The 55,184-nt window shown below is 70.1% G+C and carries 59 protein-coding genes (1 of these 59 running past the window's edge); 25 read left to right on the forward strand and 34 right to left on the reverse strand.

The features are described from left to right. Positions 1 to 43: 43 nt before the first annotated feature. Positions 44 to 544 carry a hypothetical protein gene (locus ABD140_RS21235; protein WP_344242653.1) on the reverse strand — a complete coding sequence of 167 codons (501 nt, stop codon included), beginning with the start codon at positions 542 to 544 and terminating at the stop codon, positions 44 to 46. 193 nt (positions 545 to 737) lie between these two features. Between ABD140_RS21235 and ABD140_RS21240 the strand changes: the two genes are divergently transcribed. Continuing rightward, positions 738 to 956: a hypothetical protein gene (locus tag ABD140_RS21240; protein ID WP_344242654.1), complete on the forward strand. Its 219-nt coding sequence runs from the start codon at positions 738 to 740 to the stop codon at positions 954 to 956. 49 nt (positions 957 to 1,005) lie between these two features. Here ABD140_RS21240 and ABD140_RS21245 read toward each other — a convergent pair whose 3' ends face one another. Then, on the reverse strand, positions 1,006 to 2,580 hold the full coding sequence (locus tag ABD140_RS21245) for an acyl-CoA carboxylase subunit beta (protein ID WP_344242655.1): 1,575 nt from the start codon (positions 2,578 to 2,580) through the stop codon (positions 1,006 to 1,008). 253 nt (positions 2,581 to 2,833) lie between these two features. Between ABD140_RS21245 and ABD140_RS21250 the strand changes: the two genes are divergently transcribed. Further along, positions 2,834 to 3,319: an SRPBCC family protein gene (locus ABD140_RS21250; RefSeq protein ID WP_344242656.1), complete on the forward strand. Its 486-nt coding sequence runs from the start codon at positions 2,834 to 2,836 to the stop codon at positions 3,317 to 3,319. A 26-nt stretch (positions 3,320 to 3,345) separates the two neighbouring features. On the opposite strand, the gene ABD140_RS21255 is transcribed toward ABD140_RS21250, so the two are convergent. The 5 genes from ABD140_RS21255 to ABD140_RS21275 all read right to left on the reverse strand — a co-directional run bounded on the left by ABD140_RS21255 (position 3,346) and on the right by ABD140_RS21275 (position 7,397). Further along, a complete protein-coding gene (locus tag ABD140_RS21255) occupies positions 3,346 to 4,017 on the reverse strand; it encodes a hypothetical protein (RefSeq protein WP_344242657.1) in 672 nt (223 codons plus the stop codon). 33 nt (positions 4,018 to 4,050) lie between these two features. Next, complete coding sequence (locus ABD140_RS21260) at positions 4,051 to 4,821, reverse strand: Mut7-C RNAse domain-containing protein (protein WP_344242658.1); 771 nt, start codon at positions 4,819 to 4,821, stop codon at positions 4,051 to 4,053. Between the two features lie 80 nt (positions 4,822 to 4,901). Then, positions 4,902 to 5,510: a hypothetical protein gene (locus tag ABD140_RS21265; protein WP_344242659.1), complete on the reverse strand. Its 609-nt coding sequence runs from the start codon at positions 5,508 to 5,510 to the stop codon at positions 4,902 to 4,904. Between the two features lie 170 nt (positions 5,511 to 5,680). After that, positions 5,681 to 6,553: a TIGR03619 family F420-dependent LLM class oxidoreductase gene (locus ABD140_RS21270; protein ID WP_344242660.1), complete on the reverse strand. Its 873-nt coding sequence runs from the start codon at positions 6,551 to 6,553 to the stop codon at positions 5,681 to 5,683. Between the two features lie 205 nt (positions 6,554 to 6,758). Next, positions 6,759 to 7,397, reverse strand: coding sequence for a TetR/AcrR family transcriptional regulator (locus tag ABD140_RS21275; RefSeq protein WP_344242661.1), 639 nt, complete (start codon positions 7,395 to 7,397; stop codon positions 6,759 to 6,761). 92 nt (positions 7,398 to 7,489) lie between these two features. Here ABD140_RS21275 and cysD point away from each other — a divergent pair, with 92 nt between their 5' ends. From cysD to ABD140_RS21305, 6 genes are read left to right on the forward strand one after another with little or no spacing between them, the layout of a single operon-like run. Next, entirely contained in the window at positions 7,490 to 8,413 is a 924-nt protein-coding gene (cysD, locus tag ABD140_RS21280) for a sulfate adenylyltransferase subunit CysD (RefSeq protein ID WP_344242662.1), read from the forward strand. After that, positions 8,413 to 10,314 carry a sulfate adenylyltransferase subunit CysN gene (cysN, locus tag ABD140_RS21285; RefSeq protein WP_344242663.1) on the forward strand — a complete coding sequence of 634 codons (1,902 nt, stop codon included), beginning with the start codon at positions 8,413 to 8,415 and terminating at the stop codon, positions 10,312 to 10,314. Before cysD ends, cysN begins: the two co-directional genes overlap by 1 nt. 47 nt (positions 10,315 to 10,361) lie before the next feature. After that, complete coding sequence (locus ABD140_RS21290) at positions 10,362 to 10,739, forward strand: nuclear transport factor 2 family protein (RefSeq protein WP_344242664.1); 378 nt, start codon at positions 10,362 to 10,364, stop codon at positions 10,737 to 10,739. Then, positions 10,736 to 11,545 (forward strand): SDR family oxidoreductase, encoded by an 810-nt coding sequence (locus tag ABD140_RS21295; protein ID WP_344242665.1) that lies wholly within the window; start codon positions 10,736 to 10,738, stop codon positions 11,543 to 11,545. The genes ABD140_RS21290 and ABD140_RS21295 overlap by 4 nt, the downstream gene beginning before the upstream one ends. A 17-nt stretch (positions 11,546 to 11,562) precedes the next feature. Beyond that, positions 11,563 to 12,723, forward strand: a complete 1,161-nt coding sequence (locus ABD140_RS21300) for a sulfotransferase family protein (RefSeq protein WP_344242666.1) — start codon at positions 11,563 to 11,565, stop codon at positions 12,721 to 12,723. A gap of 38 nt (positions 12,724 to 12,761) precedes the next feature. Further along, positions 12,762 to 13,823 (forward strand): DUF1214 domain-containing protein, encoded by a 1,062-nt coding sequence (locus ABD140_RS21305; RefSeq protein WP_344242667.1) that lies wholly within the window; start codon positions 12,762 to 12,764, stop codon positions 13,821 to 13,823. Here the strand turns inward: ABD140_RS21305 and ABD140_RS21310 are convergent. The 4 genes from ABD140_RS21310 to ABD140_RS21325 form a co-directional block, all read right to left on the reverse strand. Continuing rightward, positions 13,818 to 14,711 carry a bile acid:sodium symporter family protein gene (locus ABD140_RS21310; protein ID WP_344242668.1) on the reverse strand — a complete coding sequence of 298 codons (894 nt, stop codon included), beginning with the start codon at positions 14,709 to 14,711 and terminating at the stop codon, positions 13,818 to 13,820. The two genes, ABD140_RS21305 and ABD140_RS21310, sit on opposite strands and share 6 nt — an antisense overlap. A 246-nt stretch (positions 14,712 to 14,957) precedes the next feature. Continuing rightward, on the reverse strand, positions 14,958 to 15,749 hold the full coding sequence (locus ABD140_RS21315; RefSeq protein WP_344242669.1) for an ArsR/SmtB family transcription factor: 792 nt from the start codon (positions 15,747 to 15,749) through the stop codon (positions 14,958 to 14,960). Positions 15,750 to 15,883: 134 nt separating this feature from the next. Beyond that, the gene (locus ABD140_RS21320) at positions 15,884 to 16,780 is read right to left on the reverse strand and encodes a polysaccharide deacetylase family protein (RefSeq protein WP_344242670.1); all 897 of its coding nucleotides are present in this window, start codon (positions 16,778 to 16,780) and stop codon (positions 15,884 to 15,886) included. A gap of 30 nt (positions 16,781 to 16,810) precedes the next feature. Next, positions 16,811 to 17,836, reverse strand: coding sequence for an asparaginase (locus ABD140_RS21325; protein ID WP_344242671.1), 1,026 nt, complete (start codon positions 17,834 to 17,836; stop codon positions 16,811 to 16,813). Positions 17,837 to 18,124: 288 nt separating this feature from the next. On the opposite strand from ABD140_RS21325, the gene ABD140_RS21330 reads away from it, so the two are divergent. Beyond that, positions 18,125 to 18,850, forward strand: a complete 726-nt coding sequence (locus ABD140_RS21330; RefSeq protein WP_344242672.1) for an acetoacetate decarboxylase family protein — start codon at positions 18,125 to 18,127, stop codon at positions 18,848 to 18,850. Continuing rightward, complete coding sequence (locus ABD140_RS21335) at positions 18,847 to 19,869, forward strand: TIGR03617 family F420-dependent LLM class oxidoreductase (RefSeq protein WP_344242673.1); 1,023 nt, start codon at positions 18,847 to 18,849, stop codon at positions 19,867 to 19,869. Before ABD140_RS21330 ends, ABD140_RS21335 begins: the two co-directional genes overlap by 4 nt. A 74-nt stretch (positions 19,870 to 19,943) precedes the next feature. On the opposite strand, the gene ABD140_RS21340 is transcribed toward ABD140_RS21335, so the two are convergent. Beyond that, positions 19,944 to 20,546, reverse strand: coding sequence for a TetR/AcrR family transcriptional regulator (locus ABD140_RS21340; protein WP_344242674.1), 603 nt, complete (start codon positions 20,544 to 20,546; stop codon positions 19,944 to 19,946). A 27-nt stretch (positions 20,547 to 20,573) separates the two neighbouring features. Here ABD140_RS21340 and ABD140_RS21345 point away from each other — a divergent pair, with 27 nt between their 5' ends. After that, positions 20,574 to 22,982 carry a PEP/pyruvate-binding domain-containing protein gene (locus ABD140_RS21345; RefSeq protein WP_344242675.1) on the forward strand — a complete coding sequence of 803 codons (2,409 nt, stop codon included), beginning with the start codon at positions 20,574 to 20,576 and terminating at the stop codon, positions 22,980 to 22,982. A gap of 20 nt (positions 22,983 to 23,002) precedes the next feature. After that, positions 23,003 to 24,136 (forward strand): Rv3169 family protein, encoded by a 1,134-nt coding sequence (locus tag ABD140_RS21350; protein WP_344242676.1) that lies wholly within the window; start codon positions 23,003 to 23,005, stop codon positions 24,134 to 24,136. Between the two features lie 157 nt (positions 24,137 to 24,293). On the opposite strand, the gene ABD140_RS21355 is transcribed toward ABD140_RS21350, so the two are convergent. Beyond that, positions 24,294 to 24,737 carry a nuclear transport factor 2 family protein gene (locus ABD140_RS21355; RefSeq protein ID WP_344242677.1) on the reverse strand — a complete coding sequence of 148 codons (444 nt, stop codon included), beginning with the start codon at positions 24,735 to 24,737 and terminating at the stop codon, positions 24,294 to 24,296. A gap of 60 nt (positions 24,738 to 24,797) precedes the next feature. On the opposite strand from ABD140_RS21355, the gene ABD140_RS21360 reads away from it, so the two are divergent. Further along, the gene (locus ABD140_RS21360; RefSeq protein ID WP_344242678.1) at positions 24,798 to 25,367 is read left to right on the forward strand and encodes a TetR/AcrR family transcriptional regulator; all 570 of its coding nucleotides are present in this window, start codon (positions 24,798 to 24,800) and stop codon (positions 25,365 to 25,367) included. A 180-nt stretch (positions 25,368 to 25,547) separates the two neighbouring features. Then, complete coding sequence (locus ABD140_RS21365; protein WP_344242679.1) at positions 25,548 to 26,174, forward strand: DUF6461 domain-containing protein; 627 nt, start codon at positions 25,548 to 25,550, stop codon at positions 26,172 to 26,174. Positions 26,175 to 26,205: 31 nt separating this feature from the next. Here ABD140_RS21365 and ABD140_RS21370 read toward each other — a convergent pair whose 3' ends face one another. Both ABD140_RS21370 and ABD140_RS21375 read right to left on the reverse strand, forming a co-directional pair. Then, positions 26,206 to 27,330: a tyrosine-type recombinase/integrase gene (locus ABD140_RS21370; protein ID WP_344242802.1), complete on the reverse strand. Its 1,125-nt coding sequence runs from the start codon at positions 27,328 to 27,330 to the stop codon at positions 26,206 to 26,208. Beyond that, positions 27,246 to 28,364, reverse strand: a complete 1,119-nt coding sequence (locus tag ABD140_RS21375) for a hypothetical protein (RefSeq protein WP_344242680.1) — start codon at positions 28,362 to 28,364, stop codon at positions 27,246 to 27,248. Before ABD140_RS21375 ends, ABD140_RS21370 begins: the two co-directional genes overlap by 85 nt. Positions 28,365 to 28,453: 89 nt before the next feature. Between ABD140_RS21375 and ABD140_RS21380 the strand changes: the two genes are divergently transcribed. Then, positions 28,454 to 28,642 (forward strand): VOC family protein, encoded by a 189-nt coding sequence (locus ABD140_RS21380; protein ID WP_344242681.1) that lies wholly within the window; start codon positions 28,454 to 28,456, stop codon positions 28,640 to 28,642. A 466-nt stretch (positions 28,643 to 29,108) separates the two neighbouring features. Then, on the forward strand, positions 29,109 to 29,948 hold the full coding sequence (locus ABD140_RS21385; RefSeq protein WP_344242682.1) for a hypothetical protein: 840 nt from the start codon (positions 29,109 to 29,111) through the stop codon (positions 29,946 to 29,948). Here the strand turns inward: ABD140_RS21385 and ABD140_RS21390 are convergent. After that, complete coding sequence (locus ABD140_RS21390; RefSeq protein ID WP_344242683.1) at positions 29,906 to 30,799, reverse strand: NADP-dependent oxidoreductase; 894 nt, start codon at positions 30,797 to 30,799, stop codon at positions 29,906 to 29,908. The two genes, ABD140_RS21385 and ABD140_RS21390, sit on opposite strands and share 43 nt — an antisense overlap. Before the next feature lie 44 nt (positions 30,800 to 30,843). After that, positions 30,844 to 31,773, reverse strand: a complete 930-nt coding sequence (locus ABD140_RS21395) for an oxidoreductase (protein WP_344242684.1) — start codon at positions 31,771 to 31,773, stop codon at positions 30,844 to 30,846. Between the two features lie 71 nt (positions 31,774 to 31,844). Between ABD140_RS21395 and ABD140_RS21400 the strand changes: the two genes are divergently transcribed. After that, positions 31,845 to 32,426: a TetR/AcrR family transcriptional regulator gene (locus tag ABD140_RS21400; protein ID WP_344242685.1), complete on the forward strand. Its 582-nt coding sequence runs from the start codon at positions 31,845 to 31,847 to the stop codon at positions 32,424 to 32,426. A gap of 168 nt (positions 32,427 to 32,594) precedes the next feature. On the opposite strand, the gene ABD140_RS21405 is transcribed toward ABD140_RS21400, so the two are convergent. Both ABD140_RS21405 and ABD140_RS21410 read right to left on the reverse strand, forming a co-directional pair. Next, entirely contained in the window at positions 32,595 to 33,266 is a 672-nt protein-coding gene (locus ABD140_RS21405) for a response regulator transcription factor (protein ID WP_344242686.1), read from the reverse strand. Then, entirely contained in the window at positions 33,263 to 34,345 is a 1,083-nt protein-coding gene (locus ABD140_RS21410; RefSeq protein WP_344242687.1) for a sensor histidine kinase, read from the reverse strand. Before ABD140_RS21410 ends, ABD140_RS21405 begins: the two co-directional genes overlap by 4 nt. 195 nt (positions 34,346 to 34,540) lie before the next feature. Here ABD140_RS21410 and ABD140_RS21415 point away from each other — a divergent pair, with 195 nt between their 5' ends. Continuing rightward, positions 34,541 to 35,641 (forward strand): hypothetical protein, encoded by a 1,101-nt coding sequence (locus ABD140_RS21415; protein WP_344242688.1) that lies wholly within the window; start codon positions 34,541 to 34,543, stop codon positions 35,639 to 35,641. Positions 35,642 to 35,764: 123 nt separating this feature from the next. Here the strand turns inward: ABD140_RS21415 and ABD140_RS21420 are convergent, their stop codons facing one another. The 5 genes from ABD140_RS21420 to ABD140_RS21440 all read right to left on the reverse strand — a co-directional run bounded on the left by ABD140_RS21420 (position 35,765) and on the right by ABD140_RS21440 (position 38,402). Next, positions 35,765 to 36,223 (reverse strand): hypothetical protein, encoded by a 459-nt coding sequence (locus tag ABD140_RS21420; protein ID WP_344242689.1) that lies wholly within the window; start codon positions 36,221 to 36,223, stop codon positions 35,765 to 35,767. Between the two features lie 202 nt (positions 36,224 to 36,425). After that, positions 36,426 to 36,830 carry a DMT family transporter gene (locus ABD140_RS21425; protein ID WP_344242690.1) on the reverse strand — a complete coding sequence of 135 codons (405 nt, stop codon included), beginning with the start codon at positions 36,828 to 36,830 and terminating at the stop codon, positions 36,426 to 36,428. Between the two features lie 35 nt (positions 36,831 to 36,865). Continuing rightward, the gene (locus tag ABD140_RS21430; protein ID WP_344242691.1) at positions 36,866 to 37,183 is read right to left on the reverse strand and encodes a DMT family transporter; all 318 of its coding nucleotides are present in this window, start codon (positions 37,181 to 37,183) and stop codon (positions 36,866 to 36,868) included. A 76-nt stretch (positions 37,184 to 37,259) separates the two neighbouring features. Next, positions 37,260 to 37,733: a MarR family winged helix-turn-helix transcriptional regulator gene (locus ABD140_RS21435; RefSeq protein WP_344242692.1), complete on the reverse strand. Its 474-nt coding sequence runs from the start codon at positions 37,731 to 37,733 to the stop codon at positions 37,260 to 37,262. 78 nt (positions 37,734 to 37,811) lie between these two features. Beyond that, positions 37,812 to 38,402: a hypothetical protein gene (locus tag ABD140_RS21440; protein WP_344242693.1), complete on the reverse strand. Its 591-nt coding sequence runs from the start codon at positions 38,400 to 38,402 to the stop codon at positions 37,812 to 37,814. A 542-nt stretch (positions 38,403 to 38,944) separates the two neighbouring features. Here ABD140_RS21440 and ABD140_RS21445 point away from each other — a divergent pair. The 4 genes from ABD140_RS21445 (at position 38,945) to ABD140_RS21460 (ending at position 44,709) form a co-directional block, all read left to right on the forward strand. Then, positions 38,945 to 41,089, forward strand: a complete 2,145-nt coding sequence (locus ABD140_RS21445; protein WP_344242694.1) for a HelD family protein — start codon at positions 38,945 to 38,947, stop codon at positions 41,087 to 41,089. Positions 41,090 to 41,270: 181 nt separating this feature from the next. Next, a complete protein-coding gene (locus tag ABD140_RS21450; protein ID WP_344242695.1) occupies positions 41,271 to 41,936 on the forward strand; it encodes a TetR/AcrR family transcriptional regulator in 666 nt (221 codons plus the stop codon). A gap of 275 nt (positions 41,937 to 42,211) precedes the next feature. Further along, positions 42,212 to 43,117: an ABC transporter ATP-binding protein gene (locus tag ABD140_RS21455; protein ID WP_344242696.1), complete on the forward strand. Its 906-nt coding sequence runs from the start codon at positions 42,212 to 42,214 to the stop codon at positions 43,115 to 43,117. Next, positions 43,114 to 44,709 carry an ABC transporter permease gene (locus ABD140_RS21460; RefSeq protein WP_344242697.1) on the forward strand — a complete coding sequence of 532 codons (1,596 nt, stop codon included), beginning with the start codon at positions 43,114 to 43,116 and terminating at the stop codon, positions 44,707 to 44,709. Before ABD140_RS21455 ends, ABD140_RS21460 begins: the two co-directional genes overlap by 4 nt. Positions 44,710 to 44,992: 283 nt before the next feature. Here the strand turns inward: ABD140_RS21460 and ABD140_RS21465 are convergent, their stop codons facing one another. Beyond that, entirely contained in the window at positions 44,993 to 45,922 is a 930-nt protein-coding gene (locus ABD140_RS21465) for a LysR family transcriptional regulator (protein WP_344242698.1), read from the reverse strand. An 88-nt stretch (positions 45,923 to 46,010) separates the two neighbouring features. Between ABD140_RS21465 and ABD140_RS21470 the strand changes: the two genes are divergently transcribed. Continuing rightward, complete coding sequence (locus ABD140_RS21470) at positions 46,011 to 46,484, forward strand: PACE efflux transporter (RefSeq protein ID WP_344242699.1); 474 nt, start codon at positions 46,011 to 46,013, stop codon at positions 46,482 to 46,484. 73 nt (positions 46,485 to 46,557) lie between these two features. Here ABD140_RS21470 and ABD140_RS21475 read toward each other — a convergent pair whose 3' ends face one another. The 7 genes from ABD140_RS21475 to ABD140_RS21505 form a co-directional block, all read right to left on the reverse strand. Beyond that, complete coding sequence (locus tag ABD140_RS21475; RefSeq protein WP_344242700.1) at positions 46,558 to 47,100, reverse strand: GNAT family N-acetyltransferase; 543 nt, start codon at positions 47,098 to 47,100, stop codon at positions 46,558 to 46,560. Positions 47,101 to 47,234: 134 nt separating this feature from the next. Continuing rightward, positions 47,235 to 47,957, reverse strand: coding sequence for a hypothetical protein (locus tag ABD140_RS21480; RefSeq protein ID WP_344242701.1), 723 nt, complete (start codon positions 47,955 to 47,957; stop codon positions 47,235 to 47,237). Between the two features lie 77 nt (positions 47,958 to 48,034). Next, positions 48,035 to 48,571: an AAA family ATPase gene (locus tag ABD140_RS21485; RefSeq protein ID WP_344242702.1), complete on the reverse strand. Its 537-nt coding sequence runs from the start codon at positions 48,569 to 48,571 to the stop codon at positions 48,035 to 48,037. 41 nt (positions 48,572 to 48,612) lie between these two features. Further along, positions 48,613 to 49,848, reverse strand: coding sequence for an RNA polymerase sigma factor (locus ABD140_RS21490; RefSeq protein WP_344242703.1), 1,236 nt, complete (start codon positions 49,846 to 49,848; stop codon positions 48,613 to 48,615). Then, a complete protein-coding gene (locus ABD140_RS21495; protein WP_344242704.1) occupies positions 49,836 to 50,207 on the reverse strand; it encodes a YciI family protein in 372 nt (123 codons plus the stop codon). The genes ABD140_RS21490 and ABD140_RS21495 overlap by 13 nt, the downstream gene beginning before the upstream one ends. Positions 50,208 to 50,318: 111 nt before the next feature. Next, a complete protein-coding gene (locus tag ABD140_RS21500; RefSeq protein WP_425544140.1) occupies positions 50,319 to 51,536 on the reverse strand; it encodes an ROK family protein in 1,218 nt (405 codons plus the stop codon). Between the two features lie 64 nt (positions 51,537 to 51,600). Then, positions 51,601 to 51,975, reverse strand: a complete 375-nt coding sequence (locus tag ABD140_RS21505) for a VOC family protein (RefSeq protein WP_344242706.1) — start codon at positions 51,973 to 51,975, stop codon at positions 51,601 to 51,603. A gap of 138 nt (positions 51,976 to 52,113) precedes the next feature. On the opposite strand from ABD140_RS21505, the gene ABD140_RS21510 reads away from it, so the two are divergent. Beyond that, complete coding sequence (locus ABD140_RS21510; protein ID WP_344242707.1) at positions 52,114 to 52,533, forward strand: MarR family winged helix-turn-helix transcriptional regulator; 420 nt, start codon at positions 52,114 to 52,116, stop codon at positions 52,531 to 52,533. Positions 52,534 to 52,812: 279 nt separating this feature from the next. Here the strand turns inward: ABD140_RS21510 and ABD140_RS21515 are convergent, their stop codons facing one another. Further along, positions 52,813 to 53,709, reverse strand: coding sequence for a PaaX family transcriptional regulator C-terminal domain-containing protein (locus ABD140_RS21515; RefSeq protein ID WP_344242708.1), 897 nt, complete (start codon positions 53,707 to 53,709; stop codon positions 52,813 to 52,815). Further along, positions 53,706 to 54,350 (reverse strand): GNAT family N-acetyltransferase, encoded by a 645-nt coding sequence (locus tag ABD140_RS21520; RefSeq protein ID WP_344242709.1) that lies wholly within the window; start codon positions 54,348 to 54,350, stop codon positions 53,706 to 53,708. Before ABD140_RS21520 ends, ABD140_RS21515 begins: the two co-directional genes overlap by 4 nt. A gap of 108 nt (positions 54,351 to 54,458) precedes the next feature. Here ABD140_RS21520 and ABD140_RS21525 point away from each other — a divergent pair, with 108 nt between their 5' ends. Beyond that, positions 54,459 to 55,184, forward strand: the 5' portion of a protein-coding gene (locus ABD140_RS21525; protein ID WP_344242710.1) for an alpha/beta hydrolase family protein. It continues 339 nt past the right edge of the window; only the first 726 of its 1,065 coding nucleotides appear in the window; the start codon lies at positions 54,459 to 54,461; the stop codon falls past the right edge of the window.

Consider the following 55,184-nt stretch of genomic DNA (forward strand, 5'->3'; position numbering starts at 1 on the left):
ACCTCGTCAAAGCCATCGCCGTCCTGCAGAACCACCGAACCGCTCAAGCCGCCCGAGGATGAAAGAGGCTCAGTGCGCCGCCCGTGGCGTTGGACCCGAAGCGGTCACCTTCGGTCCAGGCCGCCTCCATGATGCAGGCATCGCCGGTGCTTCCGCCGATGCATTCCGCCGGGGTGCCACCCGTTCCGGTGTATTCGTCTCGCACACCGTAGGCGTAGTGCCCGAACTCGTGAATCACGATGAAAGGCTTGAACCGCTCATCGCCGTACAACGTCATGTGCCCGGTCTCTGACCGGATCCCGCGGACAGCCGAGGTGGAGCGCCCGTCCGGCTCAAGAAGCCAGGCGTCTGCGTTCCGGCCTCCGCTCGAGTTGTTGCAGACGTAGATCGTGCCGAACCGGTGCTGGCCGTCAGTGGCGTCGAACAGCAGGGCCGAGGCGCGTTCGAAAGCCGCCCTCCATTCCTCCAGGCGGGGGCTGTCGGCGTTATGCCGGAGGGAGACGACCAAATTGAACCGGTTCCCGACAAGTCGACCGACGCCCATTTAAACCTCCGCCATAAGGGCTGCTGGCCTGTTTTTATCCCGCTACCCTCCCGTCAATCGATCACCCAATGGAACTTGACGGAAGCAAAACCAGCATGGCGATTCCGTGGGACTTGGGAAACTATTATTTGATCTGTGTGCTTTTCGGTGCGGTCAGGGTGTGTTTTCCAAGTCGATCACTGTGTGATCTTCGGTGGTGATGATCGCCGGGTGCGGCAGGGCGGGGACGTCCGGCTGCGTCGGCCAGGCTGCAGGCAGGACGGCTCGCTATTACACCGCCGATGCAGAGGACAACACCTTCGTCACCATCGACTCCGCACGCTGTGACCATCAGCTCACCACCAGCACCAGCCTGAACGCGATCACCCGCGATCTCACCATTTGGCCGACCGCCCAGCCCTACCCGCGCTGACCGGCCGGCATTCAGGAACATGTCCTACTGGTGGGGGTGTTCGGCGGGCTCAGAGGGGGATGTTGCCGTGTTTGCGGGGGAGGGTGTCCGTGCGCTTGTTCTGGAGGGCGACGAAGGCTTCGGCGACCGCGGTGCGGGTCTCGTGGGGGAGGATCACCTCGTCGACGTAGCCGCGTTCGGCGGAGACGTAGGGGTTGCAGAAGTCGCGGGTGTACTCGGCCAGGAGGCGGCTGCGCTCGGCCGCCGGGTCCGCGGCGGCCTTCACGGTCCGGTGGTGCAGGACGGTGACGGCGCTCTCGGCGCCCATGACGGCGATCTCGGCGGTCGGCCAGGCGAAGTTGATGTCGGTGCCCAGGTGCTTGGAGCCCATCACGCCGTAGCCGCCGCCGTAGGCCTTGCGGGTGACGACGGTGACCATCGGGACGGTGGCGTCGGCGTAGGCGTAGATCAGCTTGGCTCCGCGGCGGATGATGCCGCCGCGCTCCTGGTCGAGGCTCGGGAGGAAGCCGGGCACGTCCACGACGCTGAGGATGGGGATGTTGAAGGCGTCGCAGGTGCGGATGAACCGGGCGGCCTTCTCGCTGGCGTCGATGTCGAGGGCGCCGGCCATGTGCATGGGCTGGTTGGCCACCACGCCCACGCTGCGGCCGTCGATCCGCCCGAAGCCGCAGATCATGTTGGGCGCGAAGAGGGGCTGGACCTCGAGCAGTTCGCCCTCGTCCAGGATGGTGTGGACGACCTTGCGCATGTCGTAGGGCTGGTTGCGCCTGTCGGGGATCAGCGAGTCGAGGGCCAGGTCCTCCTCGGTGAACTCGCGCGGCTCGGTGGCGGTGTAGACGGGCGGCTCGTCCAGGTTGTTCGACGGCAGGTAGCCCAGGAGCAGACGCACGTACTCGAAGGCCGACTTCTCGTCGGGCGCCAGGTGGTGGGCGACGCCGGAGATCGTGCTGTGGCTGTGCGCGCCGCCGAGCTCCTCGCGGTCCACCTCGTGCCCGGTGACCGTCTTGAGGACCTCGGGTCCGGTGACGAACATGTGCGAGGTGCCGTCGACCATCACGATGAAGTCGGTGATCGCCGGGGCGTACACGGCGCCGCCGGCGCAGGGCCCGGCCATGAGGGAGATCTGCGGGATCACCCCGGACGCCCGGACGTGCCGCTTGACCAGTTCCGCGTAGTAGGCGAGGGAGACCACGCCCTCCTGGATGCGGGCGCCGCCGGAGTCGTTGATGCTGATGATCGGGCAGCCGGTCTTCAGGGCCAGGTCCATCACCTTGACGACCTTCTCGCCGTACACCTCGCCCAGCGCGCCTCCGAAGACGGTGAAGTCCTGGGCGAACACGCAGACCCGCCGGCCGTCGATGGTGCCGTAGCCGGTGATCACGCCGTCGCCGAAGGGGCGGTCCTCGTCCAGGCCGAGGGCGGGGTTGCGGTGGCGGGCCAGCGCGTCGAGCTCATGGAAGGATCCGGGGTCGAGCAGACCCTCGATCCGCTCGCGGGCCGTCAGCTTCCCCTTCGCGCGCTGGCGCTCGACCGCGCGGGGGTCCTGCGGCTCGGCGAGACGGGCCCTGCGCCGCCGCAGCTCCTCCAGCTTCTCCGCCGTCGCTCCTGCGAAGTCATCAGGCATTGCGTCTCCCGCCGTCATCCGATCCGGTGGAGCGTATCGCCGATCGGGAGGGGAATGTCTAGATCCTGACGATATGCAATGTGGCCGCGGAATCTCCCGGCCGAGGGCAGGCCGGGCATGCCTTCCCTCGGGAGGATGATCTCGGCGAGCCGCTTCGCCCCGACCGGCCTGCCGTCGCGTCGCGCAGGCATGTTATGGATATCAAGTCCAATAACACGGCCCCTCGCTCCGGGAGCATCCCATGCCGCGCGTCATGTCCGTCTCAGACAGCGTCGTCGTCGCCCTCGACCCGGCGTCGGTCTACGCCCAGGTCAGCGATCTGACCCAGATGGGCCGGTGGAGCCCGGAGAACACCGGCGCCACGGTCCCCTCCGGCGGCGTCGCCGCCGGGACGGTGTTCGAGGGGCACAACAAGCGCGGGGCAGCGCGCTGGACGACCCGCTGCGTCGTCTCGGCCGCCGAGCCGGGAGTCCGCCTCGCCTTCCGGGTCGAGGCGATGGGCCTGGGCCCCCGCTTCGTCCGCGCGCGCATCGCCACCTGGGAGTACTCCTTCGAGCCGGTCGACGGCGGCACCCGCGTCACCGAGACCTGGCACGACGACCGCCGCTGGCCCAAGCCCCTGGCCGACCTGTTCGACCGGGTCGCCACCCGCGGGCATGTCTTCGCCGACTTCCAGCGCCGCAACATCGCGACCACCCTGGCCAACCTGAAGACCGCCCTGGAGAGCGCCGACCGGTAGGGCTCGGCGACGTCAGGTGGGCCCTGTCACCGGGTCCAGGCCCGTCTGAGGGCCTGGATCTCGGCGGGGCTGCTCTCCCGGGCGATGAAGGGGATCTCCAGCGCGTAGCGCATGCGGTCGCGGGGGATCCGGCGGTGCACTTCGGCGACGTCCTCGAGGATCTTGCCGTACAGGGACGCGCCGTCCATGCAGAAGACGTCGATCAGGACGAGGCGGCCGTCGACGGCTCGGCGTACGTGGGCGTCGTTCAGGTCGATCCCGTCCCACCAGGGGGTCGAGGCCCGGTACCGCGCGTCGATCTCGTGGGCCGCCCGGCGTACCTCCTCGAACTCGGCATCGCCGTCGCCGCGCCGCCACTGGTCGGCGATCTGCTCGGCGACCGCGCCGTCCACGGGAGCGGCGAACTCCAGGAAGACCACCGAACCGCCGCCGTCGAGATCGGCGGCCAGTTCGATCTTCGGCAGCCACCGGTTGCCGGCGCACGCGCGGCACAGGTCCACGAACGCCGCGTACGCGGGGTCGAAAGGGCAGACCCGGGCGACGAGCCGGCCCTCGGGGGAACGCAGCGCCGTCGCCCAGTCACCCGACCCGGATGGTGTCCAGCCCGCTTCCACCAGCTCGGCGAGGACCTGCCGATGCGACAGCGCCGCCCAGGCCAGCCGGGGAATCCGGGGACGGTCGGTATTCGGTTCGGCCATTTCCCCAAAGTAGCGTGCGCGAGTCGAGCGGGCCTAGCGCCGGGCGTTCGCCGCCGCGGTGATCTGCTGGGCCTGCGTGACGATCAGTTCCAGGCGGGCGTGGTGGGCTCCCTGCCAGTAGACCTGGCCGCAGCCGGTGCACTTGGCGAAGGCGTCGTAGGCGTGTTCCGTGCCGTCCTTGATTTCGGTGCGGATCGATTCCTTGGTCGTTTTGACGAGGTCGCCGTTGCAGGAGACGCAGCGTTCCCAGGGGGCGAGTTCCGGCGCGAAGCGTTCGAGTACCTCGCGCAGTTGCTGCTCGGGGTGGGTGCTGTAGACGTAGGCGCCGGCCCAGAGCTCGCGTCGGCGCAGGAGCCCGCGGTCTCGGGAGAGCAGCACGCGGCGCTCGGCGGCCGAACGGGCGGCCAGGGCGGGGTCGCCGATGTCCGTGCTCTCGTATGCGGTGTCGATGCCCAGCAGCCGCATCCGTCGGGCCAGGGTGCCCAGATGGACGTCGAGCAGGAAGCGCAGCGGGGCGCCTTCGACCCGCTGCGGACGGGAGACCGGGCGGACTTCCACGCTCTCACCGGCCGCCGGAACGTGAGCGTTCGGCACCGCCTGGCCGTCCACCAGGAGCCCGCCCACTTCAGTGAGGGGAACACCGAGGGATTCGACGACATGACCGAGCGTGGAGACACCGTCGGTGATCACGACGGTGGGCCCGATCCGGCGACGGGCGTCCACGAAAATATGCAGTTCGGGAGCGAAATTGAGCTGTATTTCCGGTCGAATCACCGCCATAGGATGCCATCCGTTCACTTCCATGACCAGCGCTTATCTCGTCCGCCCGGTGGGCCTCTTTCTTGTACGACGATATGCGAACTGCTCGTCGGCCAGGTACGGACTCATTGCACGAGGTCGTGGCGCATCGCCACGAACAGCGGCACGACGTCGGCCAGGCCCGCTTCGGTGTTGGCCGCGCCGGGGAGCGTGATGACGCCGGCGGTGTCGGCGTCCGACCAGGCGCACACGACGTCGCCGTCCTCGGGCACCCCGTGGAAGCCGCAGGAGGAGACGCCGCCGAGTGGACCGGGCTCCTCACGGCCGGTTTCGCTGAAGAGGTCGCCGCCGACGAGGTCGAGCATCCGCTCCTTGGCCCGTTCGGCCTGCGCGGCCCCGCCTTCGACCTCGGCGGCGAGTACCCGGCTGAAGTCGTCCGTGTCGTCGGGTTCGATGCCCGGCCTGCGGTAGTAGGCGTTGATCGTCGTGCCCGGACCCAGCTCGGCTTGCGGCGGCCTGCCGCCGGTCACCTTGGTGAAGCCCGCGACGGTCTCGGGTGCCGCCAGCCGCCGTTCCCCCGGCGCGGAGGTGGGCCGGCGAGGTTCGGGGATGTCCTCGCCCTCGGGATACCCGACGTAGCATCCGGCCAGCGAGATGAGCACGAGGCACCCTGCCAGCGCCCGGCCGAGCCGTCCCCGTCCGCCCACGTCGCCTCCCGCAGTCCCGTTGCGCACGCTGCCATGACAGCCGACCGGGCTCTGGCGAGAACAGGGACCGCGGTCCTCGCCAGAGCGGGACATCGCTCGGGAAGGCGGGACACGACTGCCGGGGCAGTCTGCCCTCTTCCAGTTATTGATCTACAATGTAAAGGCCCGCTCCGGTTGCACGGAGATCGTTCGGGCGGTCACCACTGGTGGACGAACTCGTCGGCGAAGCGGCGCAGGGCGTCCAGGCGTCCGGCGGGGGTCGCGACCGCGTTGTCCATGCGCCACGGGACGGCCCGGATCGAGGTCGCGCCGAGGTCTTCGAGGCGCCGCATCCCGTCCAGGTCGGTCACGTCGGTGACGGACACGTCGAGCTCGAATGGTTCGTCCGCCCGGCCGTACTCCGCGCGCAGCTCGCGCAGCCGGCCGATCGCGCGCTCCGTCTCGTCGTACGTCGCGTTGGTGGAGAGCCAGCCGTCGCCGAGCCGGGCGGCCCGCCTCAGTGCCGCCTCGCTGTGTCCCCCGACGTAGACGGGGACGGGCCGGTCCGGGGCGGGGCTGATCATCAGGCGGTCGAAGTCGTAGTGCCTGCCGTGGAACTCCACCCACTGCGGGCCCTCGCCCGCGCAGATCGCCTTGATGATCGCGATGGCCTCGTCGGTGCGCTGCCCGCGGGTGCGCATCTCCGTGCGGGTGAAGGTGAACTCCTCGGGGATCCACGCCAGACCGACGCCGAGCGCGATCCTGTTGCCCGACATCTCGGCCATCGTCGCGACCTGCTTGGCGGTCAGCAGCGGGTCGCGCAGCGGCAGTTTGAGCACCGTGGTGAAGAACCGCAGGCGCGTGGTCACCGCGGCCAGCGCCGACATCGCGATGAACGGGTCGGGCATCGGCATCTCCGGCGCCCACATCCGCTTGCCGTCGGGGGAGTAGGGGTAGTCCGCCGAGACGTGCTCGGGATAGAACACCGAGTCCGGCAGTGCCATCGCGTCGAATCCCGCTTCCTCGGCGGCATGGGCGATGTCGAACAGTTCGCGGCTACCGAGCATCGCCCCGGCCAGCGTCCACTTCATGAGTTCTCCGTAGGTCGTTCGGCGGCACGGCACGGCGGGGCCGCGTGCGGATGAGCGGCCGTCCCCGCGACGTGCCGCCTACGGTGAGCGGGAAGATCCGTCCATGGAGGGGGATGCTAGGGACCGGTTCGGCGGGTGGGGCCGGTTTCCCGGTGAGCGGTATTTTGCTCTGCTTGGACCGCTTCGCCTGCCCCGAGTCGGGGGCTCACCCGCCGTGTTCGGGAGCCCCGGCGGGAACGGTGATGGTCCGGCTCAGCGAAACCGAGGTGAACTCGATCAATTCGGCCGGATCGAGATCCGGTGCCCAGCGGTGGACGATGGTGTCGGATACCCCCTGCACCGTCGAGAGCACGAACGGGAGTACGGCCGGGTCGCGGCGCAGGGCGCGTCCTTCGGCGGCCGCGGCCTCGCGGAGCGCGGTGTGCAGTGTGTCGTTGTACTCCTCCGCGGTCCGGCGCACCTCGTGGATCGACTCGCGCTTGGCGCGCTCCTCGCCTTCGATGTCGCGCCAGGTCGCCGCGAAACGGCCCACACGGCCCCACTGGCGCGCGGCCTCGGGCATGATCCGGGCGAGCAGGGCCGCCACGCCCTGGTCGCGCGGGAGCGCCGCCACGAAGGAGCGGGACTCGATCTGGCTCTCGTTGAGCAGCGTGATGAAGAGGTCGTGCTTGTCGACGAAGTACTGGTAGATCAGTCCGACGCTGGTGCCGGACCGCTTGGCCACCGACCGGATCGTGAGGGCCGTGTACCCGCCCTCGTCCAGGAGGGCCGCCGCGGCGTCCAGTGTCTGGCGTCGCCGGGCCTCCGGGTCCCCGTAGACCGACCTGCCGCTCGATTCGCCCATCGGCACACTGTAACCGCGCGGCGCGGACCAAAGATTGAACAATGTTCGATGAGGGATTGAACAATGTTCATTCCCTCGCTAGCGTCATGGCCATGGACACCGACGCCATCGCGAGCAGGAGACTGACGCACCTGGAGAAGCTCGAGGCCGAGAGCATCCACATCATGCGCGAGACCATCGCGGGGAGCGAGAACCCCGTGATGCTGTACTCCGTCGGCAAGGACAGCGCCGTGATGCTCCACCTGGCCCGCAAGGCCTTCTACCCCTCGCCGCTGCCGTTCCCCCTGCTGCACGTCGACACGACGTGGAAGTTCCGCGAGATGTACGAGCTGCGTGACGAGTCCGCCGCCAAGGGCGACTTCGAACTCCTCGTCCACCAGAACCCCGAGTGCGTGGAGAAGGGCATCAACCCGTTCACGCACGGCTCGGCGACGCACACCGACATGTGGAAGACCGAGGGCCTGAAGCAGGCGCTCGACCACTACGGGTTCGACGCCGCGTTCGGCGGAGCGCGCCGCGACGAGGAGAAGTCCCGCGCCAAGGAGCGCGTGTTCTCCATCCGCTCGGCCGAGCACCGGTGGGACCCCAAGCAGCAGCGCCCCGAGCTGTGGCAGAAGTACAACGTGCGCACGTCCCCGGGGCAGAGCCTGCGGGTGTTCCCCCTGTCGAACTGGACCGAGCTCGACGTGTGGGAGTACATCCGCCTCGAGGGCATCCCGATCGTCCCGCTCTACTTCGCCGCCGAGCGGCCGGTCGTCGAGCGCGACGGCACGCTGATCATGGTCGATGACGACCGCATGCCGCTGCTCCCCGGCGAGGAGCCGCAGATGCGGAGCGTGCGGTTTCGCACCCTCGGCTGCTATCCGCTGACGGGCGCGGTCGAGTCCACCGCCCGGACGCTCACCGAGGTCATCCAGGAGATGCTCCTGACCACCACATCCGAACGCCAGGGCCGCGTGATCGACCACGACGGCGCCGCGTCGATGGAGAAGAAGAAGCAGGAGGGCTACTTCTGATGCCGCGCCAGTCCGAGCTGATCGCCGAGGACATCGAGCAGTACCTCGAGCGCCACGCACGCAAGTCCATGCTCCGCTTCATCACCTGCGGCAGCGTCGACGACGGCAAGAGCACGCTCATCGGCCGCATGCTGTACGAGTCGAAGATGCTCTTCGACGACCAGCTGACGGCCCTCGAAAAGGACTCCCGCAAGGTCGGCACCCAGGGCGACGGCCTCGATTTCGCGCTGCTGGTCGACGGCCTGGCCGCCGAGCGGGAGCAGGGCATCACCATCGACGTGGCCTACCGCTACTTCACCACCGAGCGGCGCAAGTTCGTGGTCGCCGACACCCCGGGCCACGAGCAGTACACCCGCAACATGGTCACCGGCGCGTCCACCGCCGACCTCGCGGTGATCCTGGTGGACGCCCGCAAGGGCGTCCTCGCCCAGACCCGGCGCCACTCGTTCCTGGCCTCGCTGCTCGGTATCCGCCATGTGGTGCTGGCCGTCAACAAACTCGACCTCGTCGGCTACTCGCAGGAGGTGTTCGAGCGGATATCCGGCGAGTACGCCGAGTTCGCCGCCGAGATCGGGCTGAGCGACGTCGTCGCGATCCCGCTGTCGGCCTACGTCGGCGACAACCTGACCGAGCGCAGCGACAACACTCCCTGGTGGACCGGGCCGACCCTGATGGATCACCTCGAGTCCGTCGAGATCGAGGACGAGGCCGGCTCCGGCCCGTTCCGCATGCCCGTGCAGTGGGTCAACCGCCCCCATCTCGACTTCCGGGGCTTCTCCGGCCGGATCGTCGGCGGTGCCGTGCGGGTCGGGGAACGCGTGCGCGTCCTGCCGTCCGGCCGGGAATCCACCGTGGCCCGCATCGTCACGATGGACGGCGACCTCCAGGAGGCGATCGCCGGCCAGTCGGTGACGATCACGCTCACCGACGAGATCGACATCAGCCGGGGCGACGTCCTGGCGGGTGCGGACTCCCCGCCGGACACCGCGGACCAGTTCGAGGGGCATGTCGTGTGGATGAGCGAGCACGAGATGCTGCCCGAGCGCCCCTACCTGTGCCAGATCGGCACCATGACCGTGCAGGCCCGGATCACCAGGCCCAAGTACAAGATCAACGTCAACACCCTCGAGAAGACCGCGACCAGCACGCTCGTTCTCAACGAGATCGGCATGTGCAACATCAGCTTCGACCGCCGGGTGCCCTTCGACGCCTACACCGAGAACCGGGAGACCGGCGGTTTCATCCTCATCGACCGGATCACCAACGCCACGGTGGGCGCAGGGATGCTGACGCACGCACTGCGCCGGTCCCACAACATCCACTGGCAGACCGTGGACATCGACGCGGAGGCGCGCACGCGCCTGAACGGCCACCGCTCGCAGGTCGTCTGGCTGACCGGCCTCTCGGGCTCGGGCAAATCGACGATCGCCAACGAGGTCGAGCGCCGACTGTACGCGCTCGGCTGCCACACCTACCTCCTGGACGGCGACAACATACGCCACGGCCTGGGCCGCGACCTCGGATTCACCCCGGCCGACCGGGTCGAGAACATTCGGCGCGTCACCGAGGTCGCGCGCCTGATGGCCGACGCCGGCCTCATCGTCCTCGCCTCGTTCATCTCGCCGTTCCGCGCCGAACGCAACGCCGCCCGTGAGGCGATCGGGGAGGGGCTGTTCTGCGAGGTGCACGTCGACACGCCCCTCGGCGTCGCCGAGCAGCGCGACCCGAAGGGCCTGTACAAGAAGGCACGGCAGGGCGTTCTGGAGAACTTCACCGGTGTCGATTCGCCCTACGAGGCCCCGGAGTCTCCCGAACTGCGGATCGACACCACCACGACGTCTCCCGCCGAGGCGGCCGACCAGATCATCGAGCACCTGCGCCGCCGCCGGGTCATCGCCTGAGCGTCCGCGGTCCGGTACCCCGCAAGGCACTGAACGAAGGAGTCACGTTGCCCACCCGAAACGACATCTGCCAAGCGATCGACTCGTACGTCTCCTTCCTCGGAAGCCACGACGTCGACCGGCTGGTCGCCCTGTTCAGTGAAGACGCCGTCCAGCATGAGCCCCTGGGCGTGCGGAGCTACCGGGGCATTGAGGAGATCCGCCGGTTCGACACCGAGAACGCGAAGGTGGACTTCACCGTCACCCGGCTCTCGCCGATCACCGTCGTGGGGAGGTTCGCGGCCACCCAGTTGAGGGTGTCGGTACCGGGGATGCCCGACTTCGTCGCGACCGATCTGTTCGAGTTCGACGACGACTGCAAGATCGTCTCCTTGCGGGTCCTTCCCGACCCGGAGGCGGCGGCCGACGGATCGGGGTCGGCATGACCTTGCAGGAAACCGGCCGTGTGCCGTGGGCGCTGCTCGAGGACAAGGTCGTGGTGGTCTCCGGTGCCGGACCGGGTCTCGGGCGGGCGATCGCCGTGGGCAGTGCCCAGGCGGGCGCCAAGGTCGTCGTGGCGGCGCGGTCGGCCGCCCGGCTCGAGGAGATCACCGAGGAGGTCCACCGCCTCGGCGGGGTCGCCGGCGAGCTGCCCGTCGACCTGACCGACCGGGCTTCGATCACCGGCCTCGTGGACCGGACGCGCCGGCGGTTCGGCCGGGTGGACGCCGTCGTCTTCAACGCCTTCAGCCGGCCCCCGCTTCAGCGGCTGCTCGACACCGACTCCGACACGGTCCGGCAGAGCTCCGACATCAACCTTCTGGCCGCGCTGGAGGTCGTGCGCGCGTTCGCCCCCGGCCTCCAGGAGCACCACGGCTCCGTGGTGATGATCAACTCGATGGTGCTGCGCAACCGGCTGCCCGACTTCGGGGCGTACCGCGTGGTGAAGGCCGGGCTGCTGGCGCTCGCCAGGAGCCTGTCCGTCGAGCTGGGGCCGCTGGGGGTGCGCGTGAACTCCGTGGCGCCCGGATACATCTGGGCGGACTCGGTCAAGGCGATGTTCGCCCGGCTGGCCCGGGAGCGGGGGGTCGACCCTCAAGTGGTCTACGACGAGGTGGCCGCCGAGACCGACCTGCGCAGACTGCCTGAACCCTGCGATATCGCCAATGCCGTGGTGTTCCTCGCCTCCGACGCGGCGCGGGCCGTCACCGGCCAATGCCTGGACGTCAACTGCGGACACACCCACCACTGACACGGGAAGGAAGAACGGTGACACAGCTGGATTCGACCCGGAAGGCCGGGAGCGTCGGGACCGCCGAGGAACTCCGGCGCGCCGCCTGCGAGGCCACCGGGCTCGACGACTTCGGCGGCGACGACCACCTCGAGGGTCTGAGCGTCCTCATCGACTCCTTCGAGCGGGAGGCGGACCTCACCCCGCACGGCGTCCGGATCGCCCGTGCGATGATCCACTCGGCGCTGACCGGGCGGCTGCGCAGCGAAGCGGCCTTCAAGAAGCACCCCGAACACGTCGATGTCGCCATCGAACGGCCGATCTTCATCTGCGGCCTGACCCGTACCGGCAGCACCGCCCTGCAGCGCCTGCTGGGCGCCGACCCCGCACACCAGGGGCTGGAGATGTGGCTGGCGGAGAACCCGCAGCCCCGGCCGACCCGTGAAGAGCAGGCGCACAACGCCGACTTCCAGCGCTGCGACGCCTTCTACCGGGCCAGGCAGGCCAAGGAGGCGGACCTGATGAAGGTCCACTTCATGGGCGCCGAAGAGGCCGAGGAGTGCTGGCGGCTGCTCCAGCAGACCCTGCTGTCGATCTCGTATGAATCGGTCGCCTACGTCCCGAGCTACTCGCGCTGGCTCGCGGCGCAGGACTGGACCGCCACCTACGCCCGTTACAAGAAGAACCTCCAGCTGATCGGGCTCAACGACCGCGACCGCCGCTGGGTGCTCAAGAGCCCCAGCCACGTCTTCGCGATCGACGAACTCATGAAGAACTTCCCGGACGCGTTGATCGTCCGCACCTTCCGGGACCCGCAGACGTCGATGGCCTCGACGTTCAGCCTGGTCGAGCAGGGCAAGCACGACATGTCGCGCGCGTTCGACCGCGAGGCCATCGGGCGCACCCAGCTCGACCTGTGGTCGCGCGGCAACGCCGGCTTCAACCGGGCCCGCGCCCGCTACAACCCCGACCAGTTCGTGGACATGGACTACCGGGACTTCGTCGCGGACCCGATCGGCACGGTCGAGAACCTCTACGCCGCCTTCGGCCTGCCGTTCACCGAAGCGGCCCGCACCGCGATCGAGGAAGCGCACCAGGCCAGCCTCGCCGACCACCGGCGGCCGTCACACCAGTACCGCCTCGAGGACTTCGGCGTGACCGCCGAGGAGGTCGAGGAGAAATTCTCCGCGACGAACTGAGCAAGAGACCCGACGACGAACAGCGCAAGGGAGAACACATGAATGCCACCTGGGACAAGTTCTGCGCCGACCTGCTCTCGCTCGGCGACATCCTGTCGGACGAGATCGTCCCGCAGGATCCCCTCACACAGGCCGAGGGCGTGCGCTACCTGAGCAGGCTCCTGCGCTACGCCACCATCAACTGCGTGGAGTACACCGACCCGCGCTGGCCGCAGTTCACCTCGGCGCCGAACCCCAACATGATGACCAAGATCGGCGCCGACAACCCCGACAACGTGTACATGCGCGCGAACATCACGGGCAGGTACAGCTACCGGATCACCGGGACCCGGGGGACGGTCCCGCTGCTGACCTTCGGCTCCCGGGTGAACCGGTACCACATCGACGGCACGATGCTGCAGACGGGCGACCTGCACGGCCATGACCTCGAACTCGACGAGCACGGCCGGTTCTCCTTCATCGCCTCCGTCGAGAAGCCGGACGCGGGCGCCTGGCTTCCGCTCGCCCCGGACAGCAACCTCATCTCGGTACGGCAGACCTACCAGGACCGCCCCAACGAGGTCCCGGCCGAACTGTCCATCGAATGCCTGGACCCCGACACCGAGTTCGAGCCGCTGACTCCGGAGCAGATCGAGGGGCGCCTCACCAACGCCGTCAACATGGTCCGCGGCACCGCGAAGACCTTCCTGGAGTGGTCGCGCGAATTCCAGCCGCACGCCAACCAGATCTTCGACAGGGGCCAGGAGCAGTTCCAGAACGCCGGCGGAGACCCCACGATCTTCTACCTCCACGGCTACTGGAAGCTCGCCGAGGACGAAGCCTGGGTCATCGAGACCGAGGTCCCGGACTGCGAGTACTTCAACTTCGTGCTGCAGAACTTCTGGGTGGAGTCCCTCGACTACCACCGCACGAACATCTACATCAACAACCACACGGCCAAGCTGAACGAGGACGGCACCCTCACCATCGTCGTCGCGGCCGAGGACCCCGGATACGGAAACTGGATCAACACCGACTCCCACTCGGAGGGAACCTGGGCACTGCGATGGATCAAAGCGGAATCGCACCCGATCCCCACGAGCAAGGTCATCAAGCTATGACGGAGTGCCTTGCGGTTCCGTCTCCGACCGCTCCATCCCGTCGATGCGCGTGATGCAGAAGCCGAAGGCGGTGGCGAGCAGGTACATGACGATGCTGTACACCGCGGCGGGGATGGCGACCGTCGTGCTGTCGAGGACGCTCAGGGCGATGGTCAGTGCCACGGTCGTGTTGTGGATGCCGACCTCCATGGAGGTCGCGATCGCCTGCTCTCTCCGGAGCCGGAACAGTCGCGCTCCGGTGTAGCCGAGAGTGAGGCTGGCCAGGCAGAACAGCGTGACCAGGAGCCCGACCTCGCGGGCGTAGTCCACGAAGTTCTCACGCTCTCCGAGGATGGCGCCCAAGGAGACCGCGACCAGCACCACGATCGAGAAAATTCGCACTGGCCGGTCGGCGCGTACGGCGAAGGCGTCCGACCGTTGGCGCACCAGCATGCCGATGGCGACCGGCACGAGAACGATGGCGATGACCTGGAGGACTTTGCCGAACTGGAGGCCGAGCGTGCCCTCGGCGTCGAAGAAGCCGATCGCCAGGTTGGTGATCAGCGGGATGCTGACCGCGGCGAGCACCGAGTTGATCGCGGTGAGCGTCACGTTCAGCGCGACGTCACCGCGGAACAAGTGGCTGTAGAGGTTGGCCGTCGTGCCGCCCGGTGAGGCGGCCAGGAGCATCACGCCCACGGCGATCAGCGGGTCGACGTCGAAGGCCTGGACCAGGCCGAAGGCCACCAGCGGCAGCACGAGCACCTGCAGGACGAGCGCGACGATCACCGCCTTCGGGCTGCGGGCCACGCGGCGGAAGTCACCGGGGGTCAGGGAGAGTCCGAGCCCGAACATGATGATGGCCAGCGCCACCGGGAGTCCGACGGCGATCAGTGCCGAGTCGTTCACGGTATTCCTTCACGGTGATTGCTTCCGGCGACGGAAGGTCTTTCGAGGGGGAGTGTTCGTCGTCGGTGTCGCGCTTTCGGCTGCGCATCACGTGGTCGCCGTCGGGCGCGGCCGTCGGTCTCGTATCGGTCGGCCACCGGCCGGAGGGGGGAGCGGGGCGGAGGTTTTCGGGGACGGGTCAGTTGTATCCGTTGCTCCCGGCGGTGAACAAGGGTTTCGCGGTGGTGTACTCGGCGGTCGGGGAGGTCACGCATCGTCCGGCAGCGGTTCGCCGGTCTCCAGCAGCGTCTTCAGGCTCGCCACCACGTTCGGCCAGCCGTGGCCGACCATCTCGGCCAGGCTCGATCCGGGCTCGAAGCCGTCGTGCACGACGGTGAGCTTCACGACCTGCCCGGCCTCCTCGAGCGTGAAGGTGACCTTCGAGCGGGCCTCACCGGACAGCCGGGTGAGCAGCTCCTCGTCCCAGCCGAAGCGCTTGGCGAGCTCCGGGGTGATGGCGTGCCAGGTGTAGGAGAGCCGGCTGTACGGTTCGGCCTCCAGCACGACCTGCTCCGGGTCGCTGATCAGCACGCCGTGGTTGTCCCAGGTCATCGGCGAGCCGACGGACCAGTCCGTGGTGAACTCCGTGGCCCAGTAGCGGCGGGTGAAGGCGGGCTCGGTCAGCGCCTGCCAGAGCTTCTGCGGGGTGGTGCGGATGTAGGTGGTGTAGACGAAGGTCGGCGCGTCCATGGGGGTCTCCTCCAGGGCGAGTTTCAGGTCCGCCAGGGCTTGGACCCTGGCCCGGTCGTAGCGGCTGATCCAGCGGTGGGCGATCTCGTGCACGGGCGCGGCGTTGAGGTAGTGCAGCTTCTCCCGGCCCCGCCGCACGGTGGTGACGAGCCCGGCCTCCTCCAGCACCGCGAGGTGCTTGCTGACGGACTGCCTGGCCATGTCGAGTCCTGCGCACAGCTCGCGCAGCGTCTGCCCGTTGCGGACGTTGAGCGAGTCGAGCAGCGCGCGCCTGCTCGGATCGGCCAGCGCCTTGAACACCTCGTCCATGCCCGCCCTCGCATCCGGTCGCCGCCCGCCAATAGGCAGCCTTTCGGCTGCCTAATTTAGGCAGCCAGATGGCTGCCTGTCAATGCGCGCGAACACAGGGCGTCGGGACCGTCCGGCGCGGCCGGGCCAATGCTTCAGTGCGACGGGCGTGAAGGCCGGTAGGGGCTGCGCCGGGCGTAGTCGTCGGCGATCTCGTCGAACGTGGTCCAGCGGACGCCGTCGTGGCGGTTGATGTGCTCGATGATGCGCTCGTGCATGAGCAGGGACTGCGGACGGCCGGAGACGTCCGGGTGGATCGTCATGGTGAACACCGCGTGGTCGTACTCGCGGTGGACCCAGTCGAACTGGTCGGTCCAGAGGTCTTCGAGGTCGCGGGGACTGACGAATCCGTGGCTGTTCGGGCTGGCCTTGATGAACATCATCGGAGGCAGGTCGTCGAGGTACCAGGAGGCGGGAATCTCGATCAGCGGGGTCTCCTCGCCGCGGACCAGCGGCTTCATCCAGTCTTCGGCCGGCCGGTCATAGTCGATCTTGGTCCAGGAGTCGCCGACCCGGATGTAGTACGGCTCGAAGTCGCGATGCATCAGCGAGTGGTCGTACTTGAAGCCGCGGTCGAGGAGCAGTTCGTTGGTGATGCGTGAGAACTCCCACCAGGGGGCGACGTAGCCGGTGGGCCGCCGGCCCGAGCGGCCTTCGATCAGCTCGATCGAGCGATCGAGGACCGCCGCCTCCTGTTCGCGGCTCATCGCGATCGGGTTCTCGTGGCTGTAGCCGTGTGCTCCGATCTCGTGCCCGGCGGCCACGCAGGCGTCGAACTGCTCGGGGAACGTCTCGATCGAATGCCCCGGCCAGAACCAGGTGGAGGGCAGCCGGTGGCGGCGGAACAGCTCCAGCAGGCGAGGGACGCCGACCTCGCCCGCGAACAGGCCGCGGGAGATGTCGCAGGGGGAGTCCTCCCCGCCGTACGAGCCGAGCCAGCCGCCCACGGCGTCGACGTCCACGCCGTACGCCACCAGAATGTCCTTCGCCATGACGCCCCCTGTCCTGTCCCGGTGAGGCCTTCATCGCCGCCTGGATGATGGAGAACGGGCCCGCGCCCCGGCCTCGGCGAGCCAGGACCGGCATCTGTCGGCGACCGCCGAGGGCGCCGCGGCCGGGGTGGCGGCGATGGCGGCCGCAAGCAGCATCCGGGTCTGCCAGGGGGACAGGTCGCCGGCGAAAAGGGCGCCGCCGGCGTTCAGGTCGCTGCTTCCTCCGGCGTACAGGCCGACCACGGGGCCGGCGCCGGTCCGGCTGGTGACCGCGATCGGAACGCCCTCGTGCAGCGCCTCCAGACACGCCTCGGTGACCTGCGGCGTGGTGTTCCCGACCCCGAAGCCGGCCATCACGATGCCTCGGGCACCGGCACGGCGCACCGCGTGCAGGGCGGTCGCATCGGCTCCGAGATACTGCGCCACGACGTCGACCCGCGGCAGGTCGGCAGGGGCTCCGGTCAGCAGCGGCCCTGGCAGGCGGGGGACGGCTTGAGGCCGGATCCCTTCTTCGTCGACATGCGCCAGCGGGCCGCGGCCGGGCGCCGAGAACGCGTCGAGCGCGAGACTGTCGGTCTTGCGCAGGCCGATCGCGGGCCATATCCGTTCGTCGAAGGCCACGGCCACCCCCGTGTGGCGGGCCTCATCGCAGGCCGCCCAGCACAGCGCGGCCGCCAGATTGCGCGGGCCGTCCGCGCCGGGGGCGCCGTAAGGGCGCTGGGCGCCGGTCATGACCACCGGCACGGCCGAGTCGTGCGCCAGGGCGAGCAGGAACGCGACTTCCTCCATCGTGTCGGTGCCGTGCGTGACGACGACGCCGTCGGCGTCCGCGGCGGCCGCGCCCACTTCGGCCGACAGGGCGAGCGCGTCGGCGACCGTGGCTGCGAAGCTGACCGTCCGGCGCACTTCGCGGACCTCGACGTCGACGCCGGAATCGGCCCAGACGTCCCGGGACGCCGCGAGGAGGTCGCCGGTGGCCACGCCGACCCGGCGCCCGTCCGGTCCGTCGGTGGTGGCGATGGTGCCGCCGGTGCCCAGCAGGATCAACCGGGGCACGCGGCCGCCGCCAAGTCGGACTTACCTCCTGAATCAATGCGATATCTACGCATATCAATCAGGGTCCCCGGCGAACCGGAAGGCCAACACCAAGGTTTCGTTTCGGGTCCCTCTTGCGGGACCCGGCTCGACCGGGTGCTCCGCGGCGGTCGGGCGGGTCTCCGCTCCTGTTATCCATCATCCAGATTCTGTATGTTGTATGACACAGGTGGTGCGCCCTTCGCCGCCTGTTCTGGATGGAGTTCGTCGATGCCCCCGACGACCTCACCACCCCGATCCGGAGGCAGCATGACCGCCCATCGTGTCCTCGACCAGACCGTCACCATGCCCGTCGCGGTCCGCGACGCCTCCGCCGCGACGATCATCTATGACGTCGACCTGGCGGCCGCCCGGCGCCTGGCGCCCGAGGGCTTCGAGGTGGTCGAGTCCCAGCCCGGCCGTGCGCAGTTCGTCCTCGCACTGATCGACTACCGGGACAACGACCTGGGCTCCTACCGCGAGATCGGGACGATCCTGTTCGTCCGGCCGGACGGCGGCGGCCCCGAGGGCACCTTCATCACCCGCCTGCCCGTCGACCAGGAGTTCACCTGCGTGGCCGGCAACCAGATCTGGGGATATCCCAAGACGGTCGAGCACATCGAACTCACCCAGACGCCGACCACCTCCCGCTGGACCCTCACGATGGACGGCGCGCTCGTCCTGGACATCACCGTCCCCCGCGGCGGGACCGACGAGATCCCCGTCATGGAGATGACCTCCTACACCGTGCTCCACGGCCGCCCCCACGCCACGGTCTTCACCCAGGGCGGGACCGGCGCCCGGCTCCAGGTCGGAGGCGAGGGCGTCAGCCTGCTCCTGGGCGACCATCCGGTCGCCGCCGAACTCGCGGGGCTCGGGCTGCCCTCCGAGCCGGTCTCCGCGGTCTGGATCGAGAAGATGCAGGGTTCGTTCGAGGAACCCCGGCCCGTGGCCGGCGAACGCGCGGCGTCGCGCGGAACGGAGAGCGGTCGATGAAGCTCGACGTGCAGCTGGACGGCCGGCCGGACGAGGCGGCGCAGCGTGCGCGCACGCTGATCGCCGCCGGAGTGGACGGCCTGTTCACCTTCGAGGGCCCGCATGATGTGTTCCTGCCGCTGATCGTCGCGGCCGGCTCGTCGGACGTCCCGCCGACCGACCTGATGACCAACGTCGCGATCGCGATCCCGCGCAGCCCGATGCACCTGGCCAACATGGCCTACGACCTGCAGCTGCTGAGCAAGGGCCGGTTCCGGCTCGGGCTGGGCTCGCAGATCAGGCCGCACATCGAGAACCGGTACGGCTCGACCTGGAGCAGGCCGGCCGCCCGGATGCGCGAGACGGTGCTCGCGGTGAAGGCGATCCTGAACTCCTGGCAGGACGGCACCCGGCTCGACTTCCGCGGCGAGTTCACCAAGCACACCCTGATGCCCGCGACGTTCGTCCCCGGACCCAACCCCCACGGTGTGCCGCCGGTCCTGCTCGGCGCGCTGGGCCCGGTGATGACCCGGACCGCGGCCGAGGTCGCCGACGGGCTGCTGGTGATGCCGTTCCACAGCCGCCGGCATTTCCGTGAGCGCACTCTTCCGGCCGTGGCCGAGGGGCTGAAGCTGGCGGGCCGCGAGCGGATCGACCTGTACCCGCAGGCGATCGTCGCCATGGGCGACACCCCCGAGGAGATCGAGGCCGCGTCCTTCGGGGTGAAGGCCCTGCTGGCGTTCTACGGTTCGACTCCGGCGTACCGGCCGGTCCTGGACATCGAGGGCTGGGGGGACCTGCAACCGGAGTTGAACGCGCTGTCGAAGACCGGTGACATCATGACGATGATCGGGCTGATCGACGACCGGATGATGCGGACTCTGGCGGTCGTCGGAACACCGGCCGAGTGCGCGGCCGAGATCGGGAGCCGGTTCGGCGACGTCGCCGAGCGGATCTGCGCCTATTTTCCCGGATCGACCCACCCGCCGGAGACGATCGCCGCTCTCGCGACCGCACTCAGGACGACGGGATCCGGCTGAGCGCGGACCCGCACTCGGTCTTCGAGTGCGGGCTCCGCACCGCGGGCGGACGGTCTGGTCCCGCTCCCCGGCCGTCAGGGGCGGGGCGTCTCGCGGTTCGCGGGCCGCACGCCGTTGAGGAGGATGCGGACCGTCCTGTCGATCCAGTCCGGGGTGAGGCCGTCGGGTCCTCTGGTCAGGGTGGCGGCCAGGGCGGAGCCGATAACCATCTCCAGCATCACGAGCGCGTCGACCTCGGCGTCGAGTTCTCCGCTTTCGACCGCCGCGGCGAGGTTGGCGTCGAGTCCGCGCCACCCCTGGGCGGAGAACCGGTCGAGGAGGCGCCGGTGGATGACCGGATCGGTCGCGGCCTCGGCTATCAGGCCGGGTACGGCGATGCGGGCCAGGGGCGTGGTCAGGAGTTCCACGGTCCGTCGCACCAGTTCGCGCAGATCTTCGGCGAATGAGCCCGTCTGGGGCGCGCTGACGGTGACGCTGTCGCGGAAGGTCGCCTCGTGGACGAGGTGGGCCTTGCTGGGCCAGCGCCGGTAGACCGCGGGCCGGGACGTACCGGCGCGGTCGGCGATGGCGGCCATGGTCATCTCGGTGTAGCCGACCTCTGCCAGCAGCTCGGCGGCTGCGGCCAGGACGGCGTCGTCGATGCGGGCGCTACGAGGTCTTCCAAGGGGGTTGTTCATTTTCGAGCACAGTGTAACGTAGCTGCCGTGAAGCAGCCCCCGAGCGAGCTCGTCGAGTTGTCGGACGTCATCGACGCGAGGTACGGCGGCAAGGCTCTCGGTCTCGCGAAGCTCGCCGCCGCCGGCTTCCCGGTGCCGGCCGCGTTCGTCATCGCGAACGCCGACGCCATCGACCTTCCCGCCGAACTCGAAGCCCGCTACACCCGGATGTCCGTCTCGCAGAAGGCGGTCGCGGTGCGTTCCTCGGCTGCGGGCGAAGACGGCGCCGTGAGCTCCTTCGCCGGCCAGTACGAGTCGGTCTTGGGAGTGAGCGGATACGACGGCCTCCTCGCCGCCATCCGGCACTGCGCGGCCTCCGTGTCCTCCGACCGTGCGACCGCCTACCGGTCGGACGCCGGGATCTCCGGCGCGATGCATCTCGTGGTCCAGGAGATGGTCGACGCGCGCGCCGCCGGCGTCGTGTTCACCGCGGACCCGGCGAGCGGACGGCGCGATCTCTGCGTGGTCGACGCGGTCCCCGGCCTCGGAGAATCGCTGGTCGACGGCTCAGCGAGCTCGGACCACTACGAGGTCGACCACACCGGACGGATCACGGACCGCCAGGTCGCGGCGGATCCGGCGCTCACCGACGACGAGGTCATGGCCGTCGCGGCCGGCGCCCGGACCGCGCAGGAACTGTGGGGAGCGCCCCTGGACCTCGAATGGGCGATCGACCGGGCCGGCGAGATCCGCTGGCTCCAGGCGCGGCCGATCACCACCCTGCCCGGGGACCTGAACGAGATGGACAGCACGGTCGCGGGCGAGGACCACGTCTACACCCGGTGCAACATCGGCGAGATGATGCCCGGCGCGTTCTGCCCGCTCACGGCGTCCGTCAGCGGCCAGGCGATCGAGTACGCGATGCAGATGGTCCAGGTCGCCGGCGGGTTCCAGGACTCCTACCGCGAGGACCGCTGGCTGCAGCTCGGCTACTTCTCCGGCCACCTGTTCCTCAACATGACCGAGGGCACGGCCCTGAGCGCGGGGATCCTGGGCAACTCGCTCGAGCAGTACTCGCTGTCGATCGCGGGCAGGGTCGTCCCCGAGCTGGTGCCCAAGCCGCCGAAGCCGTTCGCCCGCCGCCTGGTCAACACCGTCCGGCTGACCGCGTTCGCGCTCTCGGCGGGGCGGGCGATCCGGCGCCTGGACCGCGATCTGGCCCGCTTCGCCGCGCCGTCCGCGGCGGAGCCGTCGGCCCTGCTCGCCGAGCTCGACGCGGCGATCACGCTCTACAACGAGGCCACGCTCACCCACGTCCGTTCCTCTTCGCGCTCCGCCGTCGCCGCGAACATGCTCGAACAGGCGGTCACGCGCGAAGCGGTCCGCGCGGGCCGCAGCGAAGACGAAGGCCGCTCCCGGGCCGCCGCGCTGATGGCCGGCGCCACCAACGTCGAGAGCGCCGTCATGCTGGAGCACCTGGACGACGTGGTGGGCCGGCTGGCCGCGGACACGGCGGAAGCCGAGGCGTTCCTCGACCCGGACCCCGCCGAGGCCGTGACCCGGCTGATCGCAGGCGGTGGTCCGATCAGCCGCATGTTCAACGAGTTCCTGCGGCGCCACGGCCACCGGGGCTACCGGGAGTTGTGCGTGCGCGACCCGTCGTGGGCGGACGACCCCGAAGGGCTCGGCACGATCATGCAGGCGATGCTCCGTGCCCGCCTTCTCGCCGGAGACGCCACCCGGCCGGCCCACGCGGCGCCGCAGGAGAACGTCTCCCCGGCGGTGCGGGTGATGGCCCGCCTGGCGCGGGCCGGGGCCCGCGGACGTGAGGCGACGAAGTCCCGGATGGTCCTGGTCGCCCACCGGCTCGGCCACGGCTACCGCCTGCTGGGGGAGCGGCTGGCCGCGACGGGACGGCTGCCCGACGCCGACCTGGTGTTCTTCTTCGACCGGTCGGAGCTGCCGGAACTCGTGGGCGCCGACGACGTCGTGGACCTGGTCGACCGCGCCCGGGCGCGCCGGGAGGCGCTCGCGTTCCAGGCCCGGCTCGAGTTCCCGGACGTCTCCGTCGGCAAGCCCGTCCCGATCCGGCCGCGGCCTCCGCAGGAGACCGAGGACGGTGTGATCGCCGGTCGTCCCGCGTGCGGCGGCGTCGTCGAGGGGACCGTCCGCGTCGCGACCACGATCGCGCAGGCCCGGGAACTGCGACCCGGGGAGGTCCTGGTCGCGCCCGTGACGGACGTCGGCTGGACCCCGTACTTCACCCTGATCGCCGCGCTCGTCACCGACATCGGCAGCTCGGTCTCCCACGGCGCCGTCGTCGCTCGCGAGTACGGCCTGCCCTGCGTGGTCAACACCCAGGGCGCCACCCGCGTGCTCCGCACCGGAGACCGGGTCCGGGTCGACGGCGACCGCGGCACCGTGACACTGCTGGACCGCTCTCCCACCACCGCGTAAAGCGACACGGAGGTCTCACCTTGCCCGAGGTACCTGGCGTCTTCCCCCTCGACGAGTACCCGATCCACCAGATCCCCGCCCCCATCGAATGGGTCGGCAGCAGCGACCGGAACTTCTACGACCGGTCCTACTGGAACGCCCACGACCGCACCGGCGACATCATGCTGATCACCGGGATCGGCTACTACCCGAACCTCGGCACCAAGGACGCCTTCCTCCTCGTCCGGCGCGGCGACGAGCAGACGGCACTGCACTTCGGCGACAGGCTCGACGGCGACCGGCTCAACCAGCACTGCGGCAACTACCGGATCGAGGTCATCGAGCCGCTCAAGACCTCACGGCTGGTCGTCGAGGAGACCGAGGGCATCTCGCTCGACATCACCTGGCGCGGCCTCTTCCCCGCGATCCCCGAGCAGCGCCACATCATGCGCACCGGCGGCCACCGCGCGACGCTCGACGCCCAGCGCTTCGCCCAGGTCGGCTCCTGGGAGGGCAACCTGACCATCGACGGCCAGGAGTACGACATCACCCCGGACGTCTGGCGCGGCACCCGCGACCGCTCCTGGGGCATCCGGCCGGTCGGCGAGAGCGAGCCCGCGGGCGCACCCGGGCACCCGCCGTTCGAGGGGATGTGGTGGCTCTACGTCCCCATCGCCTTCGACGACTTCGCGATGATCGTCATCATCCAGGAAGAGCCCGACGGACACCGCATCCTCAACGACTGCCACCGCGTCTGGCCGGACGGACGGACCGAGCAGCTCGGCTGGCCGCTCATCACCACGAACTACCGGCCCGGCACCCGCACGCCCCTGACGGGCACCATGAGCTTCCGCACCCCCGACGGAACCGACGTCCTCGTCGAACTCACATCGCTCCTGCCCCTCGCCATCCACGTCGGCGGCGGCTACGGCGGCGACTCCGACTGGGCGCACGGCCAGTGGCGAGGCGAAGGATGGAGCGAACGCGTCACCTACGACATGACCGACCCGCAGATCATCGGACGCGTCCCCTTCGGCCTGACCGACAGCGTCGGCCGAGCGGTCTGGCACGAAAGCGGCAAGCCGCCACTCGAAGGCTGGGGCCTGTACGAACACGGCGTCATCGGCCTCCACCGACCCTCCGGATTCCACGACTGGCTCACCCACGCCCCATGAACCGACCGCACCCGACCGCCCGAACCGGCACCAGGTCGCGGACTTCATCCACGTGATGAGCCCGACGGAAAGGGGAGGGGGCCGTTCCGCCTTCGACACCGACCTCTATCAAGCCGGTGTGCTGCTGGTCGGCCTCATCCTCCGGGCCCGAAAATGATCAGACAGAACCTGGACCGTTGAGTGCTGCGAGCATCGGCTGGAGGTCCCAGTAGGCCTTCAGCGAGCTGATCAGGCCGGCTTGGTTCACCCGATAGGTGAAAACACCGTCGTAGCGCACCTCGATCCCGGTGTTCAGGCGTGTGGTGACCGAGGCGACGACGGCCACCTCGTCGCCCGCCGGATGCATGGCGCCGATCTCGAATGCCACCTTGTGGGGAGCGACGGCCATGTCCCAGAACAGCTCCAGCGCCGGACGGCCGTGCAGTCCCTTCCCCTCCGGGTCCAGCGGGGAGCCGCCGACCGGGTCGTGAACCACCGCGTCGGGCGCGAAACAGGCCAGCCACTGCGCGCGGTCGCCCGCCCCGACCGCGTTCATCGCCGCGGCCGCCACGGCGAGAGCGGGTGACGGCATCATGCCGGGCGCCTCTGGGACGTTGTCCATGGGGTCCTCCTAGCGGGCATACGAGCTTGACACGTGTCAAGCTAGGGCTAGGCTTGTCACGTGTCAAGTTCACGGATCGGGATCCTGCAGAGCGCACGCCGACTGATCGCCGAGCGGGGCGCCGCGATCACCATGGCCGAAGTGGCCAGGGCGGCGGGCGTCTCACGCCAGGCCGTCTACCTCCACTTCAGCTCCCGAGCGAGCCTGTTCATGGCGGTCGTCCGGTACATGGACGAGGAGGACGGCATCCAGGCACGCTGCCAGGAGGCCCTGCGCGCGGCGGATCCGGTCGAGGCCCTGCGCGCCTTCACCCTCACCTGGCTCCGGTACGCGGCCGGAATCCGGCCCGTGGCCATGGCCCTGTCGTCATCACGGCACGAGGACCCGGACGCCTCGGCCGCATGGAACGACCGCATGGCCGACCTGCGCGCCGGCTTCCTGGCCGCGGTGTCCGCCGTCGCCTCCGCAGGCCGTCTGCGACCCGGCCTGGACGTCTCCGCGGCATCCGAGATCGCCTGGGCGATGACCTCCGTACCGGTCTGGGAGCAACTCACCGTCGACTGCGGCAGACCACCCGCCGAAGCCGAACAGCACCTCGGCGACGCCGTGATCAACGCATTGACGGTATGACGTCCCAGCAGCGGCAACGGCTCCACCATGGCTTCCAAACAGCGGAGCCCTTGGCCTGGTTGACGTTGTCGGTTTTACCGAACGCTATTGATCGAAGAGGTTCGTGGGCTGGGCTATGACGTCGAGGACGCATGTGTGACGTGGCCTGGAATGTCGGTGCTCTCTGGAAGTGTGCGGTGGGTGAGTGTTGCAACGCGTGACGACTATGCGTGGATCCGGCATAGCTCACTCGGTCTTGCCGAGGGCTACTACCTGACCTTGGCTGATGGGATCTCGCCGCAGGAGTTCCTGGCTCGGATCGGGTCCGAGCTGCAGGACCGGGCTGACGGTATTCAAGGCCTCCGGGACTGGGAAGAGGCATTTTTCGATTCCGGCAGGTACCACGATGAGCTACTGGTCGGCGTCGCTGCTGTTGAGGGCATGGGCGGGGCCTGGGCGATGGGCTTGGCGACCGATAGCTGCATCGGTGTCTTCGACGAGCTGATGGTGCCGCTGTCGGCCGGCTGCAGGGTGATCACCCATGGCCGCAACGTCAACGCCGTGGACCTCTTCCGCTGGTATGAAGACGGAGAGCTGCGAACTCATTTTGAACCGCTGTTCCCCACCGACCGCGTGGGAAGCGATCCCGATGCGCTGGCCGAAGAGATGCGCGGAGCGGGATTCAACCTCAGCGATCAGCCTGGCCATGAGGGTCATACGGCTGCAACTTTTGCTCTGGCCGAGCGGCTCACCGGGGTTCGGATCACCGAGGCACTGTTGAGCACGTCGATCTATTGGCCGGGTTGTGTGGAGATCCCTGACCTTTGACTCCCGTTTGTGTCCGTCAGGGGCAGAGCCTTCAGCGCAAGGTTCTCGGCTTCGAGGTCGGCGAGTCGGCGATGCGTTTGTCAAGGAAGCGGTTGTTGGAGCGGGAGGCGGCGAGCTTCTCTTCGATGTTCCGGTTGGTCTGGGCGAGGTCGCTGATCTTTCGTTTGAGGTCGCTGTTCTGGGTGGCGATGCGTTGGGCGGCGTCTTGGGCGTAGTCGGTTTCGAGGTCGCGGATCTGGCCGAGGAGCAGGCCGATGCGTTCGCGTTGGGTGCCGATCTCGTGGTGGGCGGTCTTGAGTGCCTCTTCGGCGTTGAGGGCGCGTTCGCGCCAGGACGCTTCGATCTGAGCGTGATGGGCGGCTTGGTCTTCGCGGCGTTGGGTGCCGGTGGCCTCGAGGGCCGCCTGCATGAGGGTCTGGGCGTCGGGATTTTGATAGAGGAAGGATCGGGAGACGGCGGCGCGGCGGGCAACGGCGGGGTAGGTGACGAGGGCTCGTTCGAGGCCGTCGATGGCGCGGCGGGTGGGTTCGAACTGCTGGTGGAGCCAGTCGGCCATCTCGTCGGTGGGGGCTCGTTCGGCGAGGGAGTGCCAGTGGTCGCGTTTGCGTCGCCAGTAGAGCAGGTCAGCGCCGGTCATGACGAACTTGTCGCAGTTCTCGCAGTCGAGGTTCCATGGGCAGGCGTTGCCGTTGACGACGGGTTGGAAGGTGCAGAGCCCGCCTTCGGTCGGGGTGCTTCGCCGGTTGAGGTCGATGACGAGGGCCCGGGCTTCTTCGGCTGGGAGTGGGGCGATGCCGCTGGTGAGGAGTTCACCGGGCTGGGCTGAGCCGGGGCCGGTGACCCAGACGTGTTGCAGGACGTCGTCGATTTCGGAGAGGGCGACCTTCGCGTAGTGCTCGGTCATCCGTTCGGAGACGTGTCCGAGGTAGCGCTTGATGTGGTGCATGGCAGCGCCTGCGGCGAGCAGTCTGGTCGCGAGGGTGTGTCGGGCTTGGTGCGGGACGACGTCTTGGTCGAGGTCGAGTTCGGTGATCCAGTCCCGGAAGTTCTGGTTGAAGAAGTTGGAGGAGACTACGCGCTCGCCCCGTGGATTGCGGGTGTTGGAGGGGAAGAGCGCCAGCCGGCCCGTTCTTGCGGGGTCGGCAGGCGGCCGAATCGGTGTTCGAACAGGGCGATGGTCTTGCGCCGCCGGGTGAGGACGATCTGGTGGGCGTATTTCGGGATGCGGATGGCCTCGTCGTAGTTTCCGACCTTGGTCTGGTCGTGCCAGAGCAGCGGTACTCGGTTCACGATTCCGAGGCAGTCGAGCCTGAGCTCGCGGACCTCCCCGGGGCGTCGTCCGGTGGCCGCGGTCAGCCGCCAGATGTCCAGCATGCCCCGGTCGGCGGGGTCGGTCTCGGCGAGTCTGGCGAGGTTGTCGGGGGCGGCCAGTGCCTCGGCGCTGGCATCGGTGAACGGGCTGCGGGTGCGGTGCAGGGTCTGGCCGCCGGTGGGGAAGGCCCTGGCGAAGTCTCTGTTCATCCTGCGGTGCTCGTGTTCGTCCTGGTCGAGGACCCAGCGGAAGAGCTTGTGCAGGTCGTCCAGGATCTTCTTCCGGGTGACCGCGGTCATCGTGGAGGGCCTCAGTCCGTTGGCGGTGCCCAACGAGGCCAGGCCCTCTTGGGCGCGGAGGCTGATGTCGGCGACGAAGCGTTCGACGTCCCTGCGGGTCAGTGTGGTCAGGTCGTGTCCGCGGTCGGGTTCGGCGAGTTCGAGGAAGGCCCCGAGTTCCTGGCAGGCGCGTCGCAGGGTGTGGAAGAACGCTGAAGAGTGCTTCTGCGATGACCGCAGCATGAAGGCGAAGTAGTCCCAGAGCAGGTCGCGCAGCCAGCGCTGCTGCAGCATCGTCAGGTCGAGTTCGCTGGCGGTGCGGTCGGGGATGACCCCGAAGTGCTCGAATTGCAGGTAGCCGGCCTCGCGGGCATCCTCAGGCATGGAGTAGACGATCTTCAGTTCCCGGAGCATGCCCTTGATGGTCAGGAGGTGGTCCCGGCGGTCGATGGCCGCCAGATCGATGTCCTCCAGAGCGGTGAAGGGCCAGCATTCGATCAGGACTCCCTGTATCACCTGCAGATGCCAGTGGCTTCGGTTGCTGCGCCGGGCGTGCCGGAACAGGCACCATTTCAGTTCGGCTTTCATCAGCGGATGCATGCCGTGCATGTTGAAGACGCCCAGCCGGATGGGCGGAGGTGTCGTCCGGCACCACTCGCGGAAGGCCTCCTCGTCGCTGAAGGAGATCGTTGGCGACGTGGTACGTCGACGACATCGACCGGATCGTTGACGAGCTCGCCTCGTCCAGCGTCGAGTTCACTCGCTACGACCAGTTCGAACACGATGCCAAGGGGATCACTGCTCGTGCCGGCGGCGGACGTATCGCGTGGTTCCAGGACTCGGACGGTAACACCTTCGCCCTCGAGGCCGACGTCTGATCCCTATCGTGGACGCAATGCCGCTGATGGCAGGTGCTTCGGGACTACGCCCGATGTGAATGTCGACGCCCACCGCGCTGCCCAGCGATCCGGACTTTCGGGAGTACCACCTGCTCGACCGGGGATTGAAGCGCCGGTCGAGCAAATCCAGCCGCTCCAGCGGTGCAGACAAGACTCCGCGATGCCCGGCAACGAGGCCACCTCCGCACCAGCCTTCTAGCTCCACCAGATCCCAAGCACGCCGCCGGAACTCCGGCGGGCAGGGGTTGGGCACGACGAACGACCGCCTTCGGAAATTCGCCGAACCCTATCTCTCTCAACATCCGTGCCTGCCGAACGGCGGGCGACATCATCCACATTCAGCGCTCCGGCCCGCACATCTGCAGTGAGCGGGCCGGAGTCGATCGGTCGCGTGCCGCTGACAATACGGTGGACCACGATCGCTGTCGGGCCTGATCATGTGTTGGTGGATGATGCCGACTATCTGGAATTCGCCGCTGCGTCGGTGCGGCACTTCGCCCAGCGCATGACCGATGATCCGGAGCCGGGCTGGGAGCTGTGCCATGCGGCGGTGCGGGCCTGGCTCGAAGTCCTGAAATCACGGTGGCCTGAGCCCGGCGACATCGGCCGGGTCGATGCCCTGATCGAGCAGGTGGACAAGTGCGTTGACTCGCGGGAGCTGTATCGGTCGCAGGAAACGTTGAAGTTCCTCTACCTGCGATGGCGTGACGGTGCTCCCCGGGTGACGGAAGCCGATGTGAGGGCCATCGAAGAGATCGTCAGGCCGCTGTACGGTCGGCCCGCGTGGAAGGTTGGGCTCGGCGTCGGCAGCTTCTTCACGATGGATTTCGGTGCACCGGTCAGCAGTCCAAAGCGTGGTGGTGAGACCGTCGAGCACGGCGAATGGCATCTGTGGGTGGCGATGGCCGCGTGGCGGCTGAAGACTGACACGCACGTCGTCGCCGCGTCCGGATACTCGCGTGTCTTCCTGCAGCGCGCCCTCCAAACTTTGCACGGCCAAAGCCTCGACCACGTCACGATCGCCGCCCCCGGCCTGGAGGCGACGCTGCAGTTCGGCGCGCTGCGGCTACGCCTGTTCCCCAGGTTCCCCGAGGATCGCGACGGCACGGGTGATTGGATGTTGTGGACGCCCGGCGGCCGCGTTCTCCTGCCCCCGCACACTGAACCTTATGTGACGTCGGCTGACTCATCTCACCGTAGGTGGCCGTGCTACGGGGGAACCTCAGCTCGCAACCGGCTTGCTCAGTGGGAGACGGCGATGAGCTTGCCGCCTCTGGGGGAGTGATCGATTTCGAGCTCTGTGAGCGCCGGGATCGCTTCCGACAAGGGAACCGTGCGGGCTACCGGCACCTGGAGGGTCCTCTGTCCGGCTGCCTCTGCGACCGCCTCGAGGTCGGCGGTGACGGCCTGGGCGATCATCACCTGGTACGGGCCCGGCATCGCGCTCCGAGCGAACTTCGCCGGGTCGGGGTTGATATCGATGATGTGGCCCTTGCGTTTCACGAGAGTTCCCGCCGCTTCCGCCGAGATCGTGCCCGCAGTGTCGAGGACGAGGTCGAATCGTCCCGCCAGGCGCTCGGGGTCGAAAGAGAAATCCACGATCGGGTCGATTCCCCATGCGCGGGCTTCCTCGATGTCGGTGGGACGGCAACTACCGCCGACCGACGCTCCCCGTGACAGTGCGAATTGGGTCGCAGCACGCCCGACACCGCCGAGGCAGCCGTGGATGAAGACGGTCTGGCCCGGTTTCACGTTGCTTTTGCCGACTATCGCCTGGAAGGCGGTGATGCCGACCGTGGGGATCGCGGCGGCCTCCTCGAACGAGAGGGTCGAGGGCTTCTTCACCACCCCTTTCTCCTCGGTGACGACCGCCTCGGCGAAGGACCCGGCCCCTTGGGGGCTCGTGCCGCCCAGCACCTCGTCCCCGACTCGCAGCCGGGTGACCTCCGCTCCTACCGCTTCGACCACGCCCGCGAAGTCCGTGCCGAATCCGCGAGGAAACGTCCGGCCGGTCACCGCCTGCAGCATTCCGTCGCGGATCTTCCAGTCCATCGGGTTGGCCGACGCGGCGTGAACACGGACGAGCACCTCGCCCGTCTCCGGCCGACGCGACTCGAAGTCTTCCAGCCGCAACACCTCGGGTCCCCCGTACCGGTGGTATTGGATGCGCCGCATCGTCGTCACAGCCCCGAGACGCCGGTTGCCGGATCAGGGGTCACCGACCCGGCAGCGAGCGGGAAGCGGGTTTCGGTGAGTCGCTCGGAGATCTCCCAGAGCCGCGTGGCCGTGTCGGGGTTCATCGCTTCGGCGGACGGCTGGCCCACCGCGGCAGGCCCGCGGACTCCGCCGAAGCGGCTCGGGCCGGCGAAGCCGCCGCCGGGGACGTCGCCGACCGCCGCCAGCAGGGTGGGAAGCGCGCCGCCGTCGGGACCGTGGGCGAGCAGGGGCGTGCTGATCGCTGCCAGGGCGTCGATGATCCGATTGCCGCTCGTGATCCGGAAGCCGGTGGACGCCCAGCCGGGATGGGCGGAGGTGGCGATCACCGGCGAGCCGGCAGCGGTCAGGCGGCGCTGCAGCTCGGCGGTGAACAGCAGGTTCGCCAGCTTGGACTGCCCATAGGCGCCGAACGCCTTGTACGCCCGCTGTTCCCACTGCAGGTCGTCGAAGTCGATTCGCGCGGAGCGATGCGCGGTCGAGGAGACGGTCACGACCCGGCTCGTGACACGGTCCAGCAGCAGGTTCGTCAGCGCGAAGTGCCCGAGGTGGTTGACCCCGAACTGGACTTCGAAGCCGTCTGCGGTGTGCTGCAGCGAGTCGGTCATCGTGCCGGCGTTGTTGATGAGTACGTCCACCGCGCCGTTCATGCCGACGGCGAAGTCCCGGATCGAAGCCAGCGAAGCGAGGTCCAGCGGCCGGACCTCGACCTCGCCGCTCATCGCTGCTGCCGCTGTGCGACCTTTCTCCTGATCCCTGGCGGCTAGGACGACCCGCGCCCCCTTGGCGGCCAGCGCGGCTGCCGCGGCGCGGCCGATGCCGCTGTTGGCGCCGGTGATGACGATGGTGCGGCCGGTCTGATCCGGTATCTGCGAAGGCGAGGCGAGTGTGAGCATGGCGCCAATGTATCCAGTGGAAACAATCTAGTCAACGGATACATTGATGCCGGCGTTGGTAGACTGCGCGCATGTCGCCTGATCGCCCCTACCATCACGGCAACCTGCGTCAGGCCGTGCTGGACGAAGCCGCGACGGTGGTTCGCGAAAGGGGCGCCTCCGAGCTGTCATTGCGCGAGCTGGCCGCCACCATCGGTGTCACTCACGCCGCGCCGCGCCGGTACTTCCCGGGCCGTCAGGACCTTCTCGACGCCGTGGCCGTCGAGGGCTTCGCCCGGCTCGGCGCCCGGTTGCGAGAAGCCGTCGAGGCGTCGCCCGACTACCAGAAGCAGATCCGCTCGGTCGCCCACGCCTACCTCGAGTTCACGATCTCCGAGGCGAACCTGGTCGAGCTGATGTTCGCCCACAAACGCGGTGCGGGCGGGCGTGCCGTGGGCGAGAGCGCCGCGGCGGCGTTCACGCCGATGCTGCAGATGTTCCGTCACGGCCAGGCCGAGGGAATGCTCGGGCACCACGACCCCGAGCGGATCGGACTGGTCTTCCTCGCCACGCTCCAGGGCCTCGCCGGCCTCGTCAACTGCGGCGTCGTCCCGGCCGGGCAACTCGATGCCCTGCTCGATGACGCCGTTGCGCGGTTCCCGCACGGACCGTGATCCATCGCGCCGAAGACCGCCTTCGGGTGCCTCCACGTCGGGACCGCCGAAGTGCGGCTCGCCTGGCGCCCGGGAGTACGGGAAAGCCGGCGCACGGCAGTGGCCGCGGGCGCTGCGCGCCGGGTTCGGGCATGGATGCGGCCGCGATCCACGGGCGCGTCCCGGAGATCAGCGGTCGGTCCGGAGGGGATGGGTCCGGTCGGGTTCGATGCCGTGGAGGATCAGGCCGAGTTCGTAGGCCAGGACGGCGGCGTGGGTGCGGTCGCGGGCGCCGAGTTTGTCCAGGACGTTGGTCACGTGGGTCTTGATCGTCTCTCGGGACACGTGCAGGGCCGCGGCGATCTCCGGGTTGGCCCGTCCGAGCGTGATGTGCCGCAGCACCTCGAGTTCGCGGGGCGTGAGCGCGACCGGGCGGCGCGGCCGGGCACTGCCGTGGTGCGGGGAGGCGATGCGGCGCAGCGCGTCGGGGAAGAGCACCGCGCGGCGGGAGTGCACCAGCCGGACGGCTTCCACCAGCTCGCCGGCCGGGGCGCGTTTGAGCACGTACCCGGCGGCTCCGGCGCGCAGGGCGGCCCACACCAGCTGGTCGTTCTCGAAGGTGGTGACGACGATGACGCGGGTGGACGGGAAGCGGCGGGTCAGCTCGACGGTCGCGGCGAGGCCGTCCATGCGGGGCATGCGGACGTCCATCAGCACGACGTCGGCGCCCGCGCCGGCCTCGACGGCCTCCCTGCCGTCGGCGGCCTGGCCGACGACCGTGAGGTCGTCGTGGAGGGAGAGCACGGCGACCCATCCCTCGCGGATCAGCGGCTCGTCGTCGGCCAGGACGACGCGGATCACAGCGGCAGCCTCGCTTCGACGCACCAGGTCGTCTCGGCCTGCCGGGCGGTGCACGTTCCGCCTGCGAGGAGGGCTCGCATGCGCATGCCCGTCAGGCCGCGCCGGTGCCCGGCCGACGGGGCGGGGGAGTCGGCGGTGGCGTTCTCGACGGTCAGCACCAGCTCGCCGGAGGCATTCGTGTCGACGTCGAGCGTGACGGGGCCGGACCCGTGGCGCAGGGCGTTGGTGAGCGCCTCGCGGGCGATGGCGTAGGCGGTGCGGGAGGTGGCCTGGGGGACGCGGTCGAGGGGGCCGGCGTTCACGCGGACGTCGAGCCCGCGGGTGAGGGTGTGGAGCGAGTCGAGCGTGGGCGTGCGTGCCGCCTCGCCGTCGTCGAGGACACCGAGCAGCACGTCGAGGTCCTCCTGGGCGGCGCGGGCGGTGTCGAGCAGGTGGTCCAGCGAGCGCGTGGCGTGCTCGGGACGGAGGGTGGGGTGCTGGAGCGCGGCCTGCGCGGCCATGCCCTGCACCAGGACGACGCTGAGCGCGTGCCCGACCGCGTCGTGCAGTTCCAGCGCGAGGGCCTGGCGGCGGCCGAGCTCCTCCAGCATGCGGGACGGTTCGGCGCGGAGCAGGCGGTGCGCCGCCCACCGCTGCCCGAATCCGGCCGCGACCATGGCGGCCGCCAGCACGAGCGCGGCGGCCAGCGGTTCGGCCTGGACGGCGGGGCTGTCGCGCCACAGCGCCGGGTCGCCCAACCGGACCAGCCCCGGTGACAGCAGGAGCACGCCCGCGCCCAGCGTCGCGCCGCCGTACAGATGCAGGCTCGTCAGCGCCACCAGGTAGACCCGGTCGGCCCGGTCGGAGACCTGGACGTCGAGCAGTTCGGCCAGCGCGGCGGTCTCGATGCGCCGCACCAGCGGCGCCAGGGCGAGCAGCACCGAGGCGGGCAGGCACGCGGCCCACAGCACCAGGACGCGCGTCGGCGTCGGCTCGCTCAGGACGGCCAGGCCGAGCACCACGGCGACCGGGGTCAGCAGTGCCGCGCCCAGCACCTGGTAGAGGACCGCCCGTACGGCACGTCCGACATGTCGGCTCACGTCGGCGATGCTAGCCCGGAACGCCGGGCCGCCTCCTCCCCCACCTGGGGGAGGTCCGCCCGCCTCCGGGCTGTGAGCCTGATGACCATGAACAGAGCAACCGCCACCACGACCGTGCACCACCGGCGCCGTACCGGGGACCGGACGGATCCCCCGAGATCCGGCCGGTGGATCCGGGACCGGGGGGAAGTGGGCATGCGCCGTCTGACGGCATCGGCGATCTCCGTGGCGACGCTGGCGGTGGCCGCCCTGTGGTGGTTCGTCCCCGACAGCTACCCGTACGGTGCGGCCGCCGAGGTCACGGCGGGCGTCAACCACTGGATCGAGCGCGGGCCGGGCGTGGGGTTGATGGTGGCCTCCGGCGTGCTGGGGGTGCTGGCTGCGCTCGGCGTCCGGTCCCGTGTCGCCGGCGTGATCGCCTTGGCCGAGAGCGCCTTCTTCCTGCTGGTGATGTCCGACGCGTCCGTGTTGTCGTCCATCGGGTATGTGCTGATCCCCGCCGTCCTGCTGGGGGTCATCGGATCGGTCGCCGTGGGGTGCGTACGGCGGCGGCCCGTCGCGTACGTGCTGGCGGTGCTGCTCCCGGCCGGATTGATCGCGTCGCTGACCATGACCGACGCGGTCTCCCGCTACCTGGTCAACGTGGCCTCCGGGTTCGGCGTGTACGGCGGGCGGATCGCCTGGTCGTGGGCGATGGCGATCGCCGCGATCGGGTGGGCGTGGCTGGCGTACGGATCGTTCGCGCGTGAACGCAGGGTGACGGTCCCGCGGTGGGGGAGGGCCGTCACGATCGCGGCCGCCCTCTGCCCCGTGCCGTACGCGCTGACGCGGCTGACGTGGGTGACGCCGTGGCCGCTCGGCGGCTTCGACCCGCGGACCGGCCACATCACGCTGTTCGCCGCGGACGGCGGCGACGCGGCCACCCGGATCCAGGGATTCCTGATCGGCCTGAGCGCGGTCCTGGCCGTCGTGCTGACGCTCGGCCTGATCAGCCGCTGGGGCGAGGTCGCGCCGCGATGGGTGCCCTGGCTGGGCGGGCGGCCCGTCCCGGTGATGCTGGCCGTCGGGCCGGGCGCGTTCGGCGCGGTGGCGCTGTGCGTCTCGGCTCCCGGTGTGCTGGCCGGGGCCGCCCAGATGGGCTCGTGGGTGGACGGCGTCCTGTTCGTCCTGATGTTCCCGTGCCCGGTGTGGGGTCCGTTGCTGGGGGCCGCGGTGTTCGCCTACCGGGCACGCCGCAGAACCGTTGAGGAACCGAGGAGCGCCGAAGCCGCCGTCGCAGGCGGCGAGGGTCTTTGAAGGGACGCCCGAGATGACGGTGTTTCGGAGGGCTTTCGATTCCGTGGGCCGCGTGCTCCGGCCTTCAGGCGAGGCCGGGCCTCGCTTCGATCCGGGCGAGGATGCGGACGGTGGGGTCCGGCGTCACAGATGCCAGGTCCATTCCAGGGCGGAACCTGTCGGGGTGTTCCGCCAGCGGGTCTCGGCGGCGTCGATGGCGGCGCTCGCGGTGAGGATCTCCTCGGGGGAAAGGGGGCTCGGGCCGGTGCCGGTGCGGGGGAGGCCCCGCCAGAGGCGGTAGGCGTAGTTGACCTTGAGTTCGCCCGCCATGACGCGATCGCCGCGGCGACGCAGCACCTTGGCGCCCGAACCGCGATGGCGGCGTGGTTCGAGAGGCTCGAAGCCGTCGAAGGTGGCGCCCGCGGCGACGGCGCCCCAGAAGCCGTCGGTGATGCGCAGCGACTCCTCGACGGCGGCGTGTACGAGGTCGTGGGGCAGACCGCCGCGGACGGGAGCCGCCGGCAGGCGCACATCGTGACCTTTGCGGCCGGTCACGACGATCTCGCACAGGTCGACGTCCAGCCGAACAAAGCGGATCCGCATGCGTGCACCCTAAACAGGGGGAAAGAAGCACGCCAGCGAATTTCCGAGGACGGGATGCGGCACCGCGTGAAAGATCTCCACCCTGCCGTTCAGCCGGAACGCCTCAGATGGGGGCCGGTGCCGGGATGCCTTCAGAACGAGCCGGCCTCGCCCTTCTGAGACGAAGGACGAGGCCGGTGGACCGGATCGGGGACCGCTCGGGTCAGTTCGCCCGCCGGGCGCGGGAGACCTTGGGGCTGTCGGCGAGCTTGAGCCAGACGACCCCGCCGATGATCACCGCCAGCCAGAAGCCCTTGGCGGGGGTCAGGGTCTCGTCGAAGAAGACCGGGCCGAGCAGGGCGGCGCCGACGGCTCCGATCCCGGCCCAGACGGCGTAGCCGATGCTGACGTCGATCCGCTTCAGCGCGACGCTGAGGAAGAACAGGGTGAACAGGAAGAAGACGATGGCGACGGCCGACCAGGCGAGGTCGGTGAACCCCTGGCTGCCGTTGACGCTGAGGGCGTAGCCGACCTCGAATCCTCCGGCGGCCAGCAGCGCCAGCCACGGTCCCGCCTTCTTCGTCTGCGCCGGCCGGGTGGTCGCCGTGGTGGTGGTCGTCGTGGTCATGGTGGTGCGTCCTTTCAGGGGGAGGAACGAGGGGTTCAGGCGCCGGCGAGGTTGAGGCCGACGACTCCGGCGATGACGATGGCGATGCCGAGGAACTTCTGCCAGGTCAGGCGCTGGGCGAGGAAGAGCGCTCCGACGACGGCGATCCCGACGCCGGCGAGCGAGGTCCACAGGGCGTAGCCGACGCCGACGTCGAAGGTGAGCAGGGCGAGGCTGAGGAAGAAGGTGGCGATCGCCCCGCTGACCAGGGTGCCGATCGTCCACCAGAGATGGGTGAAGCCCTGCGCCTTGCCCGCGGCGATGCCGACGGTGACCTCGAAGACGACGGCGACGGCCAGGTAGAACCAGCTCATGATGATCCCTCTCTATAGATGTCTGTACATGCATGTATTGGGGCGAGGTGCGACGCCCATCGCGGCGCGGCGGGCGTCAGGGGGCGACGATGGAGCCGATCTCGTTCAGCGCGCCGCCGAGCTGGCGGGCGTCGAACTGGGGGAAATGCGTGGACGCCTTGCCCAGGAGCTCCCGCACCCGGGCCTCGTAGGGTTCGCGCGCCTCGCCGAGCAGGGCTTCCCCCGCCTCGGTGATGGCCGCGTAGACGCCGCGGCCGTCGTCCGGGCACGTGTCCCGGTACGCGAGGCCCTTCGCCTCCAGGCGACTCACCAGGCGCGTCGCCGAACTCTGGTTCAGCCCGACCCGCTGCGCGAGGTCGTTCACCCGCAGTTCCTTGTCCGGCGCCTGGCTCACGAAGACCAGGGCGCGGAACTCCGTCAGCCCGACCCGGTAGGCATCGGCCAGCCACTTGTCGAGACCGGCGTCCACCGCGGAGGCGAAGGCCGCGACCTTCGACCACGCGGCGCCGGCGCCGTCACCGAGCGAGGTCCCCGGACCAGATGTCTGCATGTGCATGCAGATAAATTACCATCACCGGGAGTCCGTTTGTCAAGCCCCGGAGGAACTGCAGCCCGGCTCCCCTCGGAGTCAGCTGAGGTCCGCCCAGATCCCGAGGAAGGTGATCGCGGTGCCGAGGAAGGCGAGGAGCGCGGCGTAGCGGGCGATTCGGAAGAGGGGTGGGGTCACGGAGTGCTCCACGACGTCAAGGGCGGTGGCGGAGAAGGCGGCGCGGCCTTCGCGGTCCGGCGCGACGGTGCCCCGGACCGTCACATAGGTTCCGGCCCGCAGCACGTGTTCACGGCGCAGCAGGGTACGGCCGGGCCGTGCGGGATGGGGCTCGCGGTGCTCCTGCGCAGACTCCGCGCCCGCCACCCAGGACACCGAACCGGGCAGGCCGACCGTGCCGCTGCCCCGCTCCTCCTTACCGGTTTCGTGTTCGGTGACCGTCTCCACCGCCCACCAGACGCACTCCGTCCCGCTCAGCGGCGACGCGAGCAGGCCCTCCGGCCCCGCCACCGCCCGCCCGGTGATCCGCAGACGTCCTGGCGCGGAGACCGCGTCACGGCACTCCGACTCTTTCCACGGCCGGGCGTTCAGCAGCATCCGTATGAGATACCCGGCGGCGGCGAACAGGGGCAGTGAGACCAACCCGAAGAGCATCACGGTGACGAACGGCATCGGGTTCCCTCCCATGGCGACCGGTCCATGGTCCACTCCCTCCCGTCCCCGCCGGACGGGATCCGCGTCCCGTCCCACCCGGGCGATCCTGAGCTGCGACCCGACCGGGAACATCGACCGCGTCGGCGAACCCGCCCGCGCCGGCAACGCCCGGGCCGCCGAAGTGGCCGGGTGAGCGGTCGTGATCGCGGAACATCGACATGGCTACAGGTGGACGGGACCGCCCAAGCCGTCTCGGCGGCGGCCTCGCCATCGGGCTCCTCCGTGGGACAGGACAGGTATGGGTTTCAGGAAATGGGCCGAGAAATAGGGAAAAGGATTATCTGACTGCCGAAGCCCGTCGTCCGTCTGATCGAATTCGACGGCCCCTGGATATGGCGGTACGGACTTGTCGATGATACCGGGGAAGCGGGTTCGAGAATGCGTAGCAGATGGCCTGGCCCCATGTGACCGGCTGCTCCGTGCGGCGGATTCGAATATTCCACGGCGTCGTGACGTTACACTCTTCGTGGTCGCCGCAAAATGTATAGAATAGAGTGCGAATGTCTTCACGCAACGTCACCGCGCCACTGAATGAAGACCCTGCCGCGCACGCGGCGTCCCTGGCCGAGGAGCAGCGCGTCCTCGATGAGGCCTTCGCCCGCCGCGACGGGATGCTCCGGTACCTCGATGCCGAGCTCGCGATCCCGGCGGACGACGCGGCCGGGGAGGCCCGGATGCGGATGCTGATCAGCCGCCGCGAGGAGCTGCGGCGCGCGGACCAGGGCCTGATCTTCGGCCGGCTCGACGCGCTCGACGGGACGGTCCTGCATCTGGGGCGCGTCGGCATACCCGGCCCCGGCGACGACAGCGATCCCCTGGTGATCGACTGGCGCGCACCGGCCGCACGGGCCTTCTACACCGCGACGCCGGTCGACCCCCAGGGCCAGCGTCGACGCCGCCACATACGCGTCGACGGGTGCGAGGTGACCGGTGTCGACGACGAGCCGCTCGACGGGTCGAGGGCGAGTGAGCTGGTCGGCGAGGGCGCCCTGCTCGCCGCCCTCGGAGAGCGGCGCACCGGCCGGATGAGCACCGCGGCGGCCACCCTGCAGCGCGAGCAGGACGACGTGGTCCGCGCCGACTCCCGAGGTCCGCTGGTCGTGCAGGGCGGACCGGGCACCGGCAAGACCGTGGTGGCGCTCCACCGGGTGGCGTACCTGCTCTTCACCTATCCGCAGCTCGCCGCGCAGGGCGTATTGGTGCTCGGACCGTCGCTGCGCTTCCTGGATTACATCACCCAGGTGCTTCCGGCACTCGGGGAGACCGCCATAGTGTCGGCGACCTGCGACACCCTCGTACCGGGAATCGGCGTGGAGCGCATCGAATCGCGCGAGATCGCGGAAGTCAAAGGCCGGGCGCTCTGGCAGCAGGCGCTTTCCCGGTACTGTGCAGCGCTTGTCCCCAAGCCCGCCGACCTCGAGCTGGTGTGGGAAGGCGAACGGTACACGATTGGTGAACGGCGGATCGCCAGAGCCCTCGCCTCGGCGACCTCGGGGCACACCTATCATGCGGCGCGCACCATCTTCAGCGAACAGATCCACGATCTGCTGACCGATGCGATAGCCGACCGCCACGAAGAACTGCTGGCGCGGATGGAGGAGGGCTTCGAGGACATCCTCGGCAAGCTCGATGCCGGACTCGCCGCCTCCGACAATCGCGCCGTGGACAACGGCACGACCGGCACCGACGTCGACGGGGAGCTCACGGAGGAGGACCTGGAGCTGCTGCGCGACCGGATCGCCGTCGACTCCGGCGTGGCCGCGGCGCTGCGGAGGTGGTGGCCGATCCGCGACACGAAGACGGAACTGCGCCGGCTGCTCGGTGACGAAGCGCTGCTGCGCCGGTGGGCGCCGGAGCTCACCGACGCCGAAAGGAAGATGGTCGTCGACGAGCCGCAGACGTGGGCGAGCAGCGACATACCCCTGTTCGACGCCCTGGACGACCTGCTGGGCGATACGCGGCCGAACGGCGAGCAGGGTGAGTTCCTGACCGCTCGTGCCGCGGCGCGCAGAGACTGGGTCTACGGGCACGTCGTCATAGACGAAGCGCAGGAACTCTCCGAGATGCAATGGCAAATGGTGATGCGCCGCTGCCCTTCCCGATCGATCACCGCCGTCGGCGACATCGACCAGGCCGAGGCACCGCACCGGCACACCACCTGGGAAGAAGCGGTCAGCGCGGCCTTCGGCACAAGATGGACGGAAGCCCGGTTGACCATCTGCTACCGCACCCCGCTCGAGGTCATGGCCATCACCGGGCCGGTACTTCAGAACGCGGGCAGCCGGAACGAACCGCCTCGCGCCGTCCGGGCCTCCGGCATCGAGCCCTGGGAACGCTCGGTGGGAGAGGGCGACCTCGTGGCCGAGGCGGCGCGTATCGCCAAGGAGCTGTCAGACCGGTGGGCGGGAGGGACGGTCGGTGTCGTCGCGCCCCTCGAACGCGTGCCGGCTCTGCGCACGGCGCTGCCCGGCCTGCCGGTCCTGTCCGCGACCGAGGCCAAGGGCCTGGAATGGGATGCCACCCTGCTCATCGACGCTCCCGGCATCATCGCCGAACCGCGAGGCTGGAACGGGCTCTATGTCGCGCTCACCCGGTGCACCCAGGAGCTGGGGCGACTGCTCGTGACACCGGAGGCGCCTCACTGAGGTTCGTGTACCGACCTGCGCTCCGTGCCCGGAAAGGGATGTCTCAAAGATTCCGGACGGCGTCCGATGGCCTGGTCCCGCTGCGGGAAACCCGGCCTTCGGCACCCGGGCACGAGGGCTGGACAAACGTATGGCATACATGTGTATTGTTAGTTGAACGCTTGTATTGGAGGAAGCCGTGGTGAGTGGTCGGGGGGCGGCCGAGGATCTGACCGCGCGGGCCCGGATCAGGGACGCGGCGCTGCTGGAGTTCGCCGAGCACGGTGTCAGAGGGGCGACGATCCGGGGGATCGCCAAGGCCGCCGGGGTGTCGGTGGGACTGGTGCAGCACCACTTCGGGACGAAGGAGGAGCTGCGGGCGGCATGTGATGCCTACGCGCTGGAGACCATCCGCGCGACCAAGCAGCGGGCGTTCGACGAGGGGATGGGCGATCCGGGGTTCCTGGCGATGGCGGTGGAGGTCGCGCTGCCCATCCAGCGGTACATGGCGCGGGCGCTGGTGGACGGATCGCCGGCCGCCGCCCGGCTGTTCGACGACGCGGTGGCCTTCAGCGAGGAGATGCTCGGACGCGACGTCCCGGGGATGAACGCGCCGAACACCTCCGACCTGCACGCCTACGCGGCGGTGATGACGGGGATGACCTTCGGGCTGATGGTGCTGCACGAGCACATGTCGAGGGCCCTGGGTGCCGACACCCTCGGCAAGGAGGGGTACCGGCGGCTGACGTTGGCGATGCTGGACATCAACGACGACAGGTTGCTGAGCCCGGAGATCCTCGACCACGCCCGTGCGGCACTGCGGCAGCTGCCGGCCGCCGGCACGGAACGGAGCCGCGATGCCGACTAGCCTCCACGCGCAACCCGCAGGCGGCCCCGTACGTGTGAGATGTTCCGCGGTCCCCCGGGGTTCCGCTCGAAAGAGCGTCCGGGCACCCGGCAGGCTCTCGACCTCGGTCGCCGCCGCCCGCAAGGCCGACTCCGATCCGCCCCGAGGGCGTGCGGGCCATCCGCCGCCTCCCCCTGTTCCCCACGCGCGGTCCCTCACCCCGTCCGGCCGGTTCATGCACTAGGCGCCGAAGGGGCCGATGGCCGTGCGCTCACCCCCCTTCAAGAGGTGCTGACATGAACACACCGGTCATGACCCCGATCTCGGTGTCCGGCCTGACCAAGTCCTTCGGCCGCACCCGCGCCCTGGACGGCCTGGACCTGACCGTCCGAGCGGGCGAGGTGCACGGCTTCCTCGGCCCGAACGGCGCCGGGAAGTCCACCACGATCCGCGTCCTGCTCGGCATGCTGCGCGCCGACGGCGGCACCGCCGAACTGTTCGGCGGCGACCCCTGGCGGGACGCGACCGACCTGCACCGGCGCCTGGCCTACGTCCCCGGCGACGTCACCCTGTGGCCCGAGCTGACCGGAGGCGAGGTCATCGACCTGATCGGCCGGATGCGGGGCGGCATCGACCCGAGCCGCAAGGCCGAGCTGCTCGAACTCTTCGAACTCGACCCGCGCAAGAAGAGCCGCACCTACTCCAAGGGCAACCGGCAGAAGGTGGGGCTGGTCACCGCGCTGGCCTCCGACGCCGAGCTGCTCATCCTGGACGAGCCGACCTCCGGCCTGGACCCCCTGATGGAGGAGGTCTTCCAGGACTGCGTCCGCCGGGCCCGGCGCGACGGGCGCACCGTCCTGCTGTCCAGCCACATCCTCAGCGAGGTCGAGGCCCTGTGCGACCGGGTGACCATCATCCGCGGCGGCCGCACGGTGGAGAGCGGCACCCTGGACGAGCTGCGCCACCTCACCCGCACCTCGGTCGACGCGGTGCTGGACGCCCTGCCGGACGGGCTGGCCGCGCTGCCGGGCGTCCACGACCTGCGGGTGGAGGGGAACCGGGTGCGTTGCGAGGTCGACACCGCCCGCCTGGGCGAGGTGCTGGCATGCCTGTCCGCGGTCGGAGTGCGCACTCTGACCAGCAGGCCGCCCACTCTGGACGAGCTGTTCCTGCGCCACTACCAGCCGGAGGCGACGCGATGAGCGCGCTCACCGGAACCCGCGGCCTGGTCAGGCTGGCCCTGCGCCGCGACCGCGTGCGGCTGCCGCTGTGGGTGCTGTGGCTCGGGTTGATCCCGCCGAGCTTCGTCTCGGCCACCGAACGGCTCTACCCGACCGCCGCCGAGCAGCTGCAGTACGCCCGCACCACCGGGAACAACCCCACCTTCCTCGCCCTGTACGGCCCGATACACGACCCGGGGCTGGGGGGCATCGTGGTGCAGCGCGCCGGGTTGCTGTCCGTGGTCATCGCGCTGATCAGCGCCCTCACCGTGATCCGGCACACCCGTACCGAGGAGGAGGCCGGGCGGCGTGAGCTGCTCGGCGCCTCCGGGACGGGCAGGGCCGCCCCTTTGGCCGCGGCTCTGCTCGTGGCGATGTCCGCCTGCCTGGTCAGCGGCGCGCTGGTGGCCGCGGGCATGATCGGCCAGGGGATGCCCGCGGCGGGATCGGTCGCGTTCGGCCTGCAGCTGGTCATCGGCGGGTGGGTCTTCGCCGCGGTCGCGGGCCTGGCCGCCCAGCTCACCGTCGGCTCCGCGGCGGCGCGCGGGCTGAGCCTCGCCGTGCTCGGCGCCGCCTTCCTGACCAGGATGGCCGCCGACGCCGTCGGCGGCCTGTCGTGGCTGGGCTGGGCGTCCCCGCTGGCCTGGGCGCAGCGGCTGCGTCCCTACGCGGGGGAGCGCTGGTGGCCGCTCGCGCTCGCCGTCGCCGCCGTCGTGGCGCTGACCTGGGCCGCCGGACGCATAGCCGCGCGCCGTGACCTGGGTGCGGGGATGCTGCCCGAGCGGCTCGGCCCCGCTGACGCCGCGCCCCGGCTGGCCGGGCCGTTCTCGCTGGCCTGGCGGCTGCACCGCCGTGCGCTGTACGGCTGGCTCGCCGGATTCACCGCGCTGGGAGCCGTCTACGGCGGCCTCGCCGGCGGTGTGCAGGACATGATCGGGGACAACCCCGGCCTGCGGGAGGTCTTCACCCGTCTGGGCGGCGCGAGCGGGCTCCTGGACGCCTACTTCGCCTCGGTGATGGGGATCCTGGGCCTCATCGCCGCCGCCTACGCCGTCTCAGCCGCCCTGCGGCTGCGCTCGGAAGAGGCAGCCCTGCACATCGAGCCGCTGCTGGCCACACCCGCGGGCCGCCTGCGCTGGGCGGCGAGCCACCTGGCGGTGGCCGCGGCGGGCTCGGCGGCTCTGCTGGCCGCCGGAGGCCTGGCGACCGCTCTGGTACACGGACTCGTCGACGACCGGCTCCGCGCGGACCTGCCGAAGGTGTTGGGAGCCGCGATGGTCCAGCTGCCGGCCGTCTGGCTCATCGCCGCGATCTGCGTGGCGCTGTTCGGCCTGCTGCCGCACCTCACCGCCCTGTCCTGGTCGGCGGTGGCCGCGGCGGGGCTCGTCATGGCGTTCGGCGCCGGGCTCGACCTGAGCCGGCCCGTCCGCAACCTCTCCCCGTTCACCCACGTCCCCCAGATCGGCTCCGCGGACTTCACCCCGGCACCGCTGATCGCCCTGCTGACCGCAGCCGCCGCGCTGGCGGCTCTCGGCCTGGCCGGCTTCCGGCGCCGAGACCTGGCGCTGGGCTGAGACGCCGCAGCCCGTGGAGGAACGGCCGGGCTCACCGGCACCGCGCAGGTGCCGATGAGCCCGGCCGCAGAACCACGGGCGGCGAACACGGCGAGGAACAGGTCGCCGCGAGCGGCCTTGCCCAGGGCCAGGACCAGCAGGCCGATCGCCACGGCGTTGAGCGGCTCGTAGGCGGTGGAGGCGGCTGCGCTCCAGCACGGCCGCCGCCCGCGGGGCGGCGGCCGAAGCCGGAGGCGGACCGGTACCGCTGCGGCGGCCGACCGGCCGGGGATCGGTCGACGCCTCAGCCGGATCGAACTGATCCCGGTGCCCGGGTACCGGGCGCGGAGTGCTGTGCGGGGCGCATGAAGGCGATGAGTTCGGCGGCCGCCCGGCGCAGCGGGTTCCTGCGCAGCCAGACCAGCTGGACGGACATGGGGACGCCGTTGTCGAGGTTGTCGAACTCCAGGATGCGGATGGTTCCGGCGGCGACGCGGGCGCGGACGGCGCCGAGCGGGAGGTTCGCCCAGCCCGCGCCGCGCTCGACCAGCCCGAGCGCCGCCTCAACGGTGTCCACGTGCCAGCGGGCGTCCGACACCAGCAGCCGCTGCTCGGTGATCTCGTCCCCGGGCCCGGCCACCACGATCTGGCGGCTCGCGGCCAGGTCCTCCAACCGCCGCAGGCCGGGCGGGAGCCCGTAGGTGTCGGCGGTGGCCGAGGCGACCGCCACCCATACGTCCTGGGCCACCATGGCCAGCGCCTCCTCGCGGTCCAACCGCTCGGAGCAGGTCAGCAGGGCCAGGTCGGCGCGTCCGTCGTGGAGCATGGCCCGCACCTCGTCGTGCGGCGCCCGCACGAGGTTCACCCGCAGCAGAGGGTGCCAGCCGCCCGCCTCGGCCACGGCGTCCAGCAGGCGGCGGTCGTCGGTACCGGCGGCGACGGCGATCGTGAGCGCGCTCTCCAGATCCTCTCCCAGCTCCTGGGCGTGGACCTGGAGCAGCTGGAGCCTGCTGGCGACCGAGCGGGCGTGCGGCACGAGCGCCAGCGCACGGGGCGTGGGCACCGCCTCGCGCCGCGACCGGTCGAACAGCCGATAGCCGAGCTCGGCCTCGATGCCCGCGATCCCCATGCTCACCGCCGACGGGACCCGGCGCAGCGCGCGGGCCGCTCCGGAGAAGGACCCGTGGTCGACCACGGCGAGGAAGAGCTCGATGCCGTCGCTGGACAGAGCCATCTATCAGCTTTCCTGAAAGAATCCGACTTTTACCATCAGCGCAGCTGAATATAGCTTCTCCCCGTCACCGAGGGAAGGGGAGCACGAGGTGCAGGGCGTCAAACGCAAACTGGTCTACGTCGGCGGGTACGAAGGGCTCGGATGGGTCGTGGGATCCGCGGTGATGACCCTCCTGACCGGCACACCCCCCACCACCACGGGCCCGCTGACCCTCACGATCACGCTCATCGCCACCGTGTGGAACCTCGTCTTCACCACCCTGTTCGAGGCGTGGGAGCGGCGGCGCCGCGACCGCACGCGCACCGTGTTCCGGCGCGTCCTGCACGCGGTCGGATTCCAGGCGACCCTGGTCTGCATCCTGATCCCGCTCATCGCCTGGTGGCTGGAGATCACCCTGCTCCAGGCATTCCTGCTCGACCTGGTGTTCATCGTCTACGTGCCGTTCTACACCTTCGCCTACAACTGGGCCTTCGACCGGATCCTCGGCCTGCCCGCCTCCGCGGTGAACAACGCGGAGGGCGGCATGCCGGTCTCCGGGCCGGAGCCGACTGGCGGTTCCTGACCGGCCTCGGGCTGCCGGCCGCCCGAACCGGCGCAGGGTTGCGGAGCGGTGCTGCCTGCGGTCGCGGTCGTGCTCAGGTGATGGTGCGGTTGAAGACGGCCAGGGTCAGCCTGGGGTGGAGGTCCGGGGGCAGGGTGACGTGTTCGTGCCAGCCGAGGCGTCTGTAGAGGGCGGCGGCGGGGGAGCCGGGGTGGGTGATGAGCCAGGCGCTCGGCCATCCCGAAGTGGCGGCGGCGAGCAGACGCCGTCCGTGTCCTCGGTTCTGGGCGTCGGGGTGGACGAACAACTGGACGACTTCGAAGGCGCCGCGGGTGAGGGCGGAGGCGCCATCGGAGCCGAGCGCGCGCTGGAGGGCGTCGTAGATGTGGTCGCCTGACAGGTCGGGTGGGCTGGGCCAGCCGTAGCAGATGCCGGCCAGGTCGCCGGCGGGGCCGTGAACGGCGTGGGCGACGAACCCGGGGCGGGTGGTGGCGGCGTGGAGTTTGGCGGGATAGCCGGCGATCTGCTCGGGTGTTTCGTACCAGGGAGGTCCGCTGTAGCAGGCCCGGCGGAGGGCGGTGATGTCGTCGGTCAGATCGCGGACGGCGTCGGCGTCCAGCCGGTGCGGAGCGGGCAAGTGCTTCTCCAAGCCAAGAGTCCGGCGGCAAGCATGCAGCTTACTGACACACTGCCGTATCCAACTGTGTCGTGTTGCGCCACCACTGATCTTCCTGAGTGGTGTGAGGCTCGCTCATGTTGTTCCGGGGTGGTTCAGCGGGTGGGGAGCAGTCGGTCGCGGATGGCGGTCAGCTGCACCTGGATCGCTTCGGAGGTGTGTGCGGTGATGGCCGCTTCGACGGCGGTGAGTGCCGGGCCGTCGTTGAGCCAGGTGGACAGTTCGGTGTAGGTCGTGCCGGTGGTGTCCCAGTAGGCGTTGCATGGGACCAGTCGCTTGTTTTTGGTCTGGGTCTCGGTGGTGAGGAACTCGTGGAGGTTCGCGATGGCCGCCGGGGTGTGCAGGGCCGACCAGTCGTGCAGCCGGTGGGCGATGCTCGCCTGGGCGCTGCCCAGTGAGCAGAGCACCTCCCCGGTACCGGCCCAGGAGGGGTGGTGGGTGAGGACGTCGGTCCACAGGGCGTCCATCAGCTCTTGGAGGATCGTCGCTTCGGGCCAGGACCACCAGTTCGCCCGGCCGAGCTTGACGAAGAGCAACTCCATGTCCGGCCAGGTCATGCCGTCAGGGGCCAGCGCCAGTTCCAGGAGGCGGGGCGTGAAGTAGCGGAGGTCTTCGGCTCCGCCGACCGTGTTCATCACGTTCACGCCGTAACCGGCCAGATCATCGGCTTGCAACAGTCGGCGGGGCGTGTTCAGCAGGACGGCGATCTCCTCGGCCCGGACGCAGCAGGGGCAGGCGTCGATGGCGGTCGGGCGCGGGGCGGCGGCGAAAGCATCGTCGAGAGCCGCGACTACATCAGCCAGAGGTCGGACCGTCATCGGGACATTCAATCCGAATCCGAACCCTCGCGAATACCTCTTCCGGACTCCGAGCAATGGTGTTCGGCGGCAGCGGCTTACAGGTTCCAGAAGGCGCGCCAGTGCTCGATGATCTCGGTGGCGATGTCGGTGGGGGTTCTGCCGGTCGTGTCGATTCTGAGCGTTTCGAGTTCGGCCGTGGCGTTGAGCGAGTGGAGTTGCGTCAGGGTCCGTCGCCACTGCTTCTCTGCTTCTGGTCCGAGTTCGCGCTGGAGAATTCGGGTTCGGAGAGTGGGAGTGTCGGCTGTGAGGCGGATCAACGTGATCCCGGCGCGGGGGAGGACGTGGCGTATCCAGTCGAGGGGCTCGGTGAGGTCGACGAAGACACCGGTGAGGATGAGCCGGGTGTGGCCGAGTGCCTGATAGTTGCTCCACAGGGCATGGAGATTGTGCTTGGAGAGCTCGGCGGTGTCCAGCCCCGGGGGCGGCCAGGGGTGTACACGGTCGAGTTCGTCGGTCTCGATCAGGGCGTGTGCGATGTCTGACCGTGCGAGCTGTCGTGATACCTCGTAGGCGGTCGAGGACTTGCCGACCCCCGCCGGCCCGCAGATCAGGACCACTGTTGCGTCTGCCATGCAGACATTCTGGCCGTCGTCTTTCGAGAGCTCTCGTCCTCTCAGGGGGCGGGGAGGCGGTCGCGCAGGGCGAGGAGGTGGCGGCGCGGGGCGGGGTGGGTGGTCAGGGCGATGGCCTGGGTGAAGGCGGAGCGGGCGGCCGTGTGGTTGCCGGTCAGGGCCAGGAGGTGGGCGCGGGTGGCCCAGGCGGGCTGGAAGCGCTGGGCGGCGGGACCGGTGAGGGTGTCGAGCAGGGCCAGGCCGGCGGCGGGGCCGTCGGTGCGGGCGAGGACCGCGGCGAGCGAGACCGTGGCGCCGAGCGTGGGGGCGGCGGACAGCAGGGCCCGGTGCAGGGTGCGAAGGGCGGGCCAGTCGGTGCGCCCGGTGACGCGCCGGGCGCAGTGCACGGACTGGATGGCGGCCTCCAGCTGGAACCGGCCGGGCCGGCCCAGGCGGTACGCGGAGCGCAGGAGGCGTTCGCCTTCCTCGATCAGCCCGCCGTCCCAGTCGGCCGTGTCCTGCTCGTCGGGGGCGAGGAACCCGCCGTCGGGGCCGGTCCGGGCGGCGCCGCGCGCGGCCGACAGGCAGACCAGGGACGCAAGGCCCAGCGCCTCGGGCTCGCCGGGGAGCAGACCGGCCAGGATCCGCGCCAGGTGCAGCGCCTCACCGGCCAGGTGGCCGCGCTCGGCGGGCCCGGCGACGCCCTGCCAGTCGATCGTGTACGCACCGTAGACGGCTTCCAGCACCCCGGCCAGTCGGCCGGGCATGGCGTCCCGGTCGGGAAGCGCGAACGGGACGCCGGCGTCGCGGAGACGCCGTTTGGCGCGGACCAGGCGCTGCCGCATGGTGGTCGCCGGCACGGCGAAGGCCTCGGCGATGTCCTGCGCGGGGACGCCGAGCACGGTCTGCAGCATCAGCGGAGTCCGGACCGTGGCCTCGACGGCCGGGTGCGCGCACACGAACAGCAGGGCCAGCCGGTGGTCGGGGATGGAGTCGGGATCGGCGTCGTCGCCGACGGCCAGGTGCGCGGCCTCCTCGAGCGGGACGCCGGTGCGGTGGGCGGCCGAACGGTACCGGTCGCGCCTGCGGTTGCGGGCCACGGTCAGCAGCCACGCCTCCGGGTTGTCCGGCACCCCGGCGTGCGGCCACCGCCGCAGCGCCTGCTCGAACGCCTCCGCCAGGGCGTCTTCGGCCGTGGCGATGTCGCCGCCCTGTGCCGCCAGCAGGGCCAGCAATCTGCCGTAGGAGGTACGGGCGGTGGTCTCCGCCCGTACCCACGCGGTGGCTAGCTCGACCACTGCCCGTCCAGGACCGCGGTCGCCGTCGGGCGCACCTCGACGGTGCCGTATTGCGCCCCGGGGCAGCGTTCGGCCCAGGCCAGTGCGGCGTCGGGCCCGTCGACGTCGATGACGAAGATGCCGGCGAGGGCCTCCTTCGTGTCGGCGAACGGGCCGTCCTGCACCTGCAGGGTTCCCGTGCGCAGGGTGACGGTCCTGGTCGCGGTGCTCGGATGCAGGACGTCCGCGGACAGCAGCACTCCCGCGGCCTCCAGGTCCCGGGCGTACGCCTGGTAGGCGTGCTGGAACGCGGTGATCTCCTCCTCCGGGATCTCGCCCTCCGACGGCTCCGGGCTGTGCAACAGCAGGCAGTAACGCATCGTGGTCCTCTCTCATGGGACGGAGGCGCGGATCGCGACCTCATGGTGATGACGATTCACCGACGCGGAGAGAGACATCTTCTTTGAATTCACTGATTGAACGGGGGAGTCTCACGGCGTCGTACGGGCGAGCGCGTCCAGCGGGTCGGCCAGGATGCGGGAGAAGGCGAGTTCCGCCGCGCCGACCAGCGTGGCGTCGTCGCGTAGTGCCGAGGTGCGGAGCTCCACCTGCCGGGAGACGGGCAGGACATTGGCCTCCACGCGTGCGTGGATTCGGGGTGCCGCGCTCTGGTAGATGTCGTTGAGCGTGCCGCCGAAGACGACGATGCCGGGGTTGAAGAGGTTGATCAGGTTGGCCACGCCGATCCCGAGCCAGTCACCGACACGGTCCAAAGCCTGGCGGGCGGTCTCGTCACCGTTCTCGGCCGCCTCCACGACGGCTCGTACGCCGGCTCGCCCGCCCGGCCCGCCGGTGCGTCCGGCCGCCTCCAGCAGAGCCGCCTCGCCCACTTCCGCTTCCAGGCAGCCGTGCGAGCCGCAGTTGCAGGGACGGCCGTCGAAAGGGTTGACGACCATGTGCCCGAGTTCGGCGCCGTAGCCGTCATCGCCGTCCAGCAGCCTGCCGCCGACGATGATGCCGCCGCCCACCCCGACGTCCCCGTGCAGGTAGACGAGATTCCGGTGGCCGACGCCCGCTCCGCGTTCGTGCTCGGCCAGCGCGCCCAGATGTGCCTCGTTGCCGATCGCCACGGGTGTTCCCAGCCCCAGCCGCCGGCTGAGCGCGGGCGCGAAGTCCAGGTCGGTCCAGCCCACGTTGGGAGCCAGGCGCACCATCCCGTCGGCGGCCCTGATCAGACCGCAGTACGACGCACCCGCTCCCAGGCACCTCGCGTCCCGGGGCGCCGCATCCACGAGCTCGCGGCCGAACCCGGCCAGGACGCCGACCACCTCGTCGAGATCGTCGGCGTACCTGCTTCGCCGCCGGGGCGCCTCCCGGCGCTCCAGCACCGGGCCGCCGAGCCCGACCCTGGCGGCGGCCAGCCGGTCCACCGCCACATCGAAGGCCAGGACGTACCATCGGCCGCTCTCGGGCCGCATCACCAACGACGGCCGGCCCGCCCTCCCCGTGGCCCCCGAAGCCTCCTCGCACACCAGACCCGCGGCCGTGAGCCGCGCGGCCAGCGCCAGGATCGTGCTGCGGTTCAGACCCAGCCGGTTCGCCAGCGCCGCACGCGAGACGGGGCCCGCCAGATGCACCTGCCGCAGCACCGCCCCGAGATGGTGCCTGCGGATCTCCTCCTGCGGAGTGTCGCCCTTCACAGCACTCATAGTGCCCGCATCCGGACCGCCCTGCCCAGAAGAGCCGCCGACCTCCAGGAGGTCGCGGGCGGGATCAGCCGCCGTGGGCGGTGAGGGCGTAACCCTCGGGGCCGGCGAAGGTGAACATGCGGCCGAAGGGGCCGTTCTGCGGTGGGGTGAGGATGGGGACGCCCGCTGCGGCGAGGTGGTCGTGCAGTGCCTGGGCGTCGTCGGTGGCGAGCCAGAGGGCGACGCCGAGGCCGGGCCGGCCGCTGTCGAGGTCGGTGCCGGGCAGGGGCTCGCGGACGGCGAAGGGAAGGGGCCGGGTGTCGAAGACGACGGCGTGCGGAGGCGCGGCGGGGGAGCGGGTCAGGCCGAGGTGCCGCTCGAAGAAGGCGGCGGCGGCTTCGACGTCGCGGACCTGCAGGGCGAGGAAGTCGGGTCCGGTCACGGTGGCGGTGCTGGTCATGGGTGCTCCCGGGCTGGTCGATCGAGCATTGATGTCAGGACTTTGACATGTCCGACGGTACGCGGCGCTCGCGGTCCATGTCAAAATATTGACATGGGTGGGGAGGGGCGGCCCGAGCCGCCGCATGAGGCGAAGGACGTGACCGAACATGTGGGCTACCGGCTGAAACGGGCGGCCTCGGCGCTGCGCGGGGCGATGGACCAGGTGCTGCGCGAGCACGGGCTGACGGTGCCGCAGTATTCGTGCCTGGAGCTGCTGGACGAGCGGCCGGGGATCTCCGGCTCGGACCTGGCGCGCGGGACGTTCGTCACGCGCCAGTCCTCGGCGGTGGTGCTGCGCGGCCTGCAGCAGGCCGGGCTGGTGACGCGTCCGGCGGCCGCCGAGCACGGACGGGCGCTTCCGGTCCACCTCACCGAGCAGGGACGGGCACGCCTGCGGGCCGCGAGGGCCGCGGTGTACGGAGTGGAACGGCGCATGATCGCCGCCGTTCCCGCCGCCCGCCTGGAGGCCCTGCTGGACGACCTGGACAACATGGCCGCGGCCCTCGGAGAAGCCTGAGGCGTTCGGGAACGACGGCGGGTCGGCCCCCGCTCCGTAGCGCGCCACACGCTTGTGCGACCAGGCCGTGGCCCTCGGCGGACGGCTCCGGTCGGCAACCGGGTTCGCACGAGCCGGTAGCGGCGTTGAAGCCGGTGAGCATCACTCCGCCGATCGGCTTTCCGCGCCGCCAGATGCCCTGCAGGCGGGCGCCGTCGCGCCGGACACACCGCCCTTTTCCGCCTTGTCGGTGGTGTCTCTTCCTCAGACGGACGTCCAGTGCGGGCCGTGGGGGGGGGCTCACTGGGGCGTCCGTTCCGTTTGCGGCGCGGCCCGGGCTGCCGCCTCTCGGGTGATGTCGGCGTAGTGGCGGAAGAGGGCCGGGTGGGCTTCGCCGTCTTCTCGTTCGTGCAGGGCCGCCCAGCACCGGGCGATGAGCTGCCGGGCCCGGGTGCCGGGCCAGGGCTGGGGCAGGAGCTGGGGTGGCAGCAGCGGGTCGGGCTCCATGGCGCGGGTGAGTTCGGCGGCCAGCTCGACCGCGATGGTGAGGAGCGCGGACGGGGGGAGCGCGTCAGGGCCGGTGAGGCGGGCGAGGCGTGGTCGGGTAAGGCGGTCGAGGCGGTGGTAGCGGTCGGCGATCTCCTGCAAGGGCCACAGGAGCCGGGCGAGTTCGGCGGGCTCCTGGACGTCGCCCCTGCGCAGGTCCGTGGTGGTGAGGAGAGTGAGCGCGCCATGGGCGCCGAGGCGGTGGGCCGCTTCTTCGACGTATGGTTCCCAGGCGTTGGCGCAGACGTACAGTCCGCCCTGGATCGCGGCGCCGCCGAGGTGGACGAGCGTCTCGCGCAGGGAGTCCCGGGCCGTGCGCGCCGATTCGGGCACCGCGAAGGCGGCCAGGTGCCAGACGCCGTCCCAGGGGGCGTTCCCGGCGTCCTGGTGGAATGCGTGCCGGAGGAAGTCCGCGTTGGGGGCGAGGGCACGCGTGGTGTCCTCGGTCGCGCGCAGCTCCGCCTTGCGGCCCCGGCCCTCGCGGGTGAACCGGCCTTCGGCCACGAGGCGTTTGACGCACAGCCGCACCTGCTGGTCGCTCATGCCCAGGCCGTTGGCGACGGCGTACAGCTCGTCCGCGCCGACGGTGCCGTCTTCGCGGATCAGCGCGTGGACGAGCATGCGGGTGGGGACCTCGATGCGGTCGGTCATGGTGTGCGCGGTCCTCTCGTCTCGTTCGCCTCCACAGGGCGGCGCATGGCGGTCACCGCGCCGAAGCCCAGCAGCCCGCGCAGGTAGGGCGTGTGCTCGGTCCGTACGGCCGTGAAGCCGCGCCGCTCGTACAGGGCTCTGGCGCGCGGATTGGTGTCGATCACGTCCAGTCTGATCTCCCGGCGGCCCTCCTCCGCCGCGACGGTGGCGACTTCCTCGATGAGCAGGCTTCCGACGCCGCGGCCGCGTACGCCCGGGGCCACGGCAATGCCGTCCATGACGAGCTGCCCGGGTGCCGGGCGGCGCTCGAACAGGGCGAGGAGCAGGAGCCGGTGCAGTCCCCGCAGACGTCCGTACGCGCGCAGGACGTCAAAGGCCGATCCCCCGGTGAGGGACCGGCCGCCGAGCTGGTAGCCGGCGAGGCCGACGAGCTGCCCGTCGAGGAGCGCGCACACCGCGCGATCGGCGTTCAGGTGGGCGGTGAGGAAGGACACCGCCTTGTCCGGCGGGTTCAGGGCGGGGCCGAGTTTGCGGCCGAAAGCATCCCAGTACAGCTCGGCGGCCCGCCGCTCGGATCCGGCCGGAACGCCCCGCCGGACCGTCACCGGCCCAGCGCCGGCACCCGTCGCGTCGAGTCCCATGCGGTGTCCCCCTTCTCGCTGCGACCTCGACCCGAAACTATCATTCTCATGACGACCGTTCCAGTAGTGATAGTTTCGGTGCCGCGTCAGCCGAACAGAGGTGATCTCATGTGTCCGAAGACCCGGCCCCGATGGCGCGGGCTCCGTATCGCCGTGTGGTCGCTCGTCACGATCCTGGCCGCGGCCGCCGGTCTCGTCGGCGTGGTGCTGTGGCAGAACACCTACGACATGGACGAGCAGCGGGTCTCGATCCGCCACGGCGGCCACACCCTCAACGGTGTCCTGGCCACTCCCAAGGACGGCCGCGAACGGCACGGCCTGATCGTGTACGTCCACGGCGACGGCCCCGTCGATGCCACGCACGACGACGGCTACAAGCCCATGTGGGAGGCGAACGCCAAGGCCGGGTACGCCTCCCTGTCCTGGGACAAGCCCGGCGTCGCGGGCGCGCCCGGCAACTGGCTCGACCAGTCCATGGACGACCGGGCCGACGAGGCGGCCGCCGCCATCGCCTGGGCGCGCGCCCGCCCGGACGTCGACGGCGACCGGATCGGACTCTGGGGAGCCAGCCAGGCGGGCTGGGTCCTGCCGAAGATCGCCGCCAAGACGCCCGTGAGCTTCGTCATCGCCGTCTCGCCCGCGATCAACTGGCTCCAGCAGGGCCGCTACAACCTCCGCGCCGAACTGCGCGCCGACGGGGCGTCGGCGGCCCGCACCCAGGCCGAGATCGCCAAGAGCGACACCACCCGACGGCTCCTGGAGCGCCGCGCGACCTTCGAGCAGTACGTCCGGGCGATGGGCGGCGACACGGACGGCATGACCGCCGACCGCTGG

The sequence above is a fragment of the Actinocorallia libanotica genome (assembly GCF_039525175.1).
In the GTDB taxonomy this organism is placed as follows: domain Bacteria; phylum Actinomycetota; class Actinomycetes; order Streptosporangiales; family Streptosporangiaceae; genus Actinocorallia; species Actinocorallia libanotica.

Bases quoted from the DNA above. Each gene is read 5' to 3' on its own strand.
- ABD140_RS21235 (WP_344242653.1), bottom strand. From the start codon at position 544: ATGGGCGTCGGTCGACTTGTCGGGAACCGGTTCAATTTGGTCGTCTCC.
- ABD140_RS21245 (WP_344242655.1), bottom strand. From the start codon at position 2,580: ATGCCTGATGACTTCGCAGGAGCGACGGCGGAGAAGCTGGAGGAGCTG.
- ABD140_RS21250 (WP_344242656.1), top strand. From the start codon at position 2,834: ATGTCCGTCTCAGACAGCGTCGTCGTCGCCCTCGACCCGGCGTCGGTC.
- ABD140_RS21255 (WP_344242657.1), bottom strand. From the start codon at position 4,017: ATGGCCGAACCGAATACCGACCGTCCCCGGATTCCCCGGCTGGCCTGG.
- ABD140_RS21260 (WP_344242658.1), bottom strand. From the start codon at position 4,821: ATGGAAGTGAACGGATGGCATCCTATGGCGGTGATTCGACCGGAAATA.
- ABD140_RS21270 (WP_344242660.1), bottom strand. From the start codon at position 6,553: ATGAAGTGGACGCTGGCCGGGGCGATGCTCGGTAGCCGCGAACTGTTC.
- ABD140_RS21275 (WP_344242661.1), bottom strand. From the start codon at position 7,397: ATGGGCGAATCGAGCGGCAGGTCGGTCTACGGGGACCCGGAGGCCCGG.
- cysD (WP_344242662.1), top strand. From the start codon at position 7,490: ATGGACACCGACGCCATCGCGAGCAGGAGACTGACGCACCTGGAGAAG.
- cysN (WP_344242663.1), top strand. From the start codon at position 8,413: ATGCCGCGCCAGTCCGAGCTGATCGCCGAGGACATCGAGCAGTACCTC.
- ABD140_RS21295 (WP_344242665.1), top strand. From the start codon at position 10,736: ATGACCTTGCAGGAAACCGGCCGTGTGCCGTGGGCGCTGCTCGAGGAC.
- ABD140_RS21305 (WP_344242667.1), top strand. From the start codon at position 12,762: ATGAATGCCACCTGGGACAAGTTCTGCGCCGACCTGCTCTCGCTCGGC.
- ABD140_RS21315 (WP_344242669.1), bottom strand. From the start codon at position 15,749: ATGGACGAGGTGTTCAAGGCGCTGGCCGATCCGAGCAGGCGCGCGCTG.
- ABD140_RS21320 (WP_344242670.1), bottom strand. From the start codon at position 16,780: ATGGCGAAGGACATTCTGGTGGCGTACGGCGTGGACGTCGACGCCGTG.
- ABD140_RS21330 (WP_344242672.1), top strand. From the start codon at position 18,125: ATGACCGCCCATCGTGTCCTCGACCAGACCGTCACCATGCCCGTCGCG.
- ABD140_RS21335 (WP_344242673.1), top strand. From the start codon at position 18,847: ATGAAGCTCGACGTGCAGCTGGACGGCCGGCCGGACGAGGCGGCGCAG.
- ABD140_RS21340 (WP_344242674.1), bottom strand. From the start codon at position 20,546: ATGAACAACCCCCTTGGAAGACCTCGTAGCGCCCGCATCGACGACGCC.
- ABD140_RS21355 (WP_344242677.1), bottom strand. From the start codon at position 24,737: ATGGACAACGTCCCAGAGGCGCCCGGCATGATGCCGTCACCCGCTCTC.
- ABD140_RS21375 (WP_344242680.1), bottom strand. From the start codon at position 28,364: ATGCATCCGCTGATGAAAGCCGAACTGAAATGGTGCCTGTTCCGGCAC.
- ABD140_RS21395 (WP_344242684.1), bottom strand. From the start codon at position 31,773: ATGCTCACACTCGCCTCGCCTTCGCAGATACCGGATCAGACCGGCCGC.
- ABD140_RS21400 (WP_344242685.1), top strand. From the start codon at position 31,845: ATGTCGCCTGATCGCCCCTACCATCACGGCAACCTGCGTCAGGCCGTG.
- ABD140_RS21415 (WP_344242688.1), top strand. From the start codon at position 34,541: ATGCGCCGTCTGACGGCATCGGCGATCTCCGTGGCGACGCTGGCGGTG.
- ABD140_RS21420 (WP_344242689.1), bottom strand. From the start codon at position 36,223: ATGCGGATCCGCTTTGTTCGGCTGGACGTCGACCTGTGCGAGATCGTC.
- ABD140_RS21425 (WP_344242690.1), bottom strand. From the start codon at position 36,830: ATGACCACGACGACCACCACCACGGCGACCACCCGGCCGGCGCAGACG.
- ABD140_RS21430 (WP_344242691.1), bottom strand. From the start codon at position 37,183: ATGAGCTGGTTCTACCTGGCCGTCGCCGTCGTCTTCGAGGTCACCGTC.
- ABD140_RS21435 (WP_344242692.1), bottom strand. From the start codon at position 37,733: ATGCAGACATCTGGTCCGGGGACCTCGCTCGGTGACGGCGCCGGCGCC.
- ABD140_RS21440 (WP_344242693.1), bottom strand. From the start codon at position 38,402: ATGCCGTTCGTCACCGTGATGCTCTTCGGGTTGGTCTCACTGCCCCTG.
- ABD140_RS21445 (WP_344242694.1), top strand. From the start codon at position 38,945: ATGTCTTCACGCAACGTCACCGCGCCACTGAATGAAGACCCTGCCGCG.
- ABD140_RS21455 (WP_344242696.1), top strand. From the start codon at position 42,212: ATGAACACACCGGTCATGACCCCGATCTCGGTGTCCGGCCTGACCAAG.
- ABD140_RS21460 (WP_344242697.1), top strand. From the start codon at position 43,114: ATGAGCGCGCTCACCGGAACCCGCGGCCTGGTCAGGCTGGCCCTGCGC.
- ABD140_RS21465 (WP_344242698.1), bottom strand. From the start codon at position 45,922: ATGGCTCTGTCCAGCGACGGCATCGAGCTCTTCCTCGCCGTGGTCGAC.
- ABD140_RS21480 (WP_344242701.1), bottom strand. From the start codon at position 47,957: ATGACGGTCCGACCTCTGGCTGATGTAGTCGCGGCTCTCGACGATGCT.
- ABD140_RS21485 (WP_344242702.1), bottom strand. From the start codon at position 48,571: ATGGCAGACGCAACAGTGGTCCTGATCTGCGGGCCGGCGGGGGTCGGC.
- ABD140_RS21495 (WP_344242704.1), bottom strand. From the start codon at position 50,207: ATGCGTTACTGCCTGCTGTTGCACAGCCCGGAGCCGTCGGAGGGCGAG.
- ABD140_RS21500 (WP_425544140.1), bottom strand. From the start codon at position 51,536: ATGAGTGCTGTGAAGGGCGACACTCCGCAGGAGGAGATCCGCAGGCAC.
- ABD140_RS21505 (WP_344242706.1), bottom strand. From the start codon at position 51,975: ATGACCAGCACCGCCACCGTGACCGGACCCGACTTCCTCGCCCTGCAG.
- ABD140_RS21515 (WP_344242708.1), bottom strand. From the start codon at position 53,709: ATGACCGACCGCATCGAGGTCCCCACCCGCATGCTCGTCCACGCGCTG.
- ABD140_RS21520 (WP_344242709.1), bottom strand. From the start codon at position 54,350: ATGGGACTCGACGCGACGGGTGCCGGCGCTGGGCCGGTGACGGTCCGG.